Annotated in this window: 41 protein-coding genes (2 of these 41 cut by a window edge); 17 read left to right on the top strand and 24 right to left on the bottom strand. The window is 65.7% G+C overall.

Annotated elements, in window-relative coordinates:
* The 3 genes in view from K5658_RS12085 to K5658_RS12075 are tightly spaced (at most 51 nt apart) and all read left to right on the top strand, a layout consistent with a single transcriptional unit that may run on beyond the window.
* Positions 1-369 carry the 3' end of an O-succinylhomoserine sulfhydrylase gene (locus K5658_RS12085; protein ID WP_221066974.1) on the top strand. Its footprint begins 819 nt before the window's first position, so the window shows 369 of its 1,188 coding nt (coding positions 820-1,188); its start codon lies off the left edge, out of view; it ends in the stop codon at positions 367-369.
* A gap of 51 nt (positions 370-420) precedes the next feature.
* Positions 421-1,767: a UDP-glucose dehydrogenase family protein gene (locus K5658_RS12080; RefSeq protein ID WP_221063386.1), complete on the top strand. Its 1,347-nt coding sequence runs from the start codon at positions 421-423 to the stop codon at positions 1,765-1,767.
* Entirely contained in the window at positions 1,751-2,104 is a 354-nt protein-coding gene (locus K5658_RS12075; protein ID WP_221063385.1) for a hypothetical protein, read from the top strand. Before K5658_RS12080 ends, K5658_RS12075 begins: the two co-directional genes overlap by 17 nt.
* Before the next feature lie 15 nt (positions 2,105-2,119).
* Here K5658_RS12075 and K5658_RS12070 read toward each other — a convergent pair whose 3' ends face one another.
* From K5658_RS12070 to K5658_RS12060, 3 genes are read right to left on the bottom strand one after another with little or no spacing between them, the layout of a single operon-like run.
* Positions 2,120-2,881: an HvfC family RiPP maturation protein gene (locus K5658_RS12070; protein WP_221063384.1), complete on the bottom strand. Its 762-nt coding sequence runs from the start codon at positions 2,879-2,881 to the stop codon at positions 2,120-2,122.
* A complete protein-coding gene (locus K5658_RS12065) occupies positions 2,874-3,716 on the bottom strand; it encodes an HvfB family MNIO-type RiPP peptide maturase (protein ID WP_221063383.1) in 843 nt (280 codons plus the stop codon). The genes K5658_RS12070 and K5658_RS12065 overlap by 8 nt, the downstream gene beginning before the upstream one ends.
* Positions 3,717-3,736: 20 nt before the next feature.
* A complete protein-coding gene (locus K5658_RS12060) occupies positions 3,737-4,081 on the bottom strand; it encodes a hypothetical protein (RefSeq protein ID WP_221063382.1) in 345 nt (114 codons plus the stop codon).
* A gap of 322 nt (positions 4,082-4,403) precedes the next feature.
* Between K5658_RS12060 and K5658_RS12055 the strand changes: the two genes are divergently transcribed.
* Entirely contained in the window at positions 4,404-4,595 is a 192-nt protein-coding gene (locus tag K5658_RS12055; protein ID WP_221063381.1) for a zinc-ribbon domain-containing protein, read from the top strand.
* Positions 4,596-4,845: 250 nt separating this feature from the next.
* Entirely contained in the window at positions 4,846-7,047 is a 2,202-nt protein-coding gene (locus tag K5658_RS12050; protein ID WP_221063380.1) for an ATP-binding protein, read from the top strand.
* 3 nt (positions 7,048-7,050) lie between these two features.
* On the opposite strand, the gene orn is transcribed toward K5658_RS12050, so the two are convergent.
* Positions 7,051-7,596 (bottom strand): oligoribonuclease, encoded by a 546-nt coding sequence (orn, locus tag K5658_RS12045; protein ID WP_221063379.1) that lies wholly within the window; start codon positions 7,594-7,596, stop codon positions 7,051-7,053.
* 128 nt (positions 7,597-7,724) lie between these two features.
* Between orn and K5658_RS12040 the strand changes: the two genes are divergently transcribed.
* A complete protein-coding gene (locus K5658_RS12040; protein WP_221063378.1) occupies positions 7,725-8,966 on the top strand; it encodes a M48 family metallopeptidase in 1,242 nt (413 codons plus the stop codon).
* Positions 8,966-9,919, top strand: a complete 954-nt coding sequence (gene rsgA / locus K5658_RS12035) for a ribosome small subunit-dependent GTPase A (RefSeq protein ID WP_221063377.1) — start codon at positions 8,966-8,968, stop codon at positions 9,917-9,919. The genes K5658_RS12040 and rsgA overlap by 1 nt, the downstream gene beginning before the upstream one ends.
* Before the next feature lie 21 nt (positions 9,920-9,940).
* Here rsgA and K5658_RS12030 read toward each other — a convergent pair whose 3' ends face one another.
* The 5 genes from K5658_RS12030 to K5658_RS12010 all read right to left on the bottom strand — a co-directional run bounded on the left by K5658_RS12030 (position 9,941) and on the right by K5658_RS12010 (position 21,686).
* Complete coding sequence (locus K5658_RS12030; protein ID WP_221063376.1) at positions 9,941-11,680, bottom strand: ABC transporter ATP-binding protein/permease; 1,740 nt, start codon at positions 11,678-11,680, stop codon at positions 9,941-9,943.
* 214 nt (positions 11,681-11,894) lie between these two features.
* The gene (locus tag K5658_RS12025) at positions 11,895-12,425 is read right to left on the bottom strand and encodes a chemotaxis protein CheW (protein ID WP_221063375.1); all 531 of its coding nucleotides are present in this window, start codon (positions 12,423-12,425) and stop codon (positions 11,895-11,897) included.
* 316 nt (positions 12,426-12,741) lie between these two features.
* Positions 12,742-15,987 (bottom strand): methyl-accepting chemotaxis protein, encoded by a 3,246-nt coding sequence (locus tag K5658_RS12020; protein WP_221063374.1) that lies wholly within the window; start codon positions 15,985-15,987, stop codon positions 12,742-12,744.
* A gap of 636 nt (positions 15,988-16,623) precedes the next feature.
* The gene (locus K5658_RS12015; protein ID WP_221063373.1) at positions 16,624-18,669 is read right to left on the bottom strand and encodes a HAMP domain-containing methyl-accepting chemotaxis protein; all 2,046 of its coding nucleotides are present in this window, start codon (positions 18,667-18,669) and stop codon (positions 16,624-16,626) included.
* A 326-nt stretch (positions 18,670-18,995) separates the two neighbouring features.
* Complete coding sequence (locus tag K5658_RS12010) at positions 18,996-21,686, bottom strand: methyl-accepting chemotaxis protein (RefSeq protein ID WP_221063372.1); 2,691 nt, start codon at positions 21,684-21,686, stop codon at positions 18,996-18,998.
* 492 nt (positions 21,687-22,178) lie between these two features.
* On the opposite strand from K5658_RS12010, the gene K5658_RS12005 reads away from it, so the two are divergent.
* Positions 22,179-24,464, top strand: coding sequence for a DUF1631 domain-containing protein (locus K5658_RS12005; RefSeq protein WP_221063371.1), 2,286 nt, complete (start codon positions 22,179-22,181; stop codon positions 24,462-24,464).
* Positions 24,465-24,656: 192 nt separating this feature from the next.
* Here the strand turns inward: K5658_RS12005 and K5658_RS12000 are convergent, their stop codons facing one another.
* A complete protein-coding gene (locus K5658_RS12000) occupies positions 24,657-25,013 on the bottom strand; it encodes a hypothetical protein (protein ID WP_221063370.1) in 357 nt (118 codons plus the stop codon).
* A 161-nt stretch (positions 25,014-25,174) separates the two neighbouring features.
* Here K5658_RS12000 and rpoD point away from each other — a divergent pair, with 161 nt between their 5' ends.
* From rpoD to K5658_RS11985, 3 genes are all read left to right on the top strand, one after another.
* Positions 25,175-27,049: an RNA polymerase sigma factor RpoD gene (rpoD, locus tag K5658_RS11995; protein ID WP_281425886.1), complete on the top strand. Its 1,875-nt coding sequence runs from the start codon at positions 25,175-25,177 to the stop codon at positions 27,047-27,049.
* Positions 27,050-27,203: 154 nt separating this feature from the next.
* Positions 27,204-29,705, top strand: a complete 2,502-nt coding sequence (locus tag K5658_RS11990; protein ID WP_221063368.1) for a glycosyltransferase — start codon at positions 27,204-27,206, stop codon at positions 29,703-29,705.
* Positions 29,706-29,982: 277 nt separating this feature from the next.
* Positions 29,983-31,224: an HD-GYP domain-containing protein gene (locus tag K5658_RS11985; RefSeq protein ID WP_221063367.1), complete on the top strand. Its 1,242-nt coding sequence runs from the start codon at positions 29,983-29,985 to the stop codon at positions 31,222-31,224.
* 60 nt (positions 31,225-31,284) lie between these two features.
* Here K5658_RS11985 and K5658_RS11980 read toward each other — a convergent pair whose 3' ends face one another.
* Both K5658_RS11980 and K5658_RS11975 read right to left on the bottom strand, forming a co-directional pair.
* A complete protein-coding gene (locus K5658_RS11980; RefSeq protein ID WP_221063366.1) occupies positions 31,285-31,722 on the bottom strand; it encodes a hypothetical protein in 438 nt (145 codons plus the stop codon).
* A gap of 70 nt (positions 31,723-31,792) precedes the next feature.
* Positions 31,793-32,245 carry a DUF302 domain-containing protein gene (locus tag K5658_RS11975; protein WP_221063365.1) on the bottom strand — a complete coding sequence of 151 codons (453 nt, stop codon included), beginning with the start codon at positions 32,243-32,245 and terminating at the stop codon, positions 31,793-31,795.
* 40 nt (positions 32,246-32,285) lie between these two features.
* Here K5658_RS11975 and mobA point away from each other — a divergent pair, with 40 nt between their 5' ends.
* The 4 genes from mobA to K5658_RS11955 all read left to right on the top strand — a co-directional run bounded on the left by mobA (position 32,286) and on the right by K5658_RS11955 (position 35,078).
* Positions 32,286-32,870, top strand: a complete 585-nt coding sequence (gene mobA / locus K5658_RS11970; RefSeq protein ID WP_221063364.1) for a molybdenum cofactor guanylyltransferase MobA — start codon at positions 32,286-32,288, stop codon at positions 32,868-32,870.
* A 143-nt stretch (positions 32,871-33,013) separates the two neighbouring features.
* Positions 33,014-33,769, top strand: coding sequence for a flagellar brake protein (locus K5658_RS11965; protein WP_221063363.1), 756 nt, complete (start codon positions 33,014-33,016; stop codon positions 33,767-33,769).
* A gap of 270 nt (positions 33,770-34,039) precedes the next feature.
* A complete protein-coding gene (locus K5658_RS11960; protein WP_221063362.1) occupies positions 34,040-34,225 on the top strand; it encodes a hypothetical protein in 186 nt (61 codons plus the stop codon).
* 52 nt (positions 34,226-34,277) lie between these two features.
* Positions 34,278-35,078, top strand: coding sequence for a carbonic anhydrase (locus tag K5658_RS11955; RefSeq protein WP_221063361.1), 801 nt, complete (start codon positions 34,278-34,280; stop codon positions 35,076-35,078).
* Positions 35,079-35,183: 105 nt separating this feature from the next.
* Here K5658_RS11955 and K5658_RS11950 read toward each other — a convergent pair whose 3' ends face one another.
* The 5 genes from K5658_RS11950 to K5658_RS11930 all read right to left on the bottom strand — a co-directional run bounded on the left by K5658_RS11950 (position 35,184) and on the right by K5658_RS11930 (position 42,862).
* Positions 35,184-37,412: a methyl-accepting chemotaxis protein gene (locus K5658_RS11950; RefSeq protein ID WP_221063360.1), complete on the bottom strand. Its 2,229-nt coding sequence runs from the start codon at positions 37,410-37,412 to the stop codon at positions 35,184-35,186.
* Positions 37,413-37,448: 36 nt separating this feature from the next.
* Positions 37,449-41,000: a hybrid sensor histidine kinase/response regulator gene (locus K5658_RS23955; protein ID WP_221063359.1), complete on the bottom strand. Its 3,552-nt coding sequence runs from the start codon at positions 40,998-41,000 to the stop codon at positions 37,449-37,451.
* 12 nt (positions 41,001-41,012) lie between these two features.
* Positions 41,013-41,546 carry a chemotaxis protein CheW gene (locus tag K5658_RS11940; RefSeq protein WP_221063358.1) on the bottom strand — a complete coding sequence of 178 codons (534 nt, stop codon included), beginning with the start codon at positions 41,544-41,546 and terminating at the stop codon, positions 41,013-41,015.
* 4 nt (positions 41,547-41,550) lie between these two features.
* The gene (locus K5658_RS11935) at positions 41,551-41,913 is read right to left on the bottom strand and encodes a response regulator (protein WP_221063357.1); all 363 of its coding nucleotides are present in this window, start codon (positions 41,911-41,913) and stop codon (positions 41,551-41,553) included.
* Positions 41,914-42,037: 124 nt separating this feature from the next.
* Positions 42,038-42,862: a response regulator gene (locus tag K5658_RS11930; protein WP_221063356.1), complete on the bottom strand. Its 825-nt coding sequence runs from the start codon at positions 42,860-42,862 to the stop codon at positions 42,038-42,040.
* A 672-nt stretch (positions 42,863-43,534) separates the two neighbouring features.
* On the opposite strand from K5658_RS11930, the gene K5658_RS11925 reads away from it, so the two are divergent.
* Positions 43,535-44,377: an ankyrin repeat domain-containing protein gene (locus tag K5658_RS11925; RefSeq protein ID WP_221063355.1), complete on the top strand. Its 843-nt coding sequence runs from the start codon at positions 43,535-43,537 to the stop codon at positions 44,375-44,377.
* Here K5658_RS11925 and K5658_RS23950 read toward each other — a convergent pair.
* The 5 genes from K5658_RS23950 to K5658_RS11900 all read right to left on the bottom strand — a co-directional run bounded on the left by K5658_RS23950 (position 44,334) and on the right by K5658_RS11900 (position 54,354).
* Positions 44,334-48,074, bottom strand: a complete 3,741-nt coding sequence (locus K5658_RS23950) for an AAA family ATPase (protein ID WP_221063354.1) — start codon at positions 48,072-48,074, stop codon at positions 44,334-44,336. The two genes, K5658_RS11925 and K5658_RS23950, sit on opposite strands and share 44 nt — an antisense overlap.
* Positions 48,071-49,318 carry an exonuclease SbcCD subunit D C-terminal domain-containing protein gene (locus K5658_RS11915; RefSeq protein WP_221063353.1) on the bottom strand — a complete coding sequence of 416 codons (1,248 nt, stop codon included), beginning with the start codon at positions 49,316-49,318 and terminating at the stop codon, positions 48,071-48,073. Before K5658_RS11915 ends, K5658_RS23950 begins: the two co-directional genes overlap by 4 nt.
* Before the next feature lie 148 nt (positions 49,319-49,466).
* Positions 49,467-49,793, bottom strand: coding sequence for a hypothetical protein (locus tag K5658_RS11910; protein ID WP_221063352.1), 327 nt, complete (start codon positions 49,791-49,793; stop codon positions 49,467-49,469).
* Positions 49,794-49,925: 132 nt separating this feature from the next.
* Positions 49,926-51,053: a MalY/PatB family protein gene (locus tag K5658_RS11905; protein WP_221063351.1), complete on the bottom strand. Its 1,128-nt coding sequence runs from the start codon at positions 51,051-51,053 to the stop codon at positions 49,926-49,928.
* A gap of 151 nt (positions 51,054-51,204) precedes the next feature.
* Complete coding sequence (locus tag K5658_RS11900; RefSeq protein ID WP_221063350.1) at positions 51,205-54,354, bottom strand: methyl-accepting chemotaxis protein; 3,150 nt, start codon at positions 54,352-54,354, stop codon at positions 51,205-51,207.
* Positions 54,355-54,983: 629 nt separating this feature from the next.
* Between K5658_RS11900 and K5658_RS11895 the strand changes: the two genes are divergently transcribed.
* Positions 54,984-55,343, top strand: a complete 360-nt coding sequence (locus tag K5658_RS11895; RefSeq protein WP_221063349.1) for a hypothetical protein — start codon at positions 54,984-54,986, stop codon at positions 55,341-55,343.
* 149 nt (positions 55,344-55,492) lie between these two features.
* Here K5658_RS11895 and zwf read toward each other — a convergent pair whose 3' ends face one another.
* Together zwf and K5658_RS11885 are read right to left on the bottom strand one after the other, a co-directional pair.
* Positions 55,493-56,974 carry a glucose-6-phosphate dehydrogenase gene (zwf, locus tag K5658_RS11890; RefSeq protein WP_221063348.1) on the bottom strand — a complete coding sequence of 494 codons (1,482 nt, stop codon included), beginning with the start codon at positions 56,972-56,974 and terminating at the stop codon, positions 55,493-55,495.
* An 82-nt stretch (positions 56,975-57,056) separates the two neighbouring features.
* Positions 57,057-57,671, bottom strand: partial view of a radical SAM protein gene (locus tag K5658_RS11885; RefSeq protein ID WP_221063347.1) — the 3' portion only. 429 nt of this gene lie beyond the right edge of the window; only the last 615 of its 1,044 coding nucleotides appear in the window; its start codon lies off the right edge, out of view; its stop codon occupies positions 57,057-57,059.

Below are 57,671 nucleotides of genomic sequence, written 5' to 3'. Positions count from 1 at the left end.
GCGCTCGCCACCTGGCTGGAAAACCAAAGCTGGGTGGAACGGGTGCATTATCCCGGCCTCGCTTCCCATCCCCAGCACGAACTGGCCCTGCGCCAGCAAACGGCCGGCGGCGGCATCGTCAGCTTCGCGGTCGGGGGTGGCCAGGACGCGGCCTGGCACTTGATCGACGCCACCCGGATGCTGTCCATCACCGCCAACCTGGGCGACACCAAGACCACCATCACCCATCCCGCCACCACCACCCACAGCCGCCTGAGCGAGGCCGAGCGGGCGGCGGCGGGTATCGGCGCGGGGCTGGTCCGGGTGGCCGTGGGACTCGAAAACCTGGAAGACATCAAAAACGACCTGCGGCGGGCTTTTCCCGGATGAGCCGCCGGCTCCCGGCTTTGCGCCGTTTTCTCCAAATCCTAAGGAAATCGTATGAAAGTAACCGTGTTCGGTTCCGGCTATGTCGGCTTGGTGACCGGGGCCTGCCTCGCCGAGGTGGGCAACGATGTGGTGTGCATGGACATCGATCCGGGCAAGATCGATTTGCTCAACCAGGGCGGGGTGCCCATCCACGAGCCCGGCCTGGATGTGCTGATCAAGCGCAACCGGGAAGCCGGCCGTTTGCGTTTCACCACCGACCTCGATCTGGCGGTGGCGCATGGGCTGTTCCAATTCGTCGCCGTGGGCACGCCGCCCGACGAGGACGGTTCCGCCGACTTGCAATATGTATTGGCCGTGGCGCGGGGCATCGCCGAGCGGATCACGGATTACCGCATCGTGGTCAATAAATCCACCGTGCCGGTGGGTACCGCCGACAAGGTGCGCGGGGCCATCCAGGCCGTGCTGGCCGGGCGGCAGGCGGCGGTGGAATTCGATGTGGTGTCGAATCCGGAGTTCCTGAAGGAAGGCGCGGCCATCGAGGATTTCATGAAGCCCGACCGCATCGTGGTGGGCACCGACAATCCGCGCACCACCGAATTGCTGCGGGCGCTGTACGCGCCGTTCAACCGCAACCACGACCGGCTGGTGTGCATGGACATCCGTTCCGCCGAGTTGACCAAATACGCCGCCAACGCCATGCTCGCCACCAAGATCAGCTTCATGAATGAACTGGCGAATTTGGCCGAGCGCCTGGGCGCGGATATCGAGAAGGTGAGGCTGGGCATCGGCTCCGATCCCCGGATCGGCTACCACTTCATCTATCCGGGCTGCGGCTATGGCGGTTCCTGTTTCCCCAAGGACGTGAAGGCGCTGGAACGCACCGCCCGCGACGTGGGTTATTCCGCGCAATTGTTGCAGGCGGTGGAAGGCGTGAACGACCGCCAGAAGCTCAGGCTGTATGAAAAGGTCGATGGCTATTTCAAGGGTGGCCTGCGCGGCAAGACCTTCGCCTTGTGGGGCTTGGCCTTCAAGCCCAATACCGACGATATGCGCGAGGCGTCGAGCCGGGTGTTGATGGAATCCTTGTGGGCGGCGGGGGCCAGGGTGCGGGCGTTCGATCCGGTGGCGATGGAGGAGGCGGGGCGCCTCTATGGCGAACGCGCCGACCTGGCGCTGTGCGAGAATCCCGAAGCCGCCCTGCGCGGGGCCGACGCCTTGATCATCGTGACCGAGTGGAACATGTTCCGCAGCCCGGATTTCGATCTCATCAAGGCCAGCCTGTCGCATCCGGTGATCTTCGATGGCCGGAACCTCTACGATCCGGTCCGGGTGAAGGCGCTGGGTCTCGATTATTACGCCATCGGGCGCGGCGATTCCCTCCATGGCGGCGCGGTCTGATGGGGCGGGCGCGATGAGCCGGCCCGCCCGCGCTGCCTGGACCCCCGCAAGGATCGCCGAGTGGGAGCGCCTGCGTGCCCAGGGGATGTGCCGCTTCGTGTGGTCCTACGGCGTGCTGCGCTGGGGCGGCTTCATGTTCTGCTTTTCGATGGCCGTGTTCCAGTATTCGCGTTTCGGCAGCGTGTTCAGCGCGGAGGGGAACTGGTTGTTGCGGGTGTGGTTGGCGCTGGCGACCTGGACCTTCGTGGGATATTTGCACGGGCGGTCGCTGTGGTTCAGGAACGAGCGGGAATACGCGGACCAGCGGGCCGGTGAAGATACGACGCTCCGGGCTTGAAACCCCCGTCGGGCATCAAGCGGCGACGGTCCCGACCACCCCGCGCCGCCCTAAATCCCGCAATATCTCCGCCCCGAACGCCAACACGGCGGCGGGGTCGGGATGGCGCAGTTCCTCCGCGAGGCGGGTCAGGCAAGCCACCGCCGGGAGGGGGCCATCCGCTTCCAACAAGGCCAGCAGCCGGTACGTCGCCGGGTTGACCTCCATGAACCGCACCGCGTCCTCCGCGTCCCGGTAAACCACCAGGCAGGTGGGTTGCGGCGGGGGGTCGGTCGGCTGATGGTCCGGCCCGATCAAATGCACGGGATAGCCATAGGCCAAGGGCCAGGCCAGTTCGGACAGCCGGATCGTGTGCGCCAGCGGGTCGGCCTCGAACTCCGGGTCCAGCGGCGGTACTTCGGCCTCGGCGACCGCCAGGGCCAGTTCCACCCATTCGTAATGGGCCAGTTCCGGCATAAAGGGCGGATCGTCCGGCCGCGGGCCGCGTTCCGCGCCGAGATAGGCCAGGAATTCCTGGGCGATTTCGACGAACAATGGGCTTTGGCAGCGGTGGCGGGCGTAGAAATCTTCGACCAGGGCCGACCAGCGCCCGCCCGCCAGGATCGATTTCAGCACCGGGAAGCCGGTGGCGATGAAGTTCTCGATATTGTTGAAGAACAGTTCGCGGTAGGTCGCCATGCGCCGGGGCGCGACATCGGCGGGCGCGGGCTGGTGGGCGGGATCGCGGATATGGGCGGCGAATCCGCGCTGTATCCGCTGGAAATCGGCTTCAGGCATAGCGGCGCAGGGCTTGGGTGTGGCGGGCTTGCAGGGCGCGGATTCCATCGACCTCGGCCAGCAGTTCGGCCAGGGGCGGGATGTTGAAATCGCGTTCCAGCAGGGTGGGCAGGACGCCGAAGCGGGCGTAGGCGCGGTCCAACAGCCGCCATACCGGATCGGCGATGGCCGCGCCATGGGTGTCGACCAGGAAATCCTCGGCCTCGACATAATGCCCCGCCACATGCAGGTAAACGATGCGTTCGGCGGGGATGGCGTCCAGGAAGGCCGCGGCGTTGTAGCCGTGGTTGACGCTGTTGACATGGATGTTGTTGACATCCAACAGCAGATCGCAATCGGCCTCGGCCAAAACCCCCTTGAGGAAATCGATTTCGGCCATTTCCTGGCCGGGGGCGGCGTAATAGGAGATGTTCTCGATGGCGATGCGCCGTTCCAGGATGTCCTGCACCCTGCGGATCCGCGCCGCCACGTAGCGCACGGCTTCCGGCGTGAAGGGGATGGGCATCAGGTCGTAGAGATGGCCCTCGTCGCCGCAATAGCTCAGATGTTCGCTGTAGCGGGCGATGCCGTGCCGGTCGAGGAAGGTCTTGGTTTCGCGGACGAAGGCTTCGTCCAGCGGGGCGGGGCTGCCCAGGGAGAGGGAAAGGCCGTGGCAGACGAAGGGCCGGCGTTCGGTCAGGGCGCGGAATTGCTTGCCGAGCCTGCCGCCGATCCGCATCCAGTTTTCCGGGGCGACCTCGTAGAAATCGACCTGGGCGGGAGGATGCCCGCTCAGGGGGCCGATGAAGGCCCGCCTGAGTCCGAGTCCCGCGCCTTGTATCGCAAATTCGTTCATGCGGCGCGGCGGGCCGGGGCTTATTGGGGTTTCGGTGCTTCGGCGGGAGCCGGGGTGGCCGGGGCCGGGGTGTCCATCTTCATGCCGGCGCATTTGCCTTCCATCGCCTTGGCCTGTTCGGCTTCCTTCTTGAGCGCTTGTTCTTTCATCGCGCCGCAGTTCATCTCCGGGCTTTTCGCCGCTTTCCCGCCGCATTTGCCTTCGCCGCAGACCATTTCCTTGGATTCCTTGCCCGCCTCGGCCACTTGCATATAGCCGTTGGCGAGGTCTTTCAACGCGAACGGATTCTCGCCCGCGCTGGCGGCACCGGCCAGGGTGGTGGCGATGGCTGCGCCCATGACGGTGCCGATGGTCTTCTTGCTCATGTCTCGGTTTCCTCTTCTCGTTGCTGATCTAGTTGGTATGGCCGGTCTTCCCGCGGGGTGCTGGATGGGGACCGGCGCACGGTAGCCTTAGACCTGGGGATGCCGGAAAGTTGCGCGGATTATGGACACGCCGCCGTGGACCGGCCCCGGCCTGGAAGCCCCGTGGGGACGGTATTCTCACATAACGGACCCGGTCTTGTGCAGTGGCCGATCCGGGGCCGCCTCCCCATCCTGGCGGGTCGGGACGCATTACGCTATGCTCTGCCGCGCCCGGCGGCCGGGCGCATCGTGTTCAAGATCAAAAGCGAGCGAGGGTTGGACCATGTATTGTCGCCACTGCGGTAAAGAGGTGAAGGACAAGGCGGTTGTTTGCAGCGGTTGCGGACAGCCCATCGAAGAGGCCGGCGGTGGCACGGCGGGCGCGGGCGGGGGGCGTTGGAGTTGGTTCACCATGTTCGTGACCACCGGCGTCTTCCTGTTGTTGTTGCTCATCGCCATCATCTCGGGGCTTTGAGATACCGGCGGCGTTTCCCGCGGCGGTGATCCGCCCGCGGTGTGGGGTCGCCGGTAGCCTGCCATCCCCCGCCAAGTCCGGCCCTTCCCCCGGCCGACGCAGAAATACCCAGATTCATCTCCATTAGCGCCGGATATAACCTATTGTTGTAGACTAGCCGTCCGCGTGACAGTCCCGGATGGCCGGGCTGGACGCGGTGTCAGGCTCGCGTTGTTGGCTCGTACCCTGCCGGGAAAAACGGCTTCATTACATGCGGTTTGAGTTGCGTATCCATATCGGTGTGAAACTATGCGGAGTGGCCGTGGGGTTGGCCTTGGCCGCGATCCTGGCCCACCGCTTCGGGCGGGGGGGGGATTGGGCCTTGCTGGGCCTTGGGGGCTGGGCTTCGGCCCTGTTGTTGGCCACCCTGGCGTTGGCGCGGACCGGTCCCGGCTCGGATCGCGTCCCGGCCCGTCGCGGCCCGGTGGGCTTGTCCAGCCTGCGCGCAAGATTGGATGCCTTGGAAGCCCGTAACGAGGAACTGGAACGGGCCTGTCGGCAGGCCGAAACCCGCGCCCAGATCAAAACCCGCTTCCTGGCCCAGATGAGCCACGAAATGCGCACGCCGATGAACGGCATCATCGGTTTCGCCGATCTACTGGCCAAAACCCCGCTGGCCGAATACCAGCTCGAAAAACTGGGCTTGATCGAGCGCTCGGCCAAGAGCCTCCTGGAAATCGTCAATGAAATCCTCGACCTCGCCCGGATCGAAGCCGAGCAATTCAGGCTGAAGCCCGAATGGTTCCCCTTGCGGCCCTATCTCGAAGACACCGTGACGCTGATCAGCGCCCGCGCCAAGGTGTCCATCGTGCTGTGCGTCGAGCCTGCCGTGCCGGAACTGTTCCATGGCGACCCCATCCGCCTGCAACAGGTGGTCGCCAACCTCCTGGGCAACGCGGTCAAATTCACCCATGCCGGGCGGATCGTGGTGCGGGCGCGGCGCTTGCGGCGTGCCGATTCCAGCTTGTTGTTCTCGGTATCCGACACCGGACGGGGCATCGCCGCCGAGCATCTGGACCGCTTGTTCGCGCCGTTTTCCCAAGTGGACGGGTATGCGCCCAATGGCGAACGCGGTTCCGGCCTGGGGCTGAATATCGCCCGCGCCATCGTCGAGCGCATGGGCGGGACCATCGGCGTGGTGAGCCGGCCCGGCAAGGGGTCCACGTTTTGGTTCACCCATCCTTTGGAAGCGGGCACGGTCCGTGCCAAGCCCGGCTTCCCCGGTTTCAAGCTGGCCTTGATCGATCCCGATCCCTTGTCCCGCAAGGCCTTGCGCTACCAATTGCAAAGCGTGGGCGCGACCGGCTATGGCTTCGCCAGCCTGGAGGAATTCGACCGGAGCTATCAGGCCGGGGCGCATGGCGTCTTGGTGTTGATCAACGCCGCCGCGAAGTCCCAACCCTTGTTGCTGCGGGGCATCGGGCGGGTCCGGGCGGCGGGTGGGCGTCCGGTGTTGATCCTACCGCATTCCAGCCGCCGCATCCGCGAGTATTACCGGGCGCAGAACCTACCTTGCCTGGGTTATCCGGTGCGGAGCGACGCCTTGTCGGAACTCCTGGCCGAAAGTCCCGTCCCGCCGAAGGTTGCGGCACACTTCGATGGGATGTCCACGTTGTTGGTGGGGCGGCAGTTCCTGGTGGTGGACGACAACGAGATCAACCGCCGCCTGCTGGAAGCCCGCCTGACCCGGCTGGGGGCGCGGGTGGTGGAGGCCCCGAACGGCACCAAGGCTTTGGTGCGCCTCAGGACCCGCGCTTTCGACCTGGTGTTCATGGACCTCAGGATGCCGGGGATGAGCGGGCTGGAGTTGCTCCGGGAATTGCTGCTCGGGGAGTTCTCGCCCAACCACAGCACGCCCTTCGTCGCGGTGACGGCCCATCTCGATGAAGAGGAGCGGATCGCCATCGTCCAGGCCGGTTTCGCCGATGTGCTGCTCAAGCCGGTCCTGGACGGGCCGTTGCTGGCGGTGTTGGGGAAATATCTGAAGATCGGGCCGGTCCCGCCGGCGCGGCCAGGGGCCGGGACCGAGCCGCTCGCGGATTGCGCGGCGGTGTTCCTGGAAAAGACCGGCGGCGACCGCCTGCTGGCCCAGTCGCTGGCCCGGAAGCTGGTGAAGGAATTGCAGGAGCAATCGCAGGAAATCCAGCGGGCCTTGCGCGGCGGGGATTTCACCAAGCTGCGCGAGTCCGCCCATAGGATCAACGGCTCGGCCTCGTTCTGCGGCCTGGGGGACATCCGCAGCAGCGCCGATGCCTTGGAGCGGGCCGTGCTGCAAGCGGCCCACGCCCCGAGCCTGGACCTCAAGGCCCAACGCCTGGACCAGGAAATCAACCGCTTCTTGGAGGAGCGGGACCAACTCTTCACGGCGTTGGACGATGCCGATGCGGGGGTTCCCCTGCGCTTGCTCGATTGAGCCTCACACCTTGAGCAAATGCTGCCGGTAATAGCGGAGTTCGGCGATGGATTCCCGGATATCGTCCAGCGCCCGGTGGCTGTTGTTCTTCTTGAAACCTTCCTTGACCTCCGGTGCCCACCGCGCCGCCAATTCCTTCAAGGTGGACACATCCAGGTTCCGGTAATGGAAATGGGCCTCCAGCCGGGGCATGTGGCGGGCCAGGAAGCGCCGGTCCTGGCAGATGCTATTGCCGCACATGGGCGAGACCCCCGGCGCGATCCAGCGTTCCAGGAATTCCAGGGTCAGCCGTTCGGCCTCGGCCTCGTCCACCCGGCTTTGCCGCACCCGCTCGACGAGGCCCGAGGCGCGGTGATGTTTCTGGTTCCAGTCGTCCATCCCCGCGAGGGTGTTGTCGTCCTGGAACACCGCCAGCACCGGGCCTTCGGCCAGGAGGTTCAGATCCTTGTCGGTGACGAGGGTCGCCACCTCGATGATCCGGTCGGATAAGGGGTCGAGCCCGGTCATTTCCAGGTCGATCCAGATCAAGTCCTGCACCGTTGTCGCCATGATTTTTTCCTTGGATATCAAGCATGAAGGAAAGATGGCCCAGGCTGGGAACGTTGCCCTGGGCCGCTTGTCAGTGATTCTACCAAAGGCTAAGCTGTGCCACCGACCGCAACGGAGTTGTTTCCCCCATGAATGCCTTCACCGTCTTGTTCCTGCTTGCCGTGGGCGTGTCCTTCGGCGTCGAATGGTGGCTGTCGCGCCGCCAAGCCGCCCACGTCCTGGCCCATCGCGCCGCCGTGCCCCCCGCCTTCCGCGATAGCATCGGCCTGGAAGCCCACCAGAAGGCCGCCGACTACACCCTGGACAAGAACCGCCTCGCCGATATCGACCGGCCCATCGAGGTGTTGATCTTGCTGCTGTTCACCCTGGGCGGTGGCATCGAGGCGATCCAGGGCTTTTGGGCCGGCTTCGGTTTCGGGCCGCTCGCCACCGGGATCGGCGCGATCCTGACCACCTTGATCCTGATGCAGTTGCTGGGTTTGCCGCTCGGCATCTACAAGACCTTCGTCATCGAGGAGCGCTACGGTTTCAACCGCAACACCCCCAAGCAATTCGCCAAGGACCTGGGCCTGCAATTGCTGCTCAGCCTCGCCATCGGCACGCCGATCCTGGCCTTGATCCTCTGGGTCATGGATAGCGTGGGCGCGTGGTGGTTGTTGGCCTGGGCCATCCTGATGGGGTTTTCCCTCCTGATGAGCTGGGCGTTCCCGACCTTCATCGCCCCGCTGTTCAACAAGTTCACGCCCTTGCGGGACGAAGCCTTGAAACAGCGCATCGAGACCCTGTTGGCGCGTTGCGGTTTCCAGAGCCAGGGGATTTTCGTGATGGACGGTTCGCGCCGCTCGGGCCATGGCAACGCCTATTTCACCGGGATGGGCAATAGCAAGCGCATCGTGTTCTTCGATACCTTGATCGAATCGTTGGAACACGACGAGTTGGAGGCGGTCCTGGCCCACGAACTCGGCCATTTCAAGCACCGCCATGTGTTCAAGATGCTGGGGGTGAGCGCCACGGTCAGCTTGGTCGGCTTCGCCCTGCTGGGCTGGCTGAGCGGGCAGGATTGGTTCTATGCGGGGCTCGGGGTCCATACCCCTTCCAACGCCATGGCCTTGCTGCTGTTCATGCTGGTGTCCCCGGCCTTCACCTTGTTCCTGCAACCGGCCATGGCCTATTTCCAGCGGCGTTATGAGTTCGAGGCCGACGATTTCGCCGCCGGCCAGACCCGGCCCGCCTATCTCATCAGCGCCCTGGTCAAGCTCTACCGCGAGAACGCCAGCACCCTGACCCCGGACCCCTTGTATTCCGCCTTCCATTACAGCCATCCCCCCGCCGCCATCCGCATCGCCCATCTTTCCGCCAAAGCCGGCTGATGACCAGGAAGCGGGCCTCCGCCGCGCCGGAAACCTCCGACGCGGCTTCCCAAGCAGCCACCCCGTCCCCGCAACAAGGCTTGGTCATCAGCCATCTGGGCCAGGGCTTGGCCGTCGAGAACGCGGCGGGCGAGATCGTGCTATGCCATACCCGCAGGCGCTTGGGCGGCGTGGCCGTAGGCGACCGGGTGCTGTGGGTGTCCAGCGAGGGCCAGGGCCGGGTGGAAGAGGTCTTGCCGCGCCGTAGCCTGTTGACCCGGCCCGGCCATAACGCCAAGGTCAGGCCGGTGGCGGCGAACCTGGATATCGTGCTGGTGGTGGTGGCCCCCGCGCCGGAGCCGGATTGGCTGCTGGTGGATCAATATCTGGCCGCTTGCGAGCATCGGGACTTGGCGGCGGCGGTGGTGGTCAACAAGATCGACCGGGTCGGGGACCGCGCCGCCGTCCTCGCCACCTTGGCGGATTATCGGGCGCTCGGTTATCCCGGTTTCGCCGTCAGCGCCAGGAGCGGCGAGGGCTTGGACGGACTGCGGGCGGGACTGGCGGGACGCTGCGCCATGCTGGCCGGGCAATCCGGGGTGGGCAAATCCTCGCTGACCAACGCGCTGTTGCCGGACCGGCAGCTCCGCACCCGCGAATTGTCCGAGAAGGCCGGTTTGGGCCGCCACACCACCACCGCCGCCACCCTCTACCATCTGCCCGGCGGCGGCGATCTGATCGATAGCCCCGGCGTGGCCGTGTTCGGCCTGGCCGAGATGAACGCCCAGGACTTGGCCTGGGGCTACCGCGAGTTCCGCGATTGGCTGGGGCGCTGCCGTTTCAACGATTGCCGCCACACCGGCGACAAGGGCTGCGCCGTGCGGGAAGCCGCCGAGGCCGGGACCATCGGTGCCGACCGCTACCGGCGCTTCGTCAAATTGCTGGACAAGCTGCAACTCATGGGCAGGCCGTGACCCAGGCCACGGCCCGTCGGCCTATTCCTCGCCCAGCCTCCCACCTTCGATCTTCCTGACCCGCCAGCCACCATCCCCGGCCAGTTCCAGCATGGCGTCGTAATCCGCCAATTTGTCGTCCGCGCCGCGCCGCCCGAAGCGGCTATGGCCCAGGGTGATGTAGGTGATGCCGCGGTGGTTGAGCAGCCCCAGCAGCATCGCCACGTCTTCGGGCGAGAGCGCCGTGCTGATGCGGTCCAGGAACACGAAGCGGGGTTCGGCCAGGATCAAGCGGGCCGCGGCCAGCAATTGCTGTTCCCCCAGCGACAAGAGCTCGTCCCAGTCCTGTTCGCTGTCCAGCCCGCCGGTGCGTTCCAACAGGCTTTCCAGGTTGAATTCGCGCAAGATCGCCAGGATTTGCGCGTCGCCGATGGTCGCCTCCTTGCCCGTCCGCAGCAGCGCTTCCCGCAGGGTGCCGGGCGGCATATAGGGCCGCTCGGGCAGGAACAGCGTCTGGCCGTTGCCGGGACGCTGGACCCGGCCCGCGCCCCAGGCCCAGATGCCCGCCGTGGCCCGCAGCAGGGCGACCTTGGCGTCGTGGCTCGGTCCCAGCACCAACAGCCGTTTGCCATGGGGAATTTCCAGGTCCAGGCCGCGCAGCAAGGGTTGGGCCTGGGTGCGGCTGTGGAGGGTGAGGTTTTGGTAGCGGATCGCGTCCGGGGCTTCCGCGATTTCGATGGCCCCGTGGGCGGAGCGGCTTTGCTCGATGGCGTCGAGCAGCGAACCCAGCCGGGCGATGACGGCGGTGAAGGACGAGATCGATTGGAACTGGGTCACGATCAAGGAAAACGCCCCCAGCAATTGCACGAAGGCCAGGGTCGCTTGGGTGATGACGCCGAATTCCACTTGGTTGTGGATGAACATCGGGGCCACGACCAGGGCCGGGATGATTTGCAGCAGGTAGTTGTAGCCGGTGGTGAAGAAGCCCAGGTTGCGGTTCACCAGGATGATGCGCTGGAAGTTCTCGACCAGGGCGTCGAGCCGGTGCAGCAAGCGGGCCTTGATCCGGCCCTCGCGGGAAAGCAGGGCGATGGATTCGGCGTGCTTGCGGACGTGGATCAGGTCGGAGCGGAAGTTGGCCTCCTTGTCGAACTGGCTGAAGTTCAGCCCGACCAAGGGGCGGCCCAGGGCGATGGTCAGGTAGGAGCCGATCCCGGCATAGGCCACGGCGACCGTGAACAACAAGGGGCTGATCGACCACAGCACGCCCGCGAAGGCCAGCACGGTGATGGCCCCGTTCAGCACCATCAGGGTGAAGGACAGGGTGGTGACGGCGAAGGCGCGGATATCCTCGGCGATGCGCTGGTCGGGGTTGGCGATCTCGCCGTTCTCGATGAGCTGGTCGTTGAGGCGGTGGTAGACCGGGGTTTCGATATAGCGGGCGATGAAGCGCTGGGTCAGCCATTCGCGCCAGAGGAGGCCCAGCCGTTCCTCGCAATAGCGATAGACCACCGCGACCCCGGTCGAACCCGCGAACACCAGGATGTATAGCAGTCCCTGGCCGATGAAGCCGGACATGTCGTGGTGTTCGATGGCGGTCATGAAATCGCGCCCGACATAGCTGTTCACCACGTTCAAGAGGCTGACCGCCAACAGCAGGCCCAACAGCCCCGCAGCCAGGAATTTGGCCTTGCCGCCCTGGGGCGAAGTGCCCAGCGCTTTGAGTTCCCCCACGAAATGGGACCAGACCTTGCGCTCGATAGGTATTTTGGGTTCGTTCATTAGTTGTTCTCGGTGATGTGGCGGCCCGGTACCGTCCGGTCGCCAGGGTCTTGGAAGGCTTTGCCGGGAAATAGTCCTTTTCCCGAGAGCCAGCGTCAAGGCGGGCGGCGCGGGCCGGGGTTGGCGGGGAGCGGGGAAGGGCGGGGGCGGAAGGGCGGGATGGCCCGGATTCCGCAGCGCGGCGTCCGGGCTGGACTGGCCGGGGCGGTGGGCGTTAAGCCACCGCTTCGGCGGGCACCTGCTGCAAATCCTCTTGGAGGGCGGCCAGTTGCTCCACGCTCAGCACCCGCGCGGCGTTGAGGATGATGACGAAATGGTCGTCCAGCTTGCCCATCCCGGCGATGAAGTCGGTGCGGATCTTGGTGCCGAAGCTGGGTGGCGGCTCGATATCGGCGCGGGGGATTTCCACCACCTTGTTGACCGAGTCCACCAGGATGCCCATCACCCGCTGCTTGGCGCTGTCGTCCAGTTCCACGATGACGATGCAGGTGCGCTTCCCTGGGGTGGCGCGTTGCTTCCAGAAGCTGGACGACAGGTCGATCACCGGCACCACCGCCCCCCGCAGGTTGATGACGCCGCGCACCGTGTCCGGCATCAGCGGCACCTCGGTGAGCTGGTTGTATTCGATGATCTCGCGGACGTTCAAAAGCCCCAGGGCGAACAACTCGCCGCGCAGGGTGAATACCAAGTATTGCTGTTCTTCGGCGCCTTGCGCCTCGGTGAGGGACAGGAGGTTCTGGCTCATGGTGGGTTTCCTCGGTGAAGGGGTGAATCCGCGGCCGCGGTCGTGGATGATGGGAGTCTAGGCCCGTTCCTGCAATTGCGCGAATCCTAGCGCGTCGCCGGTCCGTTCCGGACCGAAATCCGTGGATACGGGGTGGGTTTTGGCGCGGGGTCGCGGATGGCCACGTGGGGGGCGGTACCTGAGGGGGAAAGCGATCCCGGCTGGATGAGGGTCATGGCGGATACTCTGGGTTTTCATAGGTTGGGGGGAATTCTAGGGTTTGGGATGGGGGAAAACGGGGCGATGGGAAGCCGATGCCCATCGCCCAGTCCTGGGTTCAGAATTGCGCGAAGCCGCGCTCGTTGAATTCGCTATCCGGGAAACTATGCCTGGAGGGGCGGGGTTTGGTGGATGGGCCGAAGCCCCGCGTGGGCGGTTGCTTGCGACGCACGGCCGCGGTCTCGTTGGAGAGTTTGAAGAAGCCCAGGGTGCGCTGGAGTTCGAGGGCTTGGTCGCTCATTTCCTCGGCGGTGGCGGAAAGCTCCTCGGCGGCGGAGGCGTTCTGCTGGGTGGTTTTGTTGAACTGGTTCATGGCCTCGGAGATTTGCTTCGCGCCCATGGCCTGTTCCTCGGAACCGGCGGTGATTTCCTGGACCAGCCCGGCGGTCTTCTGGATCGAGGGCACGATTTCCTTCAGGAGCGTGCCGGCCCGTTCGGCCATGGCGACGCTGGATTTGGCCAGTTCGCCGATCTCCTGGGCGGCGACCTGGGAACGCTCGGCCAGTTTCCTGACCTCGGCGGCGACCACGGCGAAGCCCTTGCCATGTTCCCCCGCCCGCGCGGCCTCGATGGCGGCGTTGAGCGCCAGCAGGTTGGTCTGGTAGGCGATGTCGTCGACGATGCCGATCTTGTCGGCGATCTGCTTCATGGCCCCGACGGTGCGGGAGACGGCCTCGCCGCCCTCGGTGGCCTCGCGGGCGGCTTTTTCGGCGATGGAGTCGGTGGTCTTGGCGTTGTCCTTGTTCTGGTCGATGGAGGCGGCCATCTGTTCCATGGAACTGGAGATTTCCTCGACGCTGGCGGCCTGTGTGGAGGCGGCCTGGGACAGGGATTGCGAGGTGGCGCTGACCTGCTCGGAGGCCGAGGACAGGGTTTCGGCCACGGTGTTGACCTCGCCCAGGGTCTTGGAAAGCTTATGCAAGGTGTCGTTGATGGTCTGTCCCAGCTCTTTGAAATCACCCCGGTAGTCGCCTTCGATGGTGGCACCGAGGTCGCCCTGGGCGACGCGGGCCATGGCTTGGCTGATTTCGTCCATGGGTCCGGCGACGGCGGCGAGGGTCTGGTTCATGCCCTCGACGATCCTGCGGAAATCGCCGCGGTGGCGCGCGGTGTCGGCCCGGACGGCCAGTTCGCCGGTCAAGGCGGCCTGGGCCAGCAAGGAGGCATCTTCGATCAGGGTTTTGATGTTGGCGCGGACCTGTTCGATGGCGTCGTTGATGAAGCGCTTCTTGCCCGGTAATTGCTCGAACGGGGTGTCCATTTTGCCTTCGCCGAACTCGCGGAATACCGCTATGGCGCGTTTTTTCACATCGATATGGTCGAACACCATCTTGTTGACGTTCTCGGCGACGATCCTGAAGACGCTTTGGAACCGTTCGGAGTCGATGCTGGCATCGATATCGCCGGCTTCGTGCTCCTTGGCCATGCGGGTCATCTCGGCGATGAGCCCGTTGATGGGATGGGTGATGGCGTCGAGGGTGTCGTTGACGCCCTGGACGATCTTGCGGTAGTCGCCTTGGTGCTTGGTGGCGTCGGCGCGGGTGGCGAGCTTCAACTCGCGGGCGGCTTGGGTCAACAAACCGGCGTCTTCGATCAGGGCGTTGACGTTGTCGATGGCGAGGTTGAGGTTGTGCTTGATGGTGTTGAAGTCGCCGTTGTAGCTATCGACGATCTTGGGCGGGATGTCGCCCCGGGCGATGCGGTCGACATAGTCCGCCGCGATGTTCAAGGGACCGATGACGGCGTCGAGGGTGTCGTTGACGCCCTCGACGATCTTGCGGTAGTCGCCCTGGTGTTTCGAGGCGTCGGCGCGGGTGGCGAGCTTGCCTTCCACCGCCGCCTTGGACAGCATCAGGGCGTCGGCGACCAGGGCGGCGAGCGCGCCGCTGGCGTTCCCGAGGCTCTTGTTGATGGTGTCGAATTGGGCGTGGACCCCCTGGGTGTATTGATCGGGTTTGCGTAGGTTGAAGTCGAGGTCGAAGTTGCCCTTGCCGAGGTTTTCGAGGTTCTTGGCGATGATGCCGACCTGATGCTCGGTATAGCTTTTGACGCGGAGGGTGGAGGTGAGGTCGGTGACGGTCTCGACATAGCCCACGGTTTCGCCCTTGGCGTTGAGGACCGGGGCGGTGTCCTGCTTGCAACTCATGCCGCACCACTCGAAGAAGCTTTCCTTGACGCCGGTCCGGAGTTGGGCGATGCCGCAGTTCTTGGTGTTGCAGATATTGGCGTTGGCGGTGGAGCAGGGACGGCCCGTGGCGTCCTGGCGGTCGCGGACATAGCCCTGTTCGACCATGAGTTTCTCGAAGGCCCGGTTGAGGAAGGTCCAGTTCATGTCGAGGTCGGTGACATGGACGGGGAAGGGCACGGCGTCGATGATCGAACGGTACCATTCCAGTTTGTCCACCACGCTGTCGAGCGTCGCGTTGATGCCCTCGATGATCTTGCGGTAGTCGCCCTGGTGTTTCGAGGCGTCGGCGCGGGTGGCGAACTTGCCTGCCACCGCCGCCTTGGACAGCATGAGGGCGTCTTCCGCCATGCGGCGCAGGGTGTCCTGGATGGAGCCGAACGCCTCCAGCAGCCGCCCGATTTCATCGTGCCGGTTGATCGCGATGTCGTTATTGAAATCGCCCTTGGCGATATCCGCCGCGATGCCGCGGACCCGGACCAGGGACGCGATGAGGTCGCGGGCGATCCACCAGCCCAGGCCGCCGATGACCAGGGCCGTGAAGCCCCCGAGGAGCAGCGACCATAGGCTGGCGGATTGCTTCGCGGCGAGCGCTTCGGTGGAAAAGCGGTTGCCTAGATCGACATTGAATTGGAAGTGGGCGGTGAGCGCCTCGTAGACTTTTTGCACGACGGTGGTTTGGGCGGCCATCAGCAAGTCCCGCGCTTCTTCGCTATGGCCCAGCCGCGAGGTGGACAGCATTTTTTCCCGCAGGGCGTCGTATTCGGACATGGCCGCGATATCGTTGGCCAGCAATTGCCGGTCGGTTTCATCCGAGATCAATGGCTCGTATTTTTTGAACCCCTCGTCGATTTTGGCCCGGGTCACGGCCATTTTGCGCTCCAGGTTGGCCATCACGTCCTTGTCGGACGCGGCGATGTGTTGCCATATCTGGGCGCGCAGGTTGGAGTAGTCGGAAGCGATGGTGTTGAGCAGGATCAGGCTGGGCGTGCTGTTGATGTTGGTGTAGTTGGTTTTCGCATAGATATGTTCCATTTGTGCCTGGTTGAAGCCGATGAGGCCGGCGAGGCCGATCAGCGTGGAGGCAATGAGTAGAAGCATTTTGTGGGTGATAGTCATAGCTGTTTCTCTGTTGGAGACCCGCCACCGGCCTGGAGAGGGGCGGATGGGTCTGCCGCTGCGCCGGGCTTGGTTTGGATTCCCGTTAGGGAGCGGTCGTTGGGTGAATCGCTTGTTAGGCGCCGCCGAAGTGGGGCGATTCGCAACCGGCCAGCCATGCGCGGCTGGTTGGATATTGGTTGGGGCCCGGCGGAGGGGCTATAACCGGGATTTTTTGGGTAGCGGTCGTGGCGTTCATGGCGGGTATTTTTGCGCGGAATTCTTATGGTTTGGCTTGGTCCTGGGGGTATTCGCTTGGGCCATTGTTGCGGACTGGACCCCATGCAAGGACTATCTATAGATAGCCTAGATTCGGTATTTTGCAAACCTGGCCGGTGGCGATAATGGGGGCGGCGGATTGGGCGGGGGGATTTGGGAATGCCGGCAAGCGGTTGTAGCGTTTTTATCGTTATTATGATCCTGGCTTTTTCTTTGGGTAATCACGTGGAAAGATTAGGCCCTATGTGGTACCACCGGCATCCATGCCATCCGCCCAAAATGGCTTGGAATGCGAAGGGTTTTGAAGGTTCGCATTCCGCCATGTTTGGGTTTCCGTCGGTACCGGGCGCTGGGTTTGCCTCGGGTTTTCCCACCGGATCAGAATTGGGCGAAACCGTGTTCGCCATTATCGAGGTCCAACCCCGCAGCCATTTCCTTGGGCGATAGGCGTTTGGTTCCGGTTTTGGTGGCCCGGTCCGGCATCGGCTTGCGCGAGGGGGGTTCGGCGGAGAGCTTGAAGAAGCCCAGGGTGCGCTGGAGTTCGAGGGCTTGGCCGCTCATTTCCTCGGCGGTGGCGGAAAGCTCCTCGGCGGACGAGCTGTTTTGCTGGGTGGTTTTGTTGAGCTGGCTCATGGCCTCGGAGATTTGCTTCGCGCCCGTGGCCTGTTCCTCGGAGCCGGCGGTGATTTCCTGGACCAGCCCGGCGGTCTTCTGGATCGAGGGCACGATTTCCTTCAAGAGCGTGCCGGCCCGTTCGGCCATGGCGACGCTGGACTCGGCCAGTTCGCCGATCTCCTGGGCGGCGACCTGGGAGCGCTCGGCCAGTTTCCTGACCTCGGCGGCGACCACGGCGAAGCCCTTGCCGTGGTCGCCGGCCCGTGCGGCCTCGATGGCGGCGTTGAGCGCCAGCAGGTTGGTTTGGTAGGCGATGTCGTCGACGATGCCGATCTTGCCGGCGATCTGCTTCATGGCCTGGACGGTGCGGGAGACGGCCTCGCCGCCCTCGGCGGCTTCGCTGGCGGCCTTCTCGGCGATGGAGTCGGTGGTCTTGGCGTTGTCCTTGTTCTGGTCGATGGAGGCGGCCATCTGTTCCATGGAACTGGAGGTTTCCTCGACGCTGGCGGCTTGTTCGGAGGCGGCCTGGGACAGGGATTGCGAGGTGGAACTGACCTGCTCGGAGGCGGACGAGAGGGCGTCGGCGACGTTGCGTACATCGGCGAGGGTGTTGGAAAGGGTGCCCAGGGTGCCGTTGATGGCCTCCTTGAGTTCGCGGAACATGCCTTGATAGCGCCCCGCCACGGTGGCGGTCATATCGCCCTGGGCCACGCGGGCCATGGTCTGGCGGACTTCTTCCATGGGCTCGTTGATGGCGGCCATGATGTGGTTCATGCCCTGGACGACCTGGCGGAATTCGCCCCGGTGGGGGTCGATGTCGGCGCGGACGGTCAATTGGCCCTGGGCGACCGCGTCGGACAGCTTGTGGGCGTCGGCGATCAGGGCTTTGACCGGGTGGACGAGGGCGTCGAGGGCGTCGTTGACGCCCTGGATGATGCGGCGGTAGTCGCCCTGGTGGCGGGTGGCGTCGGCGCGGGTGTCCAGCTTCAGGTCGCGGGCGGCCTGGGCCAGCATCAGCGTGTCGTCGATCAAGGCCTGGATGGAGGCGGACATGCCCTTCATCGAGGCGAACAGGCTTGAGGTGTCGCCGGGGCGGGTTTCGATGGCGATGGACAAATCGCCGATGGCGATGCGGTTGGCGATGTGCGCGGCCAGATCGGGCTCGCCGCCCAATTGCCGCAACAAGCCACGGGCGATCACGAAGCCGATGCCGCCGACCAAGCCCAGGGACACGGCGGTGATCAGCCAGGAGAGCAGGGCGGCGCTGTCCTTGACCGCCGCCGCTTCTTGGGCGCTCCTGATGCCGACATCGACATTGTATTTGCGGTGTTCCTCGAAGGCGGCGGTGATGTTGGCGAGGACGGCTTGGTTGGCGACCAGGAGGTTGCGGGCCTCCTCGTTCTGGCCGGTGTTCGACAGTGTCATCACCTTTTCCCGCAGGACATCGTATTCCCTGAGCGCGGCGCGGTCGGCGTCCAATAATTCCTCGTCGCCCTTGTCGGCGATGAAGTGGGTTTCGTAGTTTTTCAGTTCCGTATCTATCTTCGCCCGCGCGTCGGCGATGGTCCGCTCGATACCCTGCATCTTGGCCTTATCGCTGCTGAGGATATGCTGGTACAGCGAAATCCTGACCTGGGTCAAAGAGGTATAGGCCGTGTCCAGGGAAACCAAGCTGGGCAGGCTGTTCACATTGGCGAGGTTGGTCGCGGTGTAAACCCGGTCGGTTTGGTATTGGTTGAAGGCCGCGAGGGACAATAATCCCAGCAGGGCGCTGATCACCAACAGCAGCATTTTTTGGGTGACGGTCATGGCGGGTACTCTCGCATGTTATGGCCTGGGGAGAAACGCAGGCGCTATCCGGCGGTTTTATCCTGGGCTATTGTCCAAGACCGGGATGGCGGGTCGAATGAAATGTAAATGACATCGTATAGATAGCGCAGATTCGGTATTTTGCAAGCGCGGATGGCGGCGATGAAGCCTGCTGGCTTGTTTTGGATTTCGAGGCGGATGCCGGAAGTATGGGGGGCTGGTTGGAATCGGTATGACCGCCATTATGGGTGGGTTTTGGAGAGGCCGTACCGGTCGGTTTTCCTGGCTTTGGAAAGCCAGGAACCGCCGGTTTTGCCCAAGGCCGCTTAAAACTGGGAGAAACCTTGTTCGTCGATGTCGAGGTCCGAACCCGTGGCTAGGGGAGATGGGCGTTTGACTCTAGGTTTGCCGGTGCGAGCCGACGCCGCCCTGCGCCGCCCGGTTGGGTCGGAGAGCTTGAAGAAGCCCAGGGAATGTTGGAGTTCGAGGGCTTGGCCGCTCATTTCCTCGGCGGTGGCGGACAGTTGCTCGGAGGCGGCGGCGTTCTGCTGGGTGGTCTTGCTGAGTTCGCTCATGGCCTCGGAGATTTGGCGTCCCCCGCTGGATTGCTCCTCGGAAGCCGCCGCGATTTCCTGGACCAAACCGGCGGTTTGCTGGATGGCGGGCACGATTTGGTCCAGCAGCGTGCCGGCCCGTTCGGCCATATCGACGCTGGATTTGGCCAGTTCACCGATTTCCCGCGCCGCGATCTGGGCGCGCTCGGCCAGCCGCCTGACCTCCGCCGCGACCACGGCGAAGCCCTTGCCATGTTCCCCCGCCCGCGCGGCCTCGATGGCGGCGTTGAGCGCCAGCAGGTTGGTCTGGTAGGCGATGTCGTCGACGATGCCGATCTTGTCGGCGATCTGCTTCATGGCCCCGACGGTGAGAATCACCGCCTCGCCACCTTCGGTGGCGGCCTGGGCGGCCTTGTCGGCGATGCCGTCGGTGGTCTTGGCGTTGTCGCGGTTCTGGTCGATGGAGGCGGACATTTGTTCCATGGAACTGGAGATTTCCTCCACGCCGGCCGCCTGTTCGGAAGCGGCCTGGGACAGGTTCTGCGAGGTGGCGCTGACCTGCTCGGAAGCCGAGGACAGGGCCTCGGCCACATTGTTGACCTCGCCCAGGGTCTTGGCGAGTTGGCGCAAGGTGTCGTTGATGGCCCGGCTCAGCTCCCTGAAGCTGCCCCGGTAGTCGCCCTCGATGGCGGCGTCGAGGTCGCCCTGGGCCACGCGGGCCATGGCTTGGCGGATTTCGTCGATGGGTTCGGCGACGGCGGCGAGGGTGCGGTTCATGCCTTCCACGATCCTGCGGTAATCGCCGCGGTGGCGCGCGGTGTCGGCCCGGACGGCCAGTTCGCCGGCCAGGGCGGCCTGGGCCAGCAGGGCGGCGTCCTCGACCAGGGCTTTGATGTTGGCGCGGACCTGCTCGACGGTGTCGTTGATGAAGCGCTTCTTGCCGGGGAACTGCTCGATCTGGGCGTCCATGTCGCCCTCGCCGAAGGCCTGGAAGCAGGCCATGGCTTTTTTCTTGACGGCGATGTGGCCGAACACCATGGTGTTGACGCCCTCGGCCATGGTGCGGTAGGCGCCCTTGAACTTGGCGGCGTCGATGGCGACGTCGATATCGCCCAGGTCGTGCTGGTGCGACATGTGGTTCATCTCGGCGATGAGGGTTTTGATGTTGACACGGACCTGCTCGACGGTGTCGTTGATGAAGCGCTTCTTGCCGGGGAATTGCTCGATCTGGGCGTCCATGTCGCCCTCGCCGAAGGCCTGGAAGCAGGCCATGGCTTTTTTCTTGACGGCGATGTGGCCGAACACCATGGTGTTGACGCCCTCGGCCATGGTGCGGTAGGCGCCCTTGAACTTGGCGGCGTCGATGGCGACGTCGATATCGCCCAGGTCGTGCTGGTGCGACATGTGGTTCATCTCGGCGATGAGGGTTTTGATGTTGACACGGACCTGCTCGACGGTGTCGTTGATGAAGCGCTTCTTGCCGGGGAATTGTTCGATCTGGGCGTCCATGTCGCCCTCGCCGAAGGCCTGGAAGCAGGCCATGGCTTTTTTCTTGACGGCGATGTGGCCGGATACCATGGTGTTGACGCCCTCGGCCATGGTGCGGTAGGCGCCCTTGAACTTGGCGGCGTCGATGGCGACGTCGATATCGCCCAGGTCGTGCTGGTGCGACATGTGGTTCATCTCGGCGATGAGGGTTTGCAGGGCTTGCGACATCCGGCATATGGCGGCGAGCAGGCTGGTGGTGTCGCCGGGCTGGAGTTCGATGGTGGCGGACAGGTCGCCGTCGGCGATCTGGCTGGCGATGCTGGTCGCCAGCGCGGGTTCCCCGCCCAGGGTGCGGCGGAGCCGCTCGAGGATTAGCCAGGCCAGCCCGCAAATCGCGAGCAGGATCACGGCCACGCTACCCACGTTCCAGTAGCCGGCGTCGCTCTTGGTGGATTCCCCCGTCATGGCGAATTGGTTGCCCAGGTCGATCTTGAATTGGAAATGCTCGTCCAGCGCCTGGTTCAGGGGGTCGATGCGGGTTTGCAGGGCGTTGAACTGGGCCAAGGCCTCGGCCTTTTGGCCGGCGGTCGAGAGTTTCGCCAGGTTCTCGACCGCGCCATAGAATTCCCGCGCCGTTGCTTGGTCGGCGTCCAGCCGCCGCTGGTCTTCGGCATTGGAGACCAAGGGGAGGTATTCCCGCCAGGCCTGCGCCGTGTCCGCGCGGTATTTCCCTAACACTTGCTCCAACTGGCCGACCGGCGCGGTGCCGGCGATATGGTCTTTGGCTGCTTTCTGGGTGTCGCGGGCATCGGTCATGGCCCGGTAGATCAGCGCCAGGCTGGGTGTGCTGTTGACGTTGACGTAGTTGGTGGCGTCGAACACCCGGTTGATTTGATAGAGGTTGAGTCCGGCCAGGACGATGTATCCGAGCGCGATGCCTCCGATAAGCCAATAGAAGCGTTGTTTGAGTGTCATGGGTATTTTCCTGGATCGTGTCTTGGGCCTTGGGGTTGGAGGTTGCGGGGCCAAGATGGGGTGGGTCCCGCTGCTTCCGGGTTCAATTCCATTCTGGGTGGATAGGGCTGTACCCCGGCCTGGGGTGGTCTGTGGCGTTGGTGCTTTCTGGTTGGTGGAGGGGTGGGGCATCGATTATGTAATGTATCTTGGCTGTCATATAAATGATGAGGTGCAATATTGGTTTAAGCGGTTTATGCTGTGTCGCCATGCGTGGCTAAAATCCGGGCGGTTTCCGCCGGACCCAGGGGGGGTGCGGAAAAAACCACACAGTTTGTCCTAGGAATAGTCGAGTTGCCGCGATTTGCAAATCCAGAGCCAGGGGCTGGGGTTTTTACGGTAGCCCTCCCAGTTCTGTGATTCGCTTCACTGTCGCCCCGGGCCACGGACGCTACTGTATACGGCAGCGTCAACGATCCCACACATAACGGCATGCGAATCCCGGGGGCGATCATGGGAACAGAAAACCTCAAAGTCGTGGACTTCGATGTGGCACGGGAGCGGCCTATCCATCACGCGGCGGCGGAATTGAGGGTCCTGCTCCAAAGGCATCTGGACCAGCAGATGAAAGACCATCTCGCGGTGGTGGACGACCAACTCTTCAAATTGTCAGGCATGGCCAAAACCAACGCCGAACAAACCCAATATTTCGAGGCCATGCGCTATCTGCGCCTCGAAGCCAACCCGGTCCGGGCGCAATACGCGCTGGGGGTGGTCCGGGCCTTCGACGAATTCTGGAGGCAGGCCGCCCAGCGCCCGGCCAAACCCGAGGCTTCCCTGTCCGGGGCCGAACTGTCCCTGGTGGAGGAGGCGGCGCTGGAAGAGGAATTGGCCATCAAAGGCATGGTGGACAAGGGCAGGGGGTTGTTCCAGCGCGAACTGCAAGCCCTCGATGCCCGCCTGGCCCATATGGCGGGCCGGGACGAGATCGCGCCGGAGGAGAATCCGCTCTCGCCCGAAGCCCTCTGCCACGCCCTGGGCCAGGCCTTGCGGCCCTTGGCCCTGGATTTGCCGGTCAGGCTGTTGGTCTACAAGCTCTATGACCAAGTCGTGGTGGCCGCTTTGGGCGGGTTCTACCGCGAGGCGAACGCTGGCCTGATCCAGCAAGGCGTCCTGCCCAAGCTGGCCGCGACGCCCCGCTGGGTTCCCCTGCCGGCGGGCGGACTGGCCGCCCGTTCCGGCGAGGCCGCCGCGGCCTACCTGGACGGTTCGGACGAGGGCCAATCGTCCTACCTGGAAGCCTTCGCCGCCCTGGAAGGCCTGATGGGCGATTGGCGGGCGCGGATGGGGCTGCCCAGCTTCCATCCCGCCGATTACACCGGGCCGACCTTCGCCACGGGCGAGGTGTTGAGCGCGCTGAACCTATTGCAACAGCCGGGGGTGGCCCGGGCCGACGCCGTGAAGGGCTACCTGCACCGGCAACTGCGGGCGGCGCGGGCCGAGGACGCCCGTCCCATCGCCCGCCGCGAGGAAGACCTGATCGACATGGTGTCCTTGCTGTTCGAGTTCATCCTGGCCGACGACAATCTGCCCGATTCGGTCAAGGCGCTGATCTCGCGCCTGCAAATCCCGGTCATCAAGGTGGCGATCCTGGAAAAATCGCTGTTGGGCCGCAAGAACCATCCGGTGCGCCTGTTGCTGAACGCGCTGGCCCAGGCCGGCATCGGGCTCGATCCGGGCGAGGGCATCGCCGAGAACCCGGTGTTCAAGCGCATCGAGGCCACGGTCCATCGGGTGCTGGACCAGTTCGACCAGGATGTGAACCTGTTCTCGGAGCTGTTGGACGAGTTCACCGCCTTCATGCAGAAAGAGAACCAACGCAGCGGCGTCGCCGAGGAGCGCGCCCGCCAGGCCACCCAGAGCAAGGAGCAGATGCGGATCGTCAAGCACAAGGTGGCCTATGAAATCGCCTCGCGCCTGCATGGCAAGTCCACCCCGGCGGTGGTGCGTTCCTTCTTGTTCAATATCTGGAAGGATGTGTTGGTGCTGGGCTATCTGCGCCGCGATAGAACCCCCGCCGATTGGGAGAACTCCCTGGCGGTGATGGACAGGCTGGTATGGAGCGTGACCGTGCCGGTGGATGCCGCCCACCGTGCGGAACTGGTGAACACCATCCCCCCGCTGCTCAAATCCATCAAGGTCGGGCTGGAGGTCCTCTCCCTGGACCCGCAGGCCGTGGTCACCATCCTCAAGGATTTGCGGGCCTGCCATATCACCCGGCTGTCCAGGCCGCTGGAAGGCGCGGAGCCGGTGCCGGTGGCCGATCCCGCCCCGGTGGAGCGGCCCGGCAAGGTCGAGATCCGCGACCCCGAATTGGCGCGGGCCATCGTCGATATCCGCGCCAACCTGCCCGATGTGGAAGCGTTCTCGCTGTCCGACTTCACCGGGCTAGAGGGCTTCCAGGTCGAGGATATCGCCGCGGGCATCGACCCCGCCGCCATGGACAAGGCCCGTGGGCTCGGCGTCGGCGAATGGGTCGAATTCCGCGATGGCGGGTCGCGGACGCGGGCCAAGCTGTCCTGGAAGAGCCAGCTCACCTCGACCTATGTGTTCGTCAACCGCAAGGGGTGCAAAGTGGCGGAAATCCCCCTGGTGGAATTGGCGAAGCGCCTGGGCGAAGGCGGCATCCAGCTCATCGAGGGCGGCACGGTGCCCTTGATGGACCGGGCCTTGCACGGCTTGCTGAGCCGCCTGCGGGAATCGCCGCCCAAAGAAGCCCTATTGAACGCCGCGGTCTAGGCGCGGGCCCGTCCCATCCCACCCACTCCCCAGGCCGGGCGCCACCCGGCCTGGGGAGTTTTGTTTTGCGCGGGGGCGCGGCTCCCGGAACCGGCTATCCTTGAATTTTGCGCGATCGCCGCCATTTCTACGGTCCGGCCCGTGTACCGGGCGGCGCGGCTCGGGGGGGAATCCGCCGGGTGGCGCGGGGGTCTAATCGTCGGCCAGCGCCGTCGGCAGGGTGAAGGGCAGGGCCATTGTGTCCACCATGGCGTCGGCGGGCAGGCTCAGCACGTAGAACGGGGCCATGTATTGGTTGATGTCGCGGTAGAACCCGTCCCGGTCGGCCTTGGCGTAATAGTGTTTCAGGCAGGTGTCGCCGGGTTTCGGCTCGCCCGACACCGCCCAGGACAGCGCGGCCCATTCCATCCGGCTGAGGGTGTAGACGCCGGGGCAATCCGCATAATGCCCCGGCCAGGGTTTGCCCTGTTGCTGGATGACGAAGGAGGTGCAGCCCGCCAGGGCCGAGGCCGAAACCAGGGAGGTCGCGAGTTTGGATAGGATGTTCATGGTCGGAAGATATTCCCAGGGCGGAGGATTTTTTTGTTGGCGATGGCGGGGTTGGCTGGGCCGCATGTTGCGGCGCCGCTACGCGGCATAGTCGCCACATCCCCCGGATTTTTTCATATTTGGATATAATGCCTTGAAACCAATAGCCTTTTTATGTTATTTTGGAACGTTCCGCTTTTCAATGGCGACGCGCACGCGAGGCACTCATGACGCTTGAACAGCAGCAATCCCAGCTGAAAGAACTTATTGCCAAAGGCAAGGCTCAAGGATTTCTCACCTACGCAGAAGTCAACGACCACCTGCCCGGGAATGTCTCCGATCCCGAACAGATGGAAGACATCATCAGCATGATCAACGACATGGGCATCGAGGTCCATGACGAGGCACCCGATATCGACACCATCACCGACACCGTGGTGGGGGTCGACCAGGATGCCGAGGAGGAGGTCGAGGAGGCCGCCGAGGTGGCGGCGATGGTCCTGTCCGACGCGGGCAAGATTCCCAGCACCGACCCCGTGCGGATGTATATGCGCGAGATGGGCGCGGTGGAATTGCTGAGCCGGGCCGGGGAACTGGCCATCGCCAAGCGCATCGAGGAAGGCATCAACCAAGCCGCCCGCGAATTGGTCCGTTTCTCCCCGGCCATGGACCGCTTCATCGGCGCGTTCGACCGGCTGGAGGCGGGCGAAGGGGCGCTGGCCGACCTCATCACCGAGTTGGTCGATCCCAGCCGCGACGACGATCCGGTGCCGCCGCCCGACGAGGTCGCCGCCGTCGCCGACGACGAGGCCGCGGCCGAGTTGCTGGAGGAGGCCGACACCGGTCCGGATATCGAGCTGGTCAAGGAAAAGCTCGCCGCCTTCAAGAAGCAATACGCCGCCGCGCTGAGCGCCCGCAAGAAACACGGCCACGGCGACGAACGCACCCAGGCCGCTTTCGACAAACTGGCCGAGGGCTTCCTGGAATTCAAGAAGACCCCGCAGTTCATGAAGGAACTGACCGAGACCCTGAGTTCGGCCATCGAGCGCATCCGCGAGCAGGAACGGGTCCTCATGGATTGGGCCGTGGGCCATGCCAAGATGCCCAAGGAGGTGTTCGTGTCCAGCTTCGTGGGCCGGGAGTCCGATCCGGGCTGGATCGACGACGTGATCGCCTCCGGCAAACCCTACGCTGGAGTCCTGTCCCGGCGCGTGGACGAGATCAAGCAGGCCCAGGCGATCATCGGCCAGGTGGAGAAGGAGAACGGCCTCGGGGCCTCGACCATCAAGGAAATCCATCGCCGGGTGTCCGCCGCCGAGCGCCAGGCTAGGCTTGCCAAGCAGGAAATGATCGAAGCCAACCTGCGCTTGGTGATCTCCATCGCCAAGAAATACATCAACCGCGGGATGCAATTCCTGGACCTGATCCAGGAGGGCAATATCGGCCTGATGCGGGCGGTCGATAAGTTCGAGTACCGCCGCGGCTATAAATTCTCGACCTACGCCACCTGGTGGATCCGCCAGGCCGTGACCCGTGCCATCGCCGACCAGGCCCGCACCATCCGGGTGCCGGTGCATATGATCGAGACCATCAACAAGATCAACAGCACCTCGCGCCTGATCCTGCAACAGACCGGCCGCAACGCTACCCCGGAGGAAATCGCCAACCGCATGGAGATGCCGGAGGACAAGGTCCGCAAGGTGTTGAAGATCGCCAAGGAGCCGATTTCCATGGCGACCCCGGTGGGCGATGAGGGCGACACCCATCTCGGCGATTTCATCGAGGATTCGCAGGTGATGTCGCCCATTGAATCCGCCACCGTGGCCGGTTTGCAGGAGGCCACCAAGCAGGTCCTGGCCTGCCTGACCGAGCGCGAATCCAAGGTGCTCAGGATGCGCTTCGGCATCGACATGAAGACCGACCATACCTTGGAGGAAGTCGGCAAGCAGTTCGACGTGACCCGCGAGCGCATCCGCCAGATCGAGGCCAAGGCCATCCGCAAGCTGCGCCATCCGACCCGTTCGGAGCATCTCAAGGCCTTCCTCGATATCGATTGAACCCTCCCGCCCCCCACCGCGAAACCCGGCTTAGGCCGGGTTTTTTGTGGGCAGCGGGGATTTTTTTCCCCGGCCCATGCGGGGATAATCGCGCCCACCCGGCCCCCCGGCCCGGCTTTTATCCTCCATAACTAGAACGAGCAGAGCTTACCCCATGAGCATCGCCACGCTGTCCTGGCAGGCCCACCGCGTTTCCGTCGATACGCTGGGCTTCCTCACGCCTTTCCTGGGTTCCCGCCGCAAACGCTGGTTGTTCATCAGCGAAGACACGCCCCTGGGCCGGGCGCAACTGTTCCCGTTCTGGCGGCACCGCGCCGACTTGGCGGCCCGTTACGGCATCGATATCCGCGAACTGCCGCTGTCGCGGTTCCAGGCGGGCAAGAACCCCTATGCCGGGCCGGTGGACGCGGTGTGCTTCCAGGCCCGCGCCGGCCTTCCGCCCAGGGAGGTGGCCGCCTTGGCCGGGCGCATCCGCAATATCTTCCCCAGCGCCCGGCTGGGCTATTTCGACGCTTCCGCGTCCACCAGCCTGCCCTATGCCGAAGCCCTGGACCCGCTGGTTGACGCCTATGTCAAGAAACAGGTCCTGAAGGAGAAACGCCTGTACCGGGAAACCCTACTGGGCGATGCCTACCATGGCGACCATTACGCCCGCCGCCTGCGTGCCGCCGAACCCATGAACCGCTGGCCGGTCCCGGACGGTTTCTGGTCCAAGCTGTGGCTCGGGCCGCATTACGCCTTTTCGCCGGAATTGCAGCCGCGCTTCCAGGGCGGGTTCCCCAACGGCGACCGGGATATCGATGTGCAGGCCCGTTTCAATACCGAGGGGTCGGCTTGGTACGCCGCGATGCGCCAGGAGGCTTCGGACAAGGCCGGCGAACTGGCGGGACGCTACCGGGTGCGGGCCGATGGCAAGCTGCCCTATGCCCAATACCGGGCCGAATTGCTGCGTACCCGGATTTGTTTCAGCCCGTTCGGCCAGGGCGAAATCACCCCGCGCGATTTCGAGGCCATGGCGGCGGGCTGTTTGCTGCTCAAGCCGGACCTGTCCCACCTCGAATGCTATCCCGAGGTGTTCCTGCCCTATGAAACCTATGTGCCGCTGGCCTGGGACTTGTCCGATTTCGAGGAGAAGGTGGCTTATTACCTCGCCCACGAGGCCGAGCGGGAAGCCATCGCCAAACGCGCCTGCGATTTGCTGCGCGGCTATTTCGGCCAGAACCGCTTCCTCAACGATGTCGAGCCCTTGCTGATCCGGCTGGGGTTGGCGGGCGGGGCAACCCCGGCGCGGGCCGAAACCGCGGGGCGGGGCGGGATGGCGATGCCGGCGGGCGCGGCGGCACCGATGGTCTTGGACCGCGTGGTGTCCAGCGTGGCGCCCGCCGTGCCGGTCGAACCCGGACCCCTGGCCATGCCCAAGCCGCGCATCCTGCTCTCGGCTTATCATTGCGCCCCCGGTGCCGATCCAAGCGCGCGCATCGGCTGGGAATGGTACCGGCGTATTTCGGCGCAATGCCCCGTGACCCTGGTCACCCACCGCCGCAACCGCCCGGCCTTGGAAGCAGCCGGCGCCCCCTTGCCGGATTCCTCGGTGATCTATATCGACACCGATTGGGTGCCGGGCTGGGTCCGCCGCCTGGTGGATGGGCTGTTCAAGCATGAAGGCGGCGATGCGCTGTCGCCCTTGGAATGGCAGCTCTACGACAGCGCCGCGCTCGGCGTCCTGCGCCGCCGCCGCATGGCCGGGGCGGTGTGGGACTTGGCGCACCAATTCACCCCCGCCGCGCCCTTATCCTGTACCCGCCTGCACCGGCTGGGCCTGCCCGTGGCGCTCGGCCCCTGGAACGGCGCTGTCCCGGTGCCGGAAGCCTTCCCCGAAATCGCCCTGCAAGACCCGCGTCCGGTCCGTGGCGCGGCCCCCCTGGGCGGTTGGTTCGACTGGGTGCTGCGGACCACCCGCCATGCCAGCCTGATCCTCGCGGCCAACCCGTCCACCCTGGCGGGACTCCCCGCCGCCTGCCGGGAACGCTGCCGCATCCTGCTGGAGGACGGCGTCGATCACGAACGTTTCCGCGCCGGGCCTTGGCCGGCGCCGCCTTCCGCCACCCAGGCGTTGCGGGTGTTGTTCGTCGGCCCTTTGGAGCCGGACCAGGGCATCCCGATGTTGCTCGCGGCCATCGCCAGGGTCGGCGCCCGCAGCCCGGTGGAATTGGTCGTGGTCGGCGCGGGCGGTCAGGAGGAGGCGTTGCGGGCGGAGGCCGAAGCCCTGGAAATCTCGGCCTGCGTGCGTTTCAAGGGGGCTTTGGACGAGGACGGCGTCGCGGCGGAACTGGCCCGCGCCCATGTGTTCTGCCTGCCGGCGGTGCGGGAAACCCAGGGATCGGCCCTGCTTTGGGCCATGGCGGCGGCGCGGCCCGTCATCGCCCTGGATTGTGGGATAGCGGCGGATATCGTCGATGCCGAGGTGGGTTTGTTGATTCCGGCCACCGGCCAGCGTTCGGTGGTCGAACGCCTGACCTGGGCCTTGATCGATATCATGAACGCGCCCGAGGTCTGGCGGTTGCGCGGCAAGGCCGGGCGGGCCAGGGTGGAGTCCAGGCATGGTTGGGATGCTAGGATCGGGGCCGTCATGGCGTGGTACCGGCAAATCCTCTAAGGGCTTGAATCCCGTGGCCTCCGCCCTTAGGCTGTACCGACTGGGCGGGCCATGCCGTGGCCGGTCCGCGTTTTGGCGTGGGATTGTCTGGTGTGGGTGGCGCTATCGCCGTGCTTCTAATGCGCCATAATCTTCTGACGATACGATATGTTGCAATCGCCAATAATGATCAAGTAATGAGATAGCCTCCTGGACCCGGATGGAAACGGCCCGGCCGGCAATGCCCGGCGCGGCGTTCGCCATCGGCCCATGGGCACTGACCAGCGGAGCGCGAACTATGGATCACCCCCCCCGGAAAGTCGATTACGTCGAAAAGGTCAAATTACGTGTGGGCGAGTTGCGCCCCGGCATGTTCGTCTGCGAACTCGACAGGCCATGGCTGGAAACGCCGTTCCTGTTCCAAGGCTTCGAGATCAGGTCCGAGGATGATATCGAGGTGGTGGCCCGCCATTGCGAATACGTCTACATCGACCTGCTGCGCACCCGCCGGGTCGAAATCTCGCTGGACGCCGCGCCCCCGCCCCGCTCCTACATGAGCCGGGAAGCGATCAGCGCCTACGAGAAGGAGGTCGAGGTGGCCGACAACGCCCGCCGCCAGACCACCCAACTGGTCAAGAACTTCGTCGACGAGGTGCGGTTCGGCAAGAGCGTGGATATCTTGGTGGCCAAGTCGGCGGTCGCCGAGTGCGTGTCCAATGTCATCCGCAATCCCGAGTCGATGCTGTTCGTGGCGCGGATGCGCGACACCGACGCGCTGATTTCCCAGCACGCCTTCAATGTTTGCACCTTCTCGGTGGTGCTGGGCCATTACATGGGCTTGGACGCCAAGCAATTGGAGAACCTCGGCACCTGCGGCCTGTTGCACGATATCGGCAAGGTCGCGATCCCGGCGGCGATCCTGAACAAACGGGGGAAACTCGCGCCCGAGGAAGTGACCGTGGTGCGCAACCACGCCGAGCAGGGCCGGAACATCCTGATGTCGGGGCGGAATGTGTTCAGCGGGACGGTCGACGTGGCCTATGGGCACCACGAGCATATGGACGGCAGCGGCTATCCACGCGGCCTACAGGACCACCAGCTCAACCTGAACTGCAAGATCGTGGCGGTGGCCGACCGCTACGACGCCCTGGTCAGCCAGCGCCCGTTCCGGCCGGCCTATAACCATCTCGACGCCATCCGCCTCCTGAACCAGATGGCGACCGGCCGCCAGCTCGACCATTCCTTGACGGCGGGTTTCGTGGCCTGCATGGGGGCTTATCCGCCGGGCACCGTGGTGGAACTCAGCACCGGCGAGATCGCCATCGTCCTGCAAGCCAATCCCAAGCAGCGCCTCAGGCCGCAGATCATGGTGGTGCGCAACGCGGCGGGCGCGTCCTGTAAGGAAAGCCTGGTCGATATGGCGCTCAAGGAAGTGGACGACAAGGGCCGGCCCTACAAGATCAAGACCGTGCATCGGGCCGAGGATTTCGGCATCGACCTGGAGAAGCACCGGCATGCGATCCTGAATGCCTTCGGCTGAATATCGCTGGCCCTTGGGGCTCCGGTCGGACGGCCCGCGCTCCAAGCGCCCGGTGGTTTTTCAGGGATTCTTCCCGGTCCCGGCGGCTCCCGGCAGTACCGGGAAACACCCCTCCGCCTCCTTCTTCGCCGCCTTCAGCCGGTCGCGCAATTCCTTCGATTTCGGCGGATCGCGGAATTCGCCGCCCTTTTCGCCGGGGGTGTCGAACATATAGGTGAAGGTCAGCGCCTCCGAATAATCCTGGTAATTCAAGCGGCCTGCGATTTTATCCACCGCGCAGACGCAGTGGTACAGGTTGTCGAGGTTCTGCCCGCCGCGTTCCGCCATGCATTGCATGACATATTCGACCCGCGCCTGGGTCGGGAAATCGTTGACCGGCGCGGCGGCTTCCTTGGCCGGGGCGGCGGGTTTCGGGGCCGGGTGGCGGGGGGCGGCGGAGGGGGCGGCGGCGGCCAGCGAGGCGGCCAGGGCCCAAGCGATGCGGACGGTTCGGTTCATTGCTGTGCTTTCGGGTGGTGGGGCGGAAAACCGGCGGAATGATAGGGGGCGGGCCGGTCCTATGCAATTCTCACGGCTCGGCGGCGAAGTCCACGATTTCCCGTAGTTGCCGGTTCATGCCGCGGGCGAACTCGTTCATTTGGGGATTGGCCGAATCGGTGGGCAGCAGATGGGTTGTGATATGGACCCGGCCCCGTTCCGAGCGCACCGACACGTTGCAGGGCATGTAGGACACCGCTTCCGGTTCGAGTTCCAGCATCCGCCGGGCCAGGCTCAGGTTGCAGAACTGGATCGTGTCGTAGTCGGGGAAGGCGATGTGTTCGCGCTCGCGGATCACGCCGCCGATCTTGTTGTGGCCGGTGATGCGGAAATTGCGCTCGGTGATGGCGAGTTCCAGTTCGGCCAGCACATCGGCGTAGGGCTTGGCGGTCTCGGCGTGGTAATAGCCGGGTCCGGGCCGGGTGGCGCAGGCTGGCAAGCCCAGTAGGGTGAATGCGAGAATCGCGGCGGGAATCCTGGACATGGGAGGTCGCTGGAAATAGGGATGGGGTTAGGATATCACCATGGTTTTCGACCGGGCAAAGATAACCGGCGTGGTGCTGGCCGGGGGCCGGGGCCTACGCATGGGCGGCGAGGACAAGGGCTTGCTGCCGTTCCGGGGGCGGCCCTTGGCGGGCTATGCCGTGGCGGCGTTGGAACAGGTGGCGGGCCGCGTCCTGGTCAACGCCAACCGCAACCCGGAGCTGTACGCCCGCTTCGGCCATCGCGTGATCGCCGACCCCGGCGGGGGCTTCGACGGTCCCCTGGCCGGCCTGCTGGGCGCGATGCGGGCGGCGGACACCCCCTACGTGCTGACGGTGCCCTGCGATTGTCCGTTCGTCACCGGGCCGCTGTTGGCGCGCCTGCCGCTCCAACGCGAGGCCACGGGCGCCGCCTTGTGCGCGGCCCACGATGGCGAACGCCTGCATCCGGTGTTCCTGCTGGCGGAGCGGGGCCTGGCGGACGATCTCGAAGCCTATCTCGCCGGTGGACAGCGCAAGGTCCAGGCCTGGCTGTACCGGCACCACCCGGTCCTGGTCGATTTTTCCGACCATCCCGAAGTGTTCGCCAATCTCAACACCCCCGCCGAATTAGTCGCTTTGGAATAACATGGGTCCGTGGAAACCGGTCCGGCGTTGCGTTTTTGTCAATGTCCGCCCTGGGATTTGTCACGGCCCGTCCCTGGGGGACAGGCAGCCGTTTAGCTTGTAGAATCCAGCCATCACCATAAATCAGGCCCGGGATCGCACCCATGCATACCGAATCCATCGAAGACCACGTCGGCTATACCCTGCGCGGCCAGGGCGAAATCCTCGAAAAACTCAGGCTGATGCAGCGCAAAAGGTGCTTGGTGACCGCCCACCATCAAGATTCCAAGGCCAATTTGGTGACGGCCATCGTCGAGATACTGCCGGAGCGGGGCTGGATCGTGTTCGATATGGGGTCCAACGAGGCCGTGAACCGCCAGTTCGCCAAGGCCCGGCCCCTGGTGTTCATGGCCCAGGTGGAGGGCGTGCGGAGCCAGTTCGTGGTGGAGGGCTTGACCGAGACCACTTGGCGGGGCGAACCGGTGTTCGCCGCGCCGCTGCCGCAGTCCTTGTTCTGGCACCAACAGCGCGAGTTCTACCGGGTGGCGATCCCGCTGGCGATGCCGGTCAAATGCCGGGTCGGGCTGGAGGGCGGCGCGGTGGAATTCGGCGTGTACGACCTCAGCCTCTCCGGGCTGTCGCTGTCCGATAAGAACGCCCGTATCGGTGCCGCCCTGGAGGTCGGCCATACCCTGGAGGCTTGCAAGCTCTCCATCCCGAGCCAGCCCGAAATCCCGGTGAACCTGGAAATCCGCAACAAAATCCCCCAGGTCCGGCCCGACCGGCCCCAGGCCCAGCGGGTGGGCTGCGCTTTCCGCGGCCTGGGCCGGGGGGCGGAGACCCAGTTGCAGAAGTTCATTTTCGAGGTGGAACTGTGGCAGAAGCGGCTGGGCGCGGCGGCGCGGTACCAATCCAAATAAGCCGGCGGCCCTGGCGGCACCGCGCTGGCGATCCTTGATTTCGGCGGGAATGCCCAAATCCGGCGCCGCGCCGCCCGTGCCGGAGTTTCCCGCCTTGCCGACCGCCCGGCCTGGCCTTGGGGGCCGATCCTACCGGCGTGTTTCCGTCCGTGAATTTTTTCACGGCGGTTCGGATTTATCGTGGATTTGATCTACGCTTGAAAACGGTTGTCCGGTGTCCAGTCTCGCCACCGGACCCTTGACACCGATTTCACCGAAAGGGAACACACCATGTCCATCAAACCGTTGTCCTTGATCCTGGGTTTCCTCGCCGCCGGCGTGGCCGTCGCGGCGGAACAATCCGGCACCCACCCGCCCCAGACCACCACCACCACCCAGGCCACCCCGGCCACCACCCCGCCGCCACCGCCCCCTCCGCAGAGCCTGGCCGATTATTGCAGGGAACACACCTGCTGACGGACCCGCGCCCACCGTTCCGATAATTCCAATAAAATCGCAGGCTTATCCTATGACGATGAAAAATCAGCTCCGCGCCTCCCTGCTTGCCGCCATGTGCGGCGTGGCATCCAGCCCCCTGGCCCTGGCGACCGACGCGCCGCATTGGACCTACGACGAGCAAGCCCATTGGGGCGATATCCTGAGCGAAGACCCGCTCGCCAGCGGGGCGCACCTTTATCCTTATGCCGTATGCGATATCGGTGGCAACCAGTCGCCGATCGATATCAGCGCCGCCAAGCTGGTCCATCCCGATGCCTTCAACGCGCTCAGGCTGGCCTACGCCAGCGCGCTCCAGCCCACCTACCTCAACAACGGCCATGCCGCCCAGGTCAAGATGGCGACCGATTATCCGGGCGTTTTGAGGATCGGCAAGGACGAATATCCCTTGTTGCAATTCCATTTCCACGCGCCCAGCGAGCATAAGGTCGACGGCGTGGTCCACGCGGCGGAATTGCATTTCGTGCATATCCGCCAGGACGGCAAGATGGCGGTGGTGGGGGTCTTCCTCGACGAGGGGGCCGAGAACAAGACCATCGGCAAGATACTGAAGTCCATGCCCACCACGTCCGGCAGCGCCTCCGGTCCCGCCTTGAATCCGATGGCGCTGTTGCCGGCGGCGGTGGACCGGCAGTCCTTCTATACCTATGGCGGCTCGCTGACCACGCCGCCTTGCACCGAAGGGGTGAATTGGTATGTGCTGGCGACGCCGATCACCTTGTCCACCGCCCAGCTCGACCAGTTGAAGGCCATCTACGACGGCAACGCCCGCGACGCCGGGGCGGCCCGCACCGTGACCAGCACCCTGCCCTGAAGGTTGGCCGGCACCCAGGCCCCGCTTGGGTGCCGGTCCGATCCCGCGCTATCCGTATCTCCCAAACCCTGTTCCCGCCGCCGGTGGCCCGGCGGCGGTCCGGGCTCAGCCCGCCACCGCGGGCGCGGGCAGGGTGAACACCCCCACCGATTCCACCAGATTGCCGGAGAAGTCCACCAGGCGCTCGGTTTGCCGGCCTTGGTCCTGGAGTTCCCGGTAGGTATGCTCGGTGCTTTTTTGGATCTGCACCGCGCGTTCCAGCAGCCTTTGGGCCGTTTGCGCCTGGGTCGTGGAACTGGCGGCGATGCGTTGCACCAGTAGCACCAGGTCGGCGGTGGTGTCGCGGGTGCCGCGCATCTCCCCGCCGGCCTGCTGGGCCAGCTTGGTGCCTTCCACCACCTGGCTGATGGCCTCGTTCATCGTGGTCACGGTGTCCACCGTCTCGACCTGGATGTTGTTGACCAGGCTGGATATCTTCGAGGTGGCCTCGCGGGCGTTCTCGGCCAGCCGCTGCACTTCGTTCGCCACCACCGCGAAGCCGCGTCCCGCCTCGCCGGCGGAAGCCGCGTGCATGGAGGCGTTGAGGGCGAGGATGTGGGTGCGTTCGGCGATGCTGTTGATGAGGCTGACCGCGCCGCCGATTTCCTGGGAACGCTCGCCCAGGCGCTTGATGCGCTTTTCCGTTTCGCGGATGGTGTCGCGGATGGAGGTGATGCCCTGGACCGTGTTCAACACGGCCTCCTGGGCCTTGTCGGTGTTGCGAATGGCTTTTTCCGCCGCCTCGTTGCAGGACTGGGCCAGCAGGGAGATGTCGCGCATGGCCGTGGACGCCTCGGTCAGCTCGGTCGCGGCTTGTTCCACCTCGCGCTTTTCCTCGGTGGCCACCTGGATGATGGTGTCGGCCTGGGATTTCACCTCTTGGGAGACCCGCGCCACGCTCTGGGCGATCTCGTTCACCCGCACCAACACCTTGGCGGTCTCGCCGGACAGGAGGTTCAAGGCGTCGGCCACCAGGCCGGTGATATCCTCGGCCACCGGCAACTGGACGGTCAGGTCCTTGTTCTGGGCCACTCCGGCCACGGCCTGGAGCAGTTCGATCATCGAGTTGTTGAGCGTTTCGTTTTCGAGCTTGATCTGGGCGTTGATTTCCCACAACTGGCCCGCCATGCGGTCGAACTGGCGGCCCAACTGGCCGATCTCGTCGGAGGTCTCCAGGTCGGCGCGGACCGTGCCATCGCCCTTGGCCAGCCGGTCTATCACCCCGATCAGATGGCCGACCGGGACGGTGATGCTACGGACGATGAGGACGGCGAACACGACGCCGACGACCAGGAAGACGAGCATGAACGCGGCGGTGGTGGTCTGCTGGGCGCGGGCCTTGGCCACCCGGCTTTTCAAGGAGGTGTCCAGCACTTCCAGGATCGCGTCGGTCAGCGTATAGAACTGGGCGGTGGCGGGGTCGTACACCTTGCGCCAACTGGACACGGGATAGTTGACCTGTGGCGCGTCTATGATTTCCCGGCGGGTGGTTTCGAGTACGGTTTCCGCGAGCTGGATGGTTTCCGCGAGCTGGGGGGCCAGTTCGGCCTCGGCCTCCGGCATCCGGGCGAAGGCCTTGAGCAGGGGGGCTTGTAGCAGGTTGGCCATACGGTAGCGGATGAGGTCCATATTGATCGACAGCTTCACCTTGTCCGCGGGCGAGGCTTGCTTCGCTTCCAGCATATAACGGCCCGCGCCACGCAGGTCGGAGATGGCGTCGATGGTCTGGAGCATACCGCCCTGTAGGGTGACGATCAGGAAATGCTCGGGCCCGCTATCCTGGCTCAGCCTGAAATGGTCGAAAAGTTTTTCCGTGAGTTGGATCGAGGTGCTGGCCAGCTTGTCGTGCCATTTGAAGCTGGTGTCCTCGTCGATCTGCCGGTCGTTGACTTGTTTGAGCAGCGTGCGCCAATCCTGGGCCAGGCTTTCCCATTGCGCGACGATGGCCGGGTCGGCCACGTCGCGCTTGACCACGGCGTCCGTGGACGTGATGAGGTCCAGGGATTTCTTGGCGTAGGGCGGGAATAGGTCGGCTTCCTTTTCGTTGTCCAGGAAGCGCTTCGCCATGCCGCGGGATATTTGGAGGGTGTAGGTGGCTTTGAAGGCCGCCATCAGCGGCGCGGTCCCCCGCGATTCGAGGGCGCTGGCGTCGATATCCTGTTGCAGTTCGTTGAAATACAGGCTCAATGGGAATGCGATTGAAACGAAGGCGATCAGGCCCAGGATCATGAATTTCCGGGCCAGGGAAAGCCGCCCGAGTGGGCTGCCCCCGAAGGGTTTGCGCTGTTGGATCATGGGATTTTCCCTAGGGTTGTGGAGGGGGTGGCGGTTTTACGGGAGCGCCAGCCCGGTTTCGAGCAGGCCGCGTATCCGGTCCAGCAGGTCGTCGTCGCGTACCGGCTTGGTGAGGTAGGCGTCGATGCCGGCTTCCGCCGCCAGCTTGCGGTGGCGCTGGGTGGTGCGCGAGGTGATCATCACGATGGGAAGCCGCCCGTATTCCGGGCGGGCGCGGATATGCCCGGCCAGCTCGATGCCGTTCATACGCGGCATTTCCAGGTCGGTCAGGACGATGTCGGGCCGGACCCGGCCCAGTAGCTCGGTGGCCTCGACGCCGTCGCGGGCGGTCTGGACCCGGTAGCCGACATCGCCCAGGAGCTGTTCCAGGGCGCGGCGGTTGCTGAGGGAGTCGTCCACCACCAGGGCCAGGGGCAGGCCGGAGGCCGGTTCCCCGTCCCTGGCGGCGGCTTCCCCGTCCCAGGGCGCGGCGGCCGGGCCGGGCGCGGCCCCGCGCAGCAGTTCGGGCAGGTCGATCACCGGCACCACCGCGCCGTCGCCCAGGACCGTGGCGCCGATCACGCCCGGCGGTTTGGCGAGGTAGGGTCCGAGCGGCTTCACCACCACGTCCCAGCTATCGAGGAGGGCGTCGACCCAGACCGCCGTCGCGCCGTCGGCGGCGCGGGCCAGGAGGAGGACGCCCCGGCCGTCGCCGTCCGGCCGTCGCGGCACGCGCAGCAGTCCGCGCAGGGTCGCCGCCGGATAGTCCAGCCCGTCCAGCCGCGCCCAGGCGGGATCGCCGCCGGGTTCCGCGTCGTCGCGGTGGCGGATTTGCTCCAGCCCCTTGTTGACGATGGCGACGCGGTGCGGGCCGACCTGGGCCAAGAGGGCCAGCGACCGGCTCAGGGGCAGCGGTATCCGCAGTTCCACGCCCAGGCCGGCCCCCGGCGTGGAGTCCAGGGCCAGGCTGCCGCCGAGGGCGATGACCCGCGCCCGCACCGCGTCCATGCCCACGCCGCGCCCGGAGGTCTGGGTGGCCCGCTCGCGGGTGGAGAAATTGGGCCGGAGGATGAGTTCGGAGAGTTCCCGCGGGGTCGCGGCCTGGCCGGGTTCGAGCAGCCCGCGCTTGACGGCGGTGGCGTGGATCGCGCCCAGGTCCAGGCCGCGCCCGTCGTCTTGGCAGTGGACCCGCACCTGGCCGCCCTCGCGCTCGAAGGCGATGACGATCCGGCCGGCCTGGGGCTTGCCCAGGACGGCGCGTTCTTCCGGGCTTTCCAGGCCGTGGTCCACGGCGTTGCGGAGCAGGTGCATGAGCGGGTCGGCCAGGGCTTCGAGGGTGTCGCCGTCGAGCAGCATGCCGCCGCCGGCCAGGGTCAAGCCGGCTTGTTTGCCGGTGGCGCGGCAGGTTTGGCGCAGGCTGCGCTGCAAGCGTGGCAGGAGGCTCTCGGCGGTCAGCAGGCGGGTGCGCATCACCGCTTCCTGGGTGTCGAGCGCCAGGAGTTCCTGTTGCCCCAGGGTTTCGTTCAGCGCGTCCAGTTCCTTGCCGATATCCAGGCCGATTTCACGGGCGTCCACCGCCGCTTCGACCAGGCGGCGGCTGGCGGTGTGCAGCTCGTTGTACTGGTCCATCTCCAGGTTGTCGAAATCCTGGCCGCCGGTGCCGCCGGCGGGGCCGGACCAGTCGCGGACATCGATCAATTCCTCCAGTTCCGCGCCCAGCCCTTGCAGGGATTCGAACTGCGCCCGCATGGCCTGGAGCTGGATTTTGATCCGCCGCAGGCGCTCGTGGGCCTGGGCGCTGTGGACCAGGCTTTCCCCGGACAGCCGCAGCAGGCTCTCGATCCAGGCCGTGGGCACCCGCACGGTGCTGGTGCCGGGGGTGTCCTGGGGCGCTGGCGGGGCGGGGGCGCCGTCCTGGGTGTCGGCGGGATGCGCCGGGGCGGGCGCGTCCGGCGCGTCCAGGGCGGAGAGTCCGTCGCGGTCGATGCGGTTGGCCCAGTCCAGGACTTCTTGCAGCACCGTCCGCGCCTCGGCGGGGGGGGTGCCCCGGCCTTGCAGGGCTTCGCCCATGGCCTCCAGGCAATCGGCGGCGTCCAACAGGGTCCGTGCCAGGGCGGGGCCGGGCATCCGGCCTTCCTTGGAACAGGCGGACAGGATGTCTTCCAGGTGGTGGGTCAATTGGGCGACGCCGACGATGCCGACGGTGTTGGCCGAGCCCTTGAGGGTATGGGCGAGGCGCTGGGCGGTCTCCAGGTCGTGGAGGCCGCCGCCCGCGCCCAGGCGCTGCGCCGACTCGGCGAATTGCCGGGTATGGAGCGGCAACTCCTGGAGCAGGATGTCCAGCAGTTGCGGGTTCACGTCCGGCGGCGGGGCCAGGGACACATCCTCCGCCGTGGCGGTTTGGGGACGGGTGGGCGTGGATTCCCCGCGTATTTCGCGCAGGTCGCCGCCGTCCATCCGTTCCAGGATGTCCGCCGCAGTGGCGGCGGGCAAGGGCAGGGGCCAGGCCGGGTCTTGCAAATAAGCCACCACCCCGCGCCCGGCGTCCGGGGCGGTGGACTGCGGCAGGTAGCCGGCCACCCGTGCCAGCCATTCCCGCGGCAGGCGCAGCCGGGCCGGGTCCGCCGCCGGGGCGTCGTCCAGGAAGCGCTGGAGGTTGGCGCCGCAATGGCCGCACAGCCGCGCCAAGCCGCCGAAACCGGCGGCTTCCGCCGCGCTGCCCAGGCATTCCAGGGTTTCCCGCGCCTGTGCCAGGTCTTCCGCCGTCCCGGAAATCCCGGCGCGGTGCAATTCGGCATCGGTGGCGCAAACCTGCATGAGCAGGAGTTCGATCAATTCGCGGGCCGCGCCGGGCAGGGCATCCAGCGCGGCGCGGTCCGGGGCGTCCTGGCGCAGGGGCGGGGGCCAGGACGCGGCGGCGGCGGTGTGGGCGTCCTCGGTCAACAGGGCTTCGAGGGTGGCGATATCCGCGTCGCACAGGGGCAGGTTGAGGGCGGGATGCTTGAGGAAGTCGAGGATGGCGGGGAGGGTGGCGGCGGGTTCGTGGCGGTAGGCCGCGACCAGGCGCGGCCAGCTATCGAGCAGGGGCGCGGTGCCCGCGTCCAGGGGGAAATCCGGCTCGGCCAGGGTTTCCAGCAGGAGCAGGGAAATATCCTGGATGCCTTGCAGGCGGTCGAGTCCGGCCTGCTCGGCGAGTTGGCCCAACCCGGCGGCGTATTCTTCCACACCGCGGGGCGCATCCGCCCCGGACCCGGCGGTCCGCCCGCCGTCGCCGGGCGGCAGGGTGCGGGCGTCCTCGGTCAACAGGGCTTCGAGGGTGGCGATATCCGCGTCGCACAGGGGCAGGTTGAGGGCGGGATGCTTGAGGAAATCGAGGATGGCGGGAAGGGTGGCGGCGGGTTCGTAGCGGTAGGCCGCGACCAGGCGCGGCCAGCTATCGAGCAGGGGCGCGGTGTCCGCGTCCAGGGGGAAATCCGGCTCGGCCAGGCTTTCCAGCAGGAGCAGTGAAATATCCTGGATGCCTTGCAGGCGGTCGAGTTCGGCCTGCTCGGCGAGGTCCGCGTACAGGCCGGCCAATTCCAGCCCGGGGGTTCCGGTTCGTGGGTTCATGCTGTTCCTCCATTACTCCAAGGCGATCCGCGACCCCAGGTCGGCGAACAAGGTCTCGAAGTGGATTTCGAGCCAAATCTCGCCGCCGTGCGCCCGTCCGCCCTGGACATAGGGCCGCAGGGGCGTGGGCACGCGCGCGGGCGGCGCGGGGGGGGGCGCGGCGTCCAGGGTTTCCGGGAGGCCGTCGCTCCATACCGCCGCGACCCGTTCGCCCCGGCCGATGGCGAGCAAATGGCGGGTTCCGGTCCGGGTCGCGCCCAGCCAGCGGCCCAGGTCGAAGACCGGCACCAGATGGCCGCGCAGGTTCAATAGGCCGTCGAACCAGGGCTGCGTGCCGGGGAACGGGTTGATCCCCGGCCGCATGACGATCTCGCTATGCGCTGCCGCGGGCAACAGCCAGCCCAGCCCGCCCGTCCGGAATCCGAAGCGGGCCGCGGGCGCGGCCGCGCCGGTGTGGGCGGGGGCGTGGAGCAAGGCCAGGGTTTCCATGAGCGGCAGCCATTCCGGGGCGTCCGCGAAGGGGGATGCGGCGTTGTCGGGGGCCATGGCGTTAGAGCATCTCTAATATTTCGAGGATTTCGCGCCCTTCGTAGGGCTTGCCGACGATGCCTTTCGCGCCCTGCATCTTCGCCCAAACCTGGTCGGCCTTCTGGTGCTTGGTACTGACGAAGACCACCGGGATGTGCTTGGTATCCTGGTCGGTGTGCAGGCTCCGGCAGACGGCGAAGCCGTCCATGCCGGGCATGACGATGTCGAGGAAAATGGCGTCGGGCTGTTCCCGCTTGGCGCGGTTGACGGCCTCTTCCCCGCTGGTGGTGGTCAGCAGGGTATGCCCCGCCTCGTGCAGGACTTGTTGCAGGCGGGCGAGGTCGGTGGCGGAATCGTCGCAGATCAATATTTTTTTGACGGTCATGGGGAGGTTCCTCGTATGCGTGGTGGGTGGGCCGGCCCGGCGGCACGGTGCCCTGGCCGGTCCGGGAAAGGTTTCCCAACCGGGCAGGGGCCAACCTGGGGTATCAAGGCGTGCCTATTATGGGCTATGGGCGTGGGGGGGTGGGTCCGCTATCGGCCCGGTAGTTTTCCAGCCAACCCAGGATGCGGCGGCCGAGCTTGTGGAAGGCTTCCGGTTGGATGGGCTTGTTCAGGTAGGTGGTACAGCCGGAGATGACCCCTTTGACCTCGTCCAGCGGCGAGGTCTTGGCCGAGACCATGATGATCGGGGTTTTCTTGTAGGCCGGGCGCTTGCGTAGCCGGGCGCAGGTTTCATAGCCATCGATCCCCGGCATCATCACGTCCAGGAAGATCAGGTCGTAATGGGTGGATTCGGCCTTGGCCAGGGCGCTTTCCCCGTCGTCGGCGAAATCGACGGCGGCGATCCGTTCCAGGGTCGCGAGGTTGAATTCCAGGGATTTCTGGATCGCCAGGCTGTCGTCCACCACCAGGGCCCGGTAGCCGGGCAGGGTTTCCGGGGCCGGGGCCGCCGCCACGGGGGCCGGTTGCGGCTGGGCGAGCGGCAGCCGGTCCAACAGGCCCAGCACCTTGGTGGCGATGAGCATGCCGCGCAGTTGGTGTTCCGGGGCGCAGTCGGCGCTGCCGTGGCCGACCGCGACCCAGATGGCTTGGGAATGGTTGCGGAGCAGGGTGTCGCGGTCGCGCTGGATGGCCGGTTCGTCGCAATTGACCAGGAGTATGTCGAAGGAGTCCCGTTCGCCGGGCGGTACGATGGCGTAGCGCCTCGCGCCGGGACGGGGGGTTTGGAACATGCGGTTCAGCCGCTCCATATCCATCGCGCCGAATCCCAGCGCCGCGACCCTGGCGCTTGGCATGCTGTGCAAACCCGGATTGTCACTCTGTGTTTTCATGGCACTTCAAATCCTTAAGGTGGTGGTTGGTCTCGTTAGGTTTAATCAAGGTAGACTATATTGCGTAACTTTGCATATGTATATCCAAACGCAAATGGATTAAACCGGAGTCCGTATGGGCGAAACTGGCTCTCCCATGGCGACACCAGCGGATTATAGGTATGGACAAGTCATTATATGGCGAAGTAGCGGCGTGTTTCCCACTATCATTGGCCGCTTAATCCGCCGGGATTTTCGATCCGATATCGCTTATTTCCATACCCGGCGTATCTATCCTGTGTATCCATGTATCCGTTGGAGGCCTTTGACTGTCCCGTGCCATTTTCGGGCGCGGTGCCTCCGGGAAACGTCTTCTTCCCCCCGGCCCTGGGGTGGGCGGCGTCGATGCACCATTCACGGGCGTTATCCCGCCCTAAACCGGCTCCGTGCCTGTTCATGGTTCGGATTTCCCGCCGCCCCGGCCCGGAAACCCTACCGCCAGCCTGGAAGAATGCGTGGCGTTCCTTGAATACGCGCTTTCCGGAGCTTGGCAAGATGTTTGCACACCCACGGCCATGACGTGTTTCTTGGGTTCCCACGGCTAGCCGTGGGTGCGTGGTGTTGACGCCGCTTCCCGGCCGGGTTCCGGGCGGGAAGGGCGGCGATTCATAGACAAGGTAGTTCGGTCGAACCATGATTCAGCAAATTTCCATAGCGGCGGCCTCCGCGCTGGTCCGCCAAAAATCCCCGGTGATCCTCGATGTGCGCGATGCCGCCGCCTACGGCGACGCCCGCATTCCCGGCGCCATCCATGCCACCCTCTCGACCATACAATCCACGGTCAAGAAGTTCCGACGCGATATGCCCTTGTTGATCTATTGCTACCGGGGCAATAACAGCCTGGATTGCGCCCGCTTGCTGGCGAACTGCGGCTTCAGCGAGGTGTACAGCCTGGAGGGGGGGTTCTACGCCTGGCAGAAGGCGGGGCAGGCCATCGAGGGTCCGCCGCGCGGTCCCGCCGTGGTCAAGCTCAACCCGGTGGCGGAATGGCTGCTGGAACAGGGCGGCGATCCCGGCGACGCCAATCATCCCCTGCCTTGCGGCACCCCGCCCTTGATCAAGGCCTGCCAGCGCGGCTTGGCGGATATCGTCCGGGGCTTGGTCGAGGCCGGGGCCGACCTCCGCCGCGCCGACGCCTATGGCAACGACGCCCTGTGGGCCGCGTGTTATAGCGACGACGTGAAGACCATCGCCGCCTTGCTGGAGGCCGGGATCGATATCAACCGGCGCAATCCGGCGGGGGCGACCGGCCTGATCTACGCCGCCTCGGCGGGCAAGACCGAGGCCGTGGCCTATCTGCTGGAGGCCGGGGCCGACGCCCAGATCAAGACCCAGGACGATTTCACCGCCCTGGATTTGGCGGCGAACCTCGATATCCTCAACCTGCTGCGGCGCGGGCGGCGGCGCTTGGCCGGGGTGGAACGGGCCGGCGTCAGCCGATGTACACCCGGCTTTTCCCCCCCGCCAGGCGTTTGACCTGGACCCGCGTCCCGATCCGCTCGGTCATCTCCTGCACATGGGAGATGACCCCCACCTTCCGCCCCTGTGCGTGCAGGCAATCCAGGGCGTCCATGGCGACGCGCAGGGTGTCGCTGTCGAGGCTGCCGAAGCCCTCGTCGATGAACAGCGATTCCACCCGCACCTTGTTCGAGGACAGCGCGGCCAGCCCCAGGGCCAGGGCCAGAGACACCAGGAACGATTCCCCGCCCGACAGCGAATGCACCGAGCGCACCTCGTCGGCCATGTCCCGGTCCTCCACCATCAGGGCCAGCTTGTCCGGCACCCGCCTGAGCCGGTAGCGCCGCGATAGGTCGGCCAGATGGCGGTTGGCGTAGGCGATCAGCACCTCCAGGCTGAGCTGCTGGGCGTAGTTGCGGAATTTCTTGCCATCGTGCGAACCGATCAACTCGTTGAGCTGGCCCCAGAGCCGGGCGCTGGCCGCTTGCTGTCCGATCCCGGCCAGGAGGGCGGCGGTCTGGGCTTGGCGCTGGTCGTCGGCGCGGAGCAGGGCCGCGAGTTCCACCCGGCGGGTGTCGGCGGCCTTGAGTTCTTCGGCCAGGAGGGCGAGGCGTCCGCGCAGGCTGTCCGCCGTGGCCGGGGTGGCGCGGCGTTGTTCGATGGCGAGGCGGCGCTGGCGGCGTTCCTCGGCGATGGCGCGGGTCTCCCGCAGGGCGTCGGCGAGGGCTTGCAGGGCTAGGCGTTCGGTTTCGATCCAGGGGGCGTCGTGGCCCAGGAGTTGGCGCAGTCCGGCCAGGTCGAGGGCGGGTTCTTGCGGGCGCTCGGCGTTGAAGTGGGCCAGCCATTCAGCCAGGGCGTCGGCGCGGGTCCGGGCCGCTTGTTCATGCTGGCCGAGCCGGTGGTGGGCCGAATCCAGGCGGGTGTGCGCGGTGGTGGCCTGGGTGCGGGCTTGCTCCGCTGTTCGGGTGGCGGTTCGTTCCCGGTCTTGGGCGGCTTCCAGGGCTTGCCGCAGGGTGTTTTCCACCGCCGCCGTGGATGCGCCGTCGAATAGCCGGGCGCGTTCGCCGCGTTGTTGGCTCAAGCGGCGGTCGATGTCCTGGAAAATCCGTTCGGCCTCCCGGTGCTGGTCGAGGGCTTTTTGTTGCGCCGCTTGTTGGGAACCGAGGGTCGCGGCCAGGATTTCGAGCCGCTGTTTCAGTGCGTCGCGCTGGCGTTGCCGCGCTTGGTAGATATCCACCCGCTGCTTGAGCTTGGCATGGAAACCGCCGGGATCGGCCCGCCAAGGGTCTTGCCAGCCGGAGTCCGGCAGGATTTGGGCGAGGTCGGCCAGCGAGCGGTCGCGCCGTTCCGCCGCTTGCAGGGCGAGGGCTTCGGCTTGGCCCAGGGCGTCCTGGTGGCGGGCGCGGGCGGTTTCGGCGGCGGTTTCGCGCTGCCGGGCCAGGTTCAGCGCCTCGCGGGCGGTGTCGCGGATTTGGCGGGCGGTGTCGAGCGCGGCCTGGGCGCGGCGGGCGGCGGTTTCCCGTGTTTCCAGGTCGGCCCGCGCCGTGTTGACCGCCGCCAGTTGGGTGGCGAACCAGCCGGGGCGGCCGGGTTCCGGGATTTCCGCCAGTTCTCCGGCCAAGGGTTCCGCCGTCCACGTCGCGGCCAGCCGGGCGGTGTCGTGTGCGAGCCGGTCCAGGGCGGGTTGGATGTCTGCGGCTTGTTTTTGGCAGAGGGCCAGCGCGGCACGTTGGCCGCGTTCCTGGTCCAGAAGGGTTTCCAGGGCTTGCCGTTGCGCGGTGGCGGCTTGCGCGAGCGCGTCCAGCACGGCGCGCAGGGCCGGTGCTTCCTGGGCGTAGGGATGTTCGGGCGAGCCGCAGACCGGGCAGGGTTGGCCCGGTGCCAACTGGCCGCGCAATTGCTCGATATTTTCGGCACAGGCCAGCTTGGCGGTGTCGAGGGCGTGTTGGGCTTGGTGGGCGCGGGCTTCGGTGCCGGGTTTGTCGGCGGCGATGCGGGCGAGTTCGGCGGTGGCGGCGGCGCGGTCTTGGTCCAGGCGGTCGCGTTGCTGTTCGAGTTCGGCGCGGCGGGTTTCGGCTTCGGCGTAGCCCCGCCACAGCTTTTCCGCCCGCGCCAAGTCGTCGCGCCGGGCGTCCAGGGCGCGGCGTTCCCCGGCCAGTTTTTCCCCGTCGAAACCGGCGCTGGTGCGTTCGGCGGCTTGGTATCCGGTTTCGGCGGCTTGGGCGGCGCGTTCTTCCTGTTCGCGGGCTAGGCGGGCTTGTTCCCGTGCGTTCAGGCTGGTTTCCACGTCGCGGGCGGCTTGGGATTGCTGGGCGAGGGCGGCGACGGTTTCCCGCTCTTGGATACCGGCGGATCGGAGCAATTCATCCCAGCGCGGCCAGGCTTCCGACAACTTCCGGGTGATGGCTTGCTTGTCCGCCGCCAGCCAAGCGGCGGTGGTTTCGTATTCCTGGGTGGTCGCGGCTTGTTCGGTCCGGGAGGCGGCGAACTGCTGTTCGGCTTGGGCCAAGGCGGCGCGGGCGGTTTCCAGTTCGCGGGCGCGTTCGGCGTGGGTCTGGGCCGTGAGGGCGGTTTCCGTGTCCAGCGCTTTGGCCCGTTCCAGGTCGGGCGCGGCGGCGGCTTGGGCCTGTTGGGCGGCGAGCGTGGCGGCGCGGGCGGACTCCAGGGCGGTTGCGGCCTGGGCGCGGGTTTGTTCGGCGGCTTCGGCTTCGGCTTCGAGGCGGGCGGCTTCGGCGCGGGCGGTTTCGACTTGGGCCTCCGCTTCGTCGGCGGCGCGGAGCGGGGTTGCCGCCGCTCGCACCTGGGCGAGCCGGGCCAGGAAGCGGCGGCGCGGTTCGGCTTCGGCGTGATGGCGCTCGTTGTCTTGGTGGCGGGCAAGGGCGGCGGCTTCGTTGGCCTGGGCTTCCGACCATTCCCCGTGCCAGCGCAGATGGCTTTCCAGCGTGTCGCGCTCGGTTTCGAGCCGGGCGGTGGCTTCCACGGCGGCGGCGTGTTCGGCTTCGTGGGCGCGGCGCTCGGCGGGGTCCAGCGGCTTGTGGCCTTCCAACCGGGCCTGGAGTTCCTTCAGCTTGGCCTGTTCCTCCTTGTCGCGTTCGTGGGCCTTGCGCGACAGCAGGCTATAAATCTGGGTGCCGGTCAGGGTTTCCAACAGCTTGCCGCGCTCGGCGTCGTCGGCCTTGAGGAAGGCGGCGAATTCGTTCTGGGCCAATAGCACGGCGCGGCGGAATTGCTCGAAGCTGAGTCCCAGGCGCTGTTCGATCTCGGGCAGGACTTCGGTCTTGCGGGCACCGATGGCGATGGCTTCCGGCAGTTTGACGAGGCTCATGTCCACGGCTTGCAGCTTGTTGCCGGGCTTGCGGTTGGCCCGCCATACCGACCAGCGGGCGCGGTATTCGTGGCCATCGTTGCCCAGGAATTCGACCTCGGCATAGCCTTCGCCCGCCCCGCGCCGCAGGAGGTTGCGGGTGTCCTGCTGGCCGATGGGCGAATCCTTCACGTCCGGCAATTCCACGCCCTGGCCCGGCACCCCGGCGAGGCGCGGCGTGCGGTTGTAGAGCGCGAGGCAGAGCGCGTCGAGCAAGGTGCTTTTGCCCGCGCCGGTGGGGCCGCAGATGGCGAACAAACCCGCCGAGGCCAAAGGTTCCATGCGGAAATCCACCTGGAATTCCCCCGCCAGCGAGGCGAGGTTCTTGCCGCGTATCGCCAGGATTTTCATGCGCCTTCCTCCAGTTGGCACAGGCTCAACAAAGTGTCGAAGGCTTGCCGCAATTCGGGCGGGGTTTCGCCGTGGTAATGGCGGGCGTAGAGGTTCTGGAACACGGTGCCGGGCCGGAAGTCGCCGAGTTCCTCCAAGGGCTGGGCGGGGTCTTCGCCGCCCGCCGCGGGGCCGTGGCGGCGGTCGATGCGGGCGAGGCGGACGTGCTTGCCGTCGAGGGCGGCTTCGATCCGCGCCGCGAGGCCGGGTTCCGGCAGGTCGAGCCGCACCCGGACTTCGAGATAGGGCCGTAGCGGCACCTCCGGGAGGTCCAGCCCGGCCAGGATATCCAGCACTTCGGTCACGGGCGCGTGTTGCTCGGGCACGCGCAGCAGCGGCACGAAGCGCGGCACCGGGATGGCTTCGACGGCGGCGACCCGCTCGCCGTCCAGATCGACCCGCAGGATTTGGTGCGGATAATCGATCTCGCTGAAGGAGAGCGGCAGGGGACTGCCCGAATAGCGCAGGCGTCCCTCCCCGCCGATGGTTTGGGCGCGGTGTAGGTGGCCCAGCGCCACATAGGCCAGTTCGGCGGCGAAGATGCCACGGGGCAATGAATCGGCCCCGCCGACCACGATGCGCCGCTCGGAATCTTCCGACACCGCGCCGCCCGCGATATGGCAATGGCCCAGGGCGATCAGGGCTTGCCCCGCTTGCCGCCGGACCAGGGCGGCATCCAAGACCCGGCGGTAGAGCCGTTTGACCCCGCGCACGTAATCGTCCTCGGCCAGTTCCAGCACATCGTTGTCCTCGGAGGCGGCCAGGTCGGCGGGGCGCAGGAAGGGCACGGCGAGGCACCACGCGCCGACCGTGCCGTCGGCGCGGGTCAGGGGCACCACCAACCGTTCCGGGTCGAACCCGCCCGCAGGGTCGCGGGCCGGTCCCACCACCCGCACGCCGAAGGCGTCGAGCAGGGGCGAGGGCGCTTCCAGCCGGGCCGGGGAATCGTGGTTGCCCGCGATCAGCACGATATCGAGTCGGGGGCAAAGCCGCTTGGCCGCGCTGACGAAACGGTAGAGCTGTTCCTGGGATTTGGCGGAAGGGTTGGCGTTGTCGAAGATATCGCCCGCCACCAGCAGGGCGTCGGCCCGTTCCGCTTCCAGCCGGTCCAGCAGCCAGTCCAGGAACAGCTTGTGCTCCTCCTCGCGGTCGTAGTCGTGGAAGGTCTGGCCGAGGTGCCAGTCGGAGGTGTGCAGCAGGCGCATGGTGTTTCCCCTGGGGGCGGTTGGGCGGAGGGGGGAGACTTTAGCGTGCCGGACGGGAAACGGGTACTCCCCGGAGGGGAAGGTGGCCTTGCTTTAGGGGCTGCGGGGGGAAGCGCCGTGGGCGGGCCCGCCCACGGCGTCGCGGCCTTTACTTGGCCGGATGGATGATCTGGGGCTCGAAATGCGCCGCCGGATACTTGGGATCGTAGGGGGTGGTGGCGGCCGCCGCGGCGCTGGAGCTGTGGGCGGCCAGGTCCGGGGCTTGGTAGAGGACCTTGGCCTCGAAGGTCGCCGCCGGATATTTGGGATCGTGGGCGGTGGTGGTGCCGCCCGAAGTGTGGGAGGCGAAGTCGGGCGCGAGGTAGATCACCGAAGGCTTGAAATCGGCGGCGGGATAGGCCGCCTGGGCGGAAGCGATGGGAGCGCCGGAAGCCAGGGCGACCAACAGGGTGGCGGTACGGAATGCGTGGGTCATGGAATCCCTCCTTAAGCGATTGCGTTCTACTTTGGAATTTGAATCTGTCGTCTGGCGTTCGGGGCCAGTGGCGGGCATTAGTTTCGCGTGCAAAGGCGAGGCTGTCCACCCGTATCGTGGGGGGATCGCGGCTCAGCGCAGGGCTTCCATGCGGCGCAGGGCTTGTTCCAGCAGGGCGCGGCTACAGCCGAAGTTCAGCCGCACATAGCCCGGCCAGCCGAAATCCCGCCCGTCCGAAAGTCCGAGTCCCGCCGCCTCGAAGTGGGGTAGCGGGTTGGTGGCGTCGATGGCGCGGGCGTCGATCCAGGCCAGATAGGTGGCTTCCGGCACGGTCAGCCTGAGGCGTCCGCCGTCCTGGAACCCATCGCGCAGCAGGTCGCGGTTGCCCCTGAGGTATTCGATCAAACCGGCGAGCCACGCGCCGTCGTCGCGGTAGGCGGCTTCGGCGGCGGTATAGCCCAGCAGGTTGGTCCAGGGCACCAGGCCGGCCATTTCCCGTTGGAAGCGGCGGCGCAGGGCGGGGTCGGGGATCAGGGCGAAGGCGCAGCCCAGTCCCGCGATGTTCCAGGTTTTGGAAGGGGCCAGCAGGGTGATGGTGTGGCGGGCGAAATCGGGATCGAGCCGGGCCAGGGGGGTATGGCGGAGTCCGGGGTCGAGCAGGAGGTCGCAGTGGATTTCGTCGGAACAGACGACGAGCCGGTGGCGGCGGGCGATGGCGATGATTTGGGCCAGTTCGTCCTCCCGCCAGGCCCGCCCGACCGGGTTGTGGGGATGGCACAGCAACAACAGGCGGGTGCGCGGGGTGATGGCGGCTTCGAGCGCCTGGAAATCCCATTCCCAGCCCGCCGCGCCCTCGGCCAAGGGCACGGCGATGAGTTCGCGGTTGGAGAAGCCGGGGGCTTGCAGGAACGGCGGATAGATCGGGGTGGCGGTCAGCACGGCGTCGCCCGCGCCGCCGACCGCGCGGCAGGCGAGGTTCAAACCCTGGACCAGGCCGGGCAGCCAGACGAACCATTCCGGTTCGATGGCCCAACGGTAGACCCTGAGGGCATAGGCCTGGACGGCTTCGACCAGGCTGTCCGGGGCCAGGGTATAGCCGAACACGCCGTGGTCGACGCGGCGGCGCAGGGCGTCCATGACCGAGGGCGGGCTTTGGAAATCCATATCCGCCACCCACAGCGGGAGGATGTCGCGGTCCTGGTATTTGCTCCATTTATGGCTGGCGGTGGGGCGGCGGTCGGGGGGGGTGTCGAAATTCATGGGGTGGCCTTCCGGTCTGGGATGGGGATGGCCTGCGATTGTGGGCGGTCCGGGCGGGGTGGGGCAAGCCCCCCAGGGCCCATGCCGGGTGGGGGGATGGCCGTCCCGGACGGGGCGTTCCTGTGGCGTCCATGCCGCGGAACCGGGGGGTTTAGAACTGCTCGAAACCGTCCTCGTTGACCTCCTTGTCGGAGGCACCCCATTGGCGGGGGTCGCGGCTGCTTATCGCCGCTTTTTTCATGAACGCCGGACCATGGGCCGGACCGGAGGGGGCGGCCCGATGCTTGCCATCGTGGGTGGCGATCCTGAAAAAACCCAGGGTCCGCTGCAATTCCAGGGCCTGGTCCTTCATTTCCACGGCGGTGGCGGAGAGCTGCTCGGAGGCGGAGGCGTTCTGCTGGGTGGTCTTGCTGAACTGGTTCATGGCCTCGGAGATTTGCTTCGCTCCCAAAGCCTGCTCCTCGGAACCGGCGGCGATTTCCTGGACCAGCCCGGCGGTCTTCTGGATCGAGGGGACGATCTCGTCCAGCAGCTTGCCGGCCCGTTCGGCCAGGCCGACGCTGGACCCGGCCAGGGCGCTGATCTCTTGCGCGGACACCTGGGCGCGCTCGGCCAGCTTCCTGACCTCGGCGGCGACCACGGCGAAGCCCTTGCCATGTTCCCCCGCCCTCGCGGCCTCGATGGCGGCGTTGAGGGCGAGCAGGTTGGTTTGATAGGCGATGTCGTCGATGAGCCCGATCTTGCCGGCGATCTGCTTCATGGCCTGGACGGTGCGGGAGACGGCCTCGCCGCCTTCGGTGGCCTCGTGGGCGGTCTGCTCGGCGATGCCGTCGGTGGCCTTGGCGCTGTCGCGGTTCTGGTCGATGGAGGTGGCCATTTGCTCTATCGAACTGGAGATTTCCTCGACGCTGGCGGCCTGTGTGGAGGCGGCCTGGGACAGGGATTGCGAGGTGGCGCTGACCTGCTCGGAGGCCGAGGACAGGGTTTCGGCCACGGTGTTGACCTCGCCCAGGGTCTTGGAAAGCTTATGCAAGGTGTCGTTGATGGTCTGTCCCAGTTCTTTGAAATCACCCCGGTAGTCGCCTTCGATGGTGGCACCGAGGTCGCCCTGGGCGACGCGGGCCATGGCTTGGCGGATTTCGTCCATGGGTCCGGCACCGGCGGCGAGGGTCTGGTTCATGCCCTCGACGATCCTGCGGAAATCGCCGCGGTGGCGCGCGGTGTCGGCCCGGACGGCCAGTTCGCCGGCCAAGGTGGCCTGGGCCAGCAGATCGGCGTCTTCGATCAGGGCTTTGATGTTGGCGCGGACCTGTTCGACGGTGTCGTTGATGAAGCGCTTCTTGCCGGGGAATTGTTCGATCTGGGCGTCCATGTCGCCCTCGCCGAAGGCCTGGAAGCAGGCCATGGCTTTTTTCTTGACGGCGATGTGGTCGAACACCATGGTGTTGACGCCCTCGGCCATGGTGCGGTAGGTGCCCTTGAACTTGGCGGCGTCGATGGCGACGTCGATATCGCCCAGGTCGTGCTGGTGCGACATGTGGTCCATCTCGGCGATGAGCGTGTTGATGTTGTCGATGGCGAGGTTGAGGTTGTCCTTGACGGCGTTGAAATCGCCGTTGTAGGCGTCGGTGATCTTGGGCGGGATATCGCCCTTGGCGATGCGGTCGATGTAGCCGGCGGCGACGTTGAGGGGACCGATGACGGCGTCGAGGGTGTCGTTGACGCCCTCGACGATCCTACGGTAGTCGCCCTGGTGTTTGGCGGCGTTGGCGCGGATGGCGAGCTTGCCCTCGACGGCGGCCTTGGAGAGCATGAGGGCGTCGGCGACCAGGGCGTTGACATTGTCGATGGCGAGGTTGAGGTTGTCCTTGACGGCGTTGAAATCGCCGTTGTAGGCGTCGGTGATCTTGGGCGGGATATCGCCCTTGGCGATGCGGTCGATGTAGTCGGCGGCGGCGTTGAGGGGACCGATGACGGCGTCGAGGGTGTCGTTGACGCCCTCGACGATCCTGCGGTAGTCGCCCTGGTGTTTGGCGGCGTTGGCGCGGATGGCGAGCTTGCCCTCGACGGCGGCCTTGGAGAGCATGAGGGCGTCGGCGACCAGGGCGTTGACATTGTCGATGGCGAGGTTGAGGTTGTCCTTGACGGCGTTGAAATCGCCGTTGTAGGCATCGGTGATCTTGGGCGGGATATCGCCCTTGGCGATGCGGTCGATGTAGTCGGCGGCGACGTTGAGGGGACCGATGACGGCGTCGAGGGTGTCGTTGACGCCCTCGACGACCTTGCGGAATTGCCCCCGGTGCTTGGAAGCGTCGGCCCGTACCCCGAGCCTGCCCTGGATGGCGGCCTGGGTCAGTTGGTTGGCGTCTTCGATCAACTGGTTGAGAGGCCCGATCACGGCATCCAGGGTGTCGTTCACGCCTTCCACGATCCTGCGGAAATCCCCCCGGTGCGTGGAGGCGTCGGCGCGGATGTCCAATTTCAGCTCGCGGGCGGCCTGGGCCAGCATCAAGGCATCGGCGACGATGGCGTTGAGGGTGCCGGCCAGGGTGTTGACCGCCATGATGAGGCTGGTGTCGGTTTTGCCGGCGGTGTCGATGGTGAAGGCCAGGTCGCCGGCGGCCAGCCGGTGCAGGAGGCGCGAGGCCTCGGCCGGTTCGCAGCCCAACTGGCGCAGGACGCTGCGGGTGATGAGGAAGCCCAGCAGGATCGCCACGGCGAGGGTGGCGGCACCTATCAGCGAGCTCCATAGGATCGCCTCGTCGTAGGCGCGTTGGGCTTCTTCGCGGGCTTTGGCCGCCTCCGCGGCTTGGTAGGCCGAAAAATCGCTCAGGGTGTCCAGCCATTGGCGATGCGGGATGCGTATCGATTTGAGCAGCGGCCAAATATCCTCGGTCTTGCCGCCCAGGCCCGCCGCCAGCAGCTGATCGTTCATGCCATGGGCGGTCTGTTTGAGTTCGGTGGCCTGGGCCAGCAGGCGCTTGCCTTCCCCGGTGGTCACCTTGTCCCGGAGATAGCGCTCGTCCTGGTCGTATTGGACCCGCGCCTCGTCTATGCGCCGTTTCATTTCCTGGTCGAAGGCGGGTTCGGTGGATATGACCAGGTTGCGCAACGCGATGGCTTCTTCCTCGGAGGCGCTGCGCATCCTATCGAGCGCCTGGATCTTGGGCAGCTTGTTGGCCGAGATCGTGTCCAGTCTTTCCTGGGTCTGGTTCATCTTGTGCAGCCCGAGTGCCAGGATGCCGGCCATGAGCAGGGCGATGATCGAAAAGCTGCTTATGAGTTGGTGGCCGATCTTCATGATGTGTCTCCCGTTGGAGTTTTAGAGGTAACCATGGGCATGGCGCGGAAATAGGGTGGGGTCAAACCGTAATAAGCCGCCATTGTATAGCGGGTGATAATGCGGCTGGGCGGAGATGGACGATGGGATTAAGAACGGTGGGCTGCTTTGAATCCACGCTGCCATGAGTATCTTAGTGGGGGATCCATTGATTCTATTAATAGACATATAAATAAAATAAAACACCCTGGCTTGGCGAAGCCGATTGCGGGGATTAAGGCGGCTGTGCATTTTCCAACGAACCCCGTATGGGGTGGGTGGGGCGGTTGGGAAAGTCTTCACCCTACGAATGGCCCGGTTTTATGGATGGGTAAATCTAGTAGGGATATTTGATATTACAAGCCGGTGTTTGGGTTTTAAAAACGATAAAACCGCTTATATGGATTAATGCGATACCACTCTCGATCCGGTTTTCAAGGTATCCGCGGGGTTGGCGCGGCACCGCGGAGGCCCGGCGGGCCGGTCCGGCGCTTCATAGCGGTTCGATACGGATTTTTGTGGTTTCTTTATATTCCCCGCCGCAAACTTGACGCTATTTTTGCGCCCGCCCCGATAAGCTAAATCCCGGTTCAACCACACGGGATAAAGCCATGCCTGACCGGAGCTACGTAGGAATCGACCGCAATCGGCACAATGAGTGGGAGGTCGTGTTATGGGACGGCGACCGGATTTGGTCGCGAGTCTTCAAGAACACTTGGGCCGAACTGGGCGAATTGGTGCTGTTCATCGCCGGGCATGGCCGGAGGCCGAGGATCTGCCTCAACCCGACCAGTCCGGCCGCGCTCAAATTGATCAAGTCGGTGGGCGGCATCCCCGATGCGGAAGTGCTGCTGTTGTCGGCGGAAGGGATGCGGCTGCACCGGCCTTGGTTGCGCGGAGATGCCCGGCTTCCGGGCGGCGGCGAGGCCCGCGCCTTGTTCCTGGCCCGTTGTGCCGAGCGGATCATCTAGCGGGGGGGGCGCCGTTGGGCGGGGTCCGTGGCAAGGGAGGTTCCCAAGGCGGGGGTGAGATATGGGGCGCTATGCCAGGATTTACGGATTCCGCGGCGGGGAAACCCAAGCGCTGCGGTTTGGATGGGTACGGTGGGGGGCGGCGCCGACTAACCCGGCTCGAACGAACACCGCCATTCCTGGTCTTCCCGCTCGAACAGGCGCCCGGCCTCCGGCGGTCCCCAAGTCCCGGCGGGATAGGTGTGGATATGCTCCCGCTCCATGGCCCAGGTCTGGACGATGGGGTCCACCACCCGCCACGCCCATTGCACCTCGTCCGAGCGCAGGAACTGGGCGTGGTCGCCCTCGATCACGTCCAGCAACAGGGTTTCGTAGGCATCCAGGCTCCGATGCCCCGTTTGGCGGCAGGTGCTGGCGTCGAGTTGGGTGGTGCGGGTGTTCATCCCGACCCCCGCCTCCCGCACCTGGAGTTCGGCCCGGATGCATTCCTCCGGCTGGATGCCGATCAACAGCCAATTCGGCGGCAACGGCCCGGGCCGGATATTCCCGAACAATTGCTGTGGCGTCTGCCGGAAGCGGATGGCGATCAAGGAACCATCCCGCGCCAGGCGTTTGCCGGTGCGCAGGTAGAACGGCACACCCCGCCAACGCCAGTTGTCGATCAGGAGCTTGACGGCGGCATAGGTCTCGGTGGTGCTGCGCGCTGGAATCCCCGCTTCCTCGACATAGCCGGGCAGGGACCGCTCCGCGCCGCCGCCGTGGGCGTACTGCGCCCGGAACGCCTGGGCGTGGACCGCCCAGGCCGGGATCGGGCGGATCGATTGCAGCACCTTGACCTTCTCGTCGCGGATCGATTCGGCCTCCAGCCGGGCGGGCGGTTCCATCGCGGTCAGGGCCAGCATTTGCAGCAGATGGCTCTGGATCATGTCGCGCAACGCGCCGGTGCCGTCGTAGAACCCGGCCCGGCCCTCGATGCCGGCGGTTTCGCCATGGGTGATCTGCACATGGTCGATGAAATTGCGGTTCCACAAGGGCTCCAGCATCAGGTTGGCGAAGCGGAACACGAAGATGTTCTGCACCGTTTCCTTGCCCAGGTAATGGTCGATGCGGAAAATTTGATGTTCGGCGAAATCGCGGTGCAGGGCGTGGTCCAGGGCCAGGGCGCTGTCCAGGTCGGAACCGAAGGGTTTTTCCACCACCAAGCGCCGCCAGCCCGCTTGTTCCGCGTTCAGTCCCGCCGTGGCCAGATAGGCCGCCGCCGTCCGGTATTCCGAGGGCGGCAGCGACAGGTAGAACACCAGGTTCCGGGGCGGGCCGGGCGTTTGGGCCAGGGTATCGGCCAGCGGACGGGCGGAATCCGGCGCGTCGAGGTCGGCGGTGAAGAACCGGAACCGGGGCAACAGCGAGGCCAGGGCCGCCCGATCCAGCGCCGGGCCCAACTGGGATTCCAAGGCCCGCGCCACCTCTCCGCGCCATTGCTCGTCGTCCCAGGGGCGGCGGCCCACGCCCAGCACGGCGAAGGGCTCGGGCAAACGCCCGGCCCGGTGCAGCCGGTACAGGGCGGGCAACAGCTTGGTGCGGGCCAGGTGCCCTGTCGCACCGAAAATCACGAACACGCAAGGGTCCAACATACGTACCTCCGGGGAATCGACGCGGCGGGGTTTGGCGTTGGACCCGGAACCCGGAGGAAAGATCGCCGATGGCGTCCCCCGTTCAGGCTTGGAACGGCGTGGTCGAGGGAATGTAGAACTCGCGCGAGGGCAGCCGGTCCAGGCAACGCCGACAAGTGGGATGGCCGGCCTTGCCTTCCAGGAAATCCCGGCGTAGCCGTTGGATCGCCGGATGCCGCTCCCACAACTCCCGCAAGGAATGGCGGTCCAACTCGCCGGCCGCGGTATAGGCCAGCGTGCCCTTGAGGTCGATGCAACAGGCTTGCAGCCGGCCATCGGCCAGGATCACCAGGCGCTTCCAAGGCGAATCGCAGAACCCGAATTCCCTGGGTAGGCCCACCGGCTTGGCCGGGTCGACCTCGGGATAGAGGCCGCCGCTGGCGATATTGCGGGCCGAGAGGATCAGGGCGCGGCGGTTGGGTTTTTCGTGGGTGTACCAGGTCGAATTGGGCTTGACCCCGGCCAGCGTATGTTCGATGCCCACATCGGCCAGGAATTGGTCGGCGAAGCGGCGGATGCGGTCCAGGGTGTCCGGCGAAGCGCGGTCCCGGGCGGTCAGGTAGAAATTCAGGCGCAGGATCTGCCGCGACGGCGAATCCAGCCAGCCCCGCACATAGTCCTTGAGGCCCGCCAGGTAGCGCCCGAAATCGATATCCGA

It is taken from the genome of Methylomagnum ishizawai, assembly GCF_019670005.1.
In the GTDB taxonomy this organism is placed as follows: domain Bacteria; phylum Pseudomonadota; class Gammaproteobacteria; order Methylococcales; family Methylococcaceae; genus Methylomagnum; species Methylomagnum ishizawai.
Note: the sequence above shows the minus strand (reverse complement) of the source record. Positions and strands in the feature narration are given on the sequence as shown.

Excerpts from the sequence above, each read along its gene's own strand:
- K5658_RS11965 (WP_221063363.1), top strand. The coding sequence starts at position 33,014 with ATGCATACCGAATCCATCGAAGACCACGTCGGCTATACCCTGCGCGGC.
- K5658_RS12065 (WP_221063383.1), bottom strand. The coding sequence starts at position 3,716 with ATGAACGAATTTGCGATACAAGGCGCGGGACTCGGACTCAGGCGGGCC.
- K5658_RS23950 (WP_221063354.1), bottom strand. The coding sequence starts at position 48,074 with ATGAAAATCCTGGCGATACGCGGCAAGAACCTCGCCTCGCTGGCGGGG.
- K5658_RS12020 (WP_221063374.1), bottom strand. The coding sequence starts at position 15,987 with ATGACTATCACCCACAAAATGCTTCTACTCATTGCCTCCACGCTGATC.
- K5658_RS11905 (WP_221063351.1), bottom strand. The coding sequence starts at position 51,053 with ATGAATTTCGACACCCCCCCCGACCGCCGCCCCACCGCCAGCCATAAA.
- zwf (WP_221063348.1), bottom strand. The coding sequence starts at position 56,974 with ATGTTGGACCCTTGCGTGTTCGTGATTTTCGGTGCGACAGGGCACCTG.
- K5658_RS12000 (WP_221063370.1), bottom strand. The coding sequence starts at position 25,013 with ATGAACATCCTATCCAAACTCGCGACCTCCCTGGTTTCGGCCTCGGCC.
- K5658_RS12055 (WP_221063381.1), top strand. The coding sequence starts at position 4,404 with ATGTATTGTCGCCACTGCGGTAAAGAGGTGAAGGACAAGGCGGTTGTT.
- K5658_RS11980 (WP_221063366.1), bottom strand. The coding sequence starts at position 31,722 with ATGAACCGAACCGTCCGCATCGCTTGGGCCCTGGCCGCCTCGCTGGCC.
- K5658_RS23955 (WP_221063359.1), bottom strand. The coding sequence starts at position 41,000 with ATGAACCCACGAACCGGAACCCCCGGGCTGGAATTGGCCGGCCTGTAC.
- K5658_RS12015 (WP_221063373.1), bottom strand. The coding sequence starts at position 18,669 with ATGACCGTCACCCAAAAAATGCTGCTGTTGGTGATCAGCGCCCTGCTG.
- rsgA (WP_221063377.1), top strand. The coding sequence starts at position 8,966 with ATGACCAGGAAGCGGGCCTCCGCCGCGCCGGAAACCTCCGACGCGGCT.
- K5658_RS11955 (WP_221063361.1), top strand. The coding sequence starts at position 34,278 with ATGACGATGAAAAATCAGCTCCGCGCCTCCCTGCTTGCCGCCATGTGC.
- K5658_RS11975 (WP_221063365.1), bottom strand. The coding sequence starts at position 32,245 with ATGTCCAGGATTCCCGCCGCGATTCTCGCATTCACCCTACTGGGCTTG.
- K5658_RS11985 (WP_221063367.1), top strand. The coding sequence starts at position 29,983 with ATGGATCACCCCCCCCGGAAAGTCGATTACGTCGAAAAGGTCAAATTA.
- K5658_RS12030 (WP_221063376.1), bottom strand. The coding sequence starts at position 11,680 with ATGAACGAACCCAAAATACCTATCGAGCGCAAGGTCTGGTCCCATTTC.
- K5658_RS12050 (WP_221063380.1), top strand. The coding sequence starts at position 4,846 with ATGCGGTTTGAGTTGCGTATCCATATCGGTGTGAAACTATGCGGAGTG.
- K5658_RS12025 (WP_221063375.1), bottom strand. The coding sequence starts at position 12,425 with ATGAGCCAGAACCTCCTGTCCCTCACCGAGGCGCAAGGCGCCGAAGAA.
- K5658_RS12070 (WP_221063384.1), bottom strand. The coding sequence starts at position 2,881 with ATGCCTGAAGCCGATTTCCAGCGGATACAGCGCGGATTCGCCGCCCAT.
- K5658_RS12075 (WP_221063385.1), top strand. The coding sequence starts at position 1,751 with ATGGCGGCGCGGTCTGATGGGGCGGGCGCGATGAGCCGGCCCGCCCGC.
- K5658_RS11900 (WP_221063350.1), bottom strand. The coding sequence starts at position 54,354 with ATGAAGATCGGCCACCAACTCATAAGCAGCTTTTCGATCATCGCCCTG.
- K5658_RS11910 (WP_221063352.1), bottom strand. The coding sequence starts at position 49,793 with ATGACCCACGCATTCCGTACCGCCACCCTGTTGGTCGCCCTGGCTTCC.
- K5658_RS11960 (WP_221063362.1), top strand. The coding sequence starts at position 34,040 with ATGTCCATCAAACCGTTGTCCTTGATCCTGGGTTTCCTCGCCGCCGGC.
- K5658_RS12040 (WP_221063378.1), top strand. The coding sequence starts at position 7,725 with ATGAATGCCTTCACCGTCTTGTTCCTGCTTGCCGTGGGCGTGTCCTTC.
- K5658_RS12005 (WP_221063371.1), top strand. The coding sequence starts at position 22,179 with ATGGGAACAGAAAACCTCAAAGTCGTGGACTTCGATGTGGCACGGGAG.
- K5658_RS11930 (WP_221063356.1), bottom strand. The coding sequence starts at position 42,862 with ATGAAAACACAGAGTGACAATCCGGGTTTGCACAGCATGCCAAGCGCC.
- K5658_RS11915 (WP_221063353.1), bottom strand. The coding sequence starts at position 49,318 with ATGCGCCTGCTGCACACCTCCGACTGGCACCTCGGCCAGACCTTCCAC.
- K5658_RS11950 (WP_221063360.1), bottom strand. The coding sequence starts at position 37,412 with ATGATCCAACAGCGCAAACCCTTCGGGGGCAGCCCACTCGGGCGGCTT.
- K5658_RS12060 (WP_221063382.1), bottom strand. The coding sequence starts at position 4,081 with ATGAGCAAGAAGACCATCGGCACCGTCATGGGCGCAGCCATCGCCACC.
- K5658_RS11895 (WP_221063349.1), top strand. The coding sequence starts at position 54,984 with ATGCCTGACCGGAGCTACGTAGGAATCGACCGCAATCGGCACAATGAG.
- K5658_RS12010 (WP_221063372.1), bottom strand. The coding sequence starts at position 21,686 with ATGACACTCAAACAACGCTTCTATTGGCTTATCGGAGGCATCGCGCTC.
- K5658_RS11940 (WP_221063358.1), bottom strand. The coding sequence starts at position 41,546 with ATGGCCCCCGACAACGCCGCATCCCCCTTCGCGGACGCCCCGGAATGG.
- K5658_RS12080 (WP_221063386.1), top strand. The coding sequence starts at position 421 with ATGAAAGTAACCGTGTTCGGTTCCGGCTATGTCGGCTTGGTGACCGGG.
- K5658_RS11935 (WP_221063357.1), bottom strand. The coding sequence starts at position 41,913 with ATGACCGTCAAAAAAATATTGATCTGCGACGATTCCGCCACCGACCTC.
- orn (WP_221063379.1), bottom strand. The coding sequence starts at position 7,596 with ATGGCGACAACGGTGCAGGACTTGATCTGGATCGACCTGGAAATGACC.
- mobA (WP_221063364.1), top strand. The coding sequence starts at position 32,286 with ATGGTTTTCGACCGGGCAAAGATAACCGGCGTGGTGCTGGCCGGGGGC.
- K5658_RS11990 (WP_221063368.1), top strand. The coding sequence starts at position 27,204 with ATGAGCATCGCCACGCTGTCCTGGCAGGCCCACCGCGTTTCCGTCGAT.
- K5658_RS11925 (WP_221063355.1), top strand. The coding sequence starts at position 43,535 with ATGATTCAGCAAATTTCCATAGCGGCGGCCTCCGCGCTGGTCCGCCAA.